Annotated in this window: 52 protein-coding genes; 34 read left to right on the top strand and 18 right to left on the bottom strand. The window is 70.1% G+C overall.

What is annotated here, in order from left to right; genetic code table 11:
• Positions 1-352 (top strand): transposase (locus ACLQ2S_RS24900; RefSeq protein WP_425703264.1); only part of this gene is annotated, 352 nt, incomplete at its 5' end.
• A 253-nt stretch (positions 353-605) separates the two neighbouring features.
• Here ACLQ2S_RS24900 and ACLQ2S_RS24895 read toward each other — a convergent pair.
• Positions 606-881, bottom strand: a complete 276-nt coding sequence (locus tag ACLQ2S_RS24895; protein ID WP_425703262.1) for a hypothetical protein — start codon at positions 879-881, stop codon at positions 606-608.
• An 888-nt stretch (positions 882-1769) separates the two neighbouring features.
• Between ACLQ2S_RS24895 and ACLQ2S_RS24890 the strand changes: the two genes are divergently transcribed.
• The 3 genes from ACLQ2S_RS24890 (at position 1770) to ACLQ2S_RS24880 (ending at position 5204) form a co-directional block, all read left to right on the top strand.
• Positions 1770-3095, top strand: coding sequence for an NYN domain-containing protein (locus tag ACLQ2S_RS24890; RefSeq protein WP_309223878.1), 1326 nt, complete (start codon positions 1770-1772; stop codon positions 3093-3095).
• A gap of 363 nt (positions 3096-3458) precedes the next feature.
• Positions 3459-4643: an IS110 family transposase gene (locus tag ACLQ2S_RS24885; RefSeq protein ID WP_425703260.1), complete on the top strand. Its 1185-nt coding sequence runs from the start codon at positions 3459-3461 to the stop codon at positions 4641-4643.
• A gap of 81 nt (positions 4644-4724) precedes the next feature.
• Positions 4725-5204: a hypothetical protein gene (locus ACLQ2S_RS24880; RefSeq protein WP_425703258.1), complete on the top strand. Its 480-nt coding sequence runs from the start codon at positions 4725-4727 to the stop codon at positions 5202-5204.
• Here ACLQ2S_RS24880 and ACLQ2S_RS24875 read toward each other — a convergent pair.
• The 5 genes from ACLQ2S_RS24875 to ACLQ2S_RS24855 are packed head-to-tail and all read right to left on the bottom strand — an operon-like array spanning position 5125 to position 9324.
• Entirely contained in the window at positions 5125-6042 is a 918-nt protein-coding gene (locus ACLQ2S_RS24875) for a hypothetical protein (RefSeq protein WP_425703256.1), read from the bottom strand. The two genes, ACLQ2S_RS24880 and ACLQ2S_RS24875, sit on opposite strands and share 80 nt — an antisense overlap.
• Entirely contained in the window at positions 6011-6556 is a 546-nt protein-coding gene (locus tag ACLQ2S_RS24870; protein WP_425703254.1) for a DNA cytosine methyltransferase, read from the bottom strand. Before ACLQ2S_RS24870 ends, ACLQ2S_RS24875 begins: the two co-directional genes overlap by 32 nt.
• Positions 6553-7425, bottom strand: a complete 873-nt coding sequence (locus ACLQ2S_RS24865; protein WP_425703252.1) for a hypothetical protein — start codon at positions 7423-7425, stop codon at positions 6553-6555. The genes ACLQ2S_RS24870 and ACLQ2S_RS24865 overlap by 4 nt, the downstream gene beginning before the upstream one ends.
• Entirely contained in the window at positions 7422-8420 is a 999-nt protein-coding gene (locus ACLQ2S_RS24860; RefSeq protein WP_425703250.1) for a TRM11 family SAM-dependent methyltransferase, read from the bottom strand. The genes ACLQ2S_RS24865 and ACLQ2S_RS24860 overlap by 4 nt, the downstream gene beginning before the upstream one ends.
• Positions 8404-9324 (bottom strand): hypothetical protein, encoded by a 921-nt coding sequence (locus ACLQ2S_RS24855; protein WP_155221966.1) that lies wholly within the window; start codon positions 9322-9324, stop codon positions 8404-8406. Before ACLQ2S_RS24855 ends, ACLQ2S_RS24860 begins: the two co-directional genes overlap by 17 nt.
• Positions 9325-10444: 1120 nt before the next feature.
• On the opposite strand from ACLQ2S_RS24855, the gene ACLQ2S_RS24850 reads away from it, so the two are divergent.
• The 5 genes from ACLQ2S_RS24850 (at position 10445) to ACLQ2S_RS24830 (ending at position 16164) form a co-directional block, all read left to right on the top strand.
• Positions 10445-11497 carry a hypothetical protein gene (locus ACLQ2S_RS24850; protein WP_155221965.1) on the top strand — a complete coding sequence of 351 codons (1053 nt, stop codon included), beginning with the start codon at positions 10445-10447 and terminating at the stop codon, positions 11495-11497.
• A gap of 730 nt (positions 11498-12227) precedes the next feature.
• Positions 12228-12536: a pilin gene (locus ACLQ2S_RS24845; RefSeq protein ID WP_230462937.1), complete on the top strand. Its 309-nt coding sequence runs from the start codon at positions 12228-12230 to the stop codon at positions 12534-12536.
• Between the two features lie 3 nt (positions 12537-12539).
• Positions 12540-13478, top strand: coding sequence for a conjugal transfer protein TrbL family protein (locus ACLQ2S_RS24840; RefSeq protein WP_155221963.1), 939 nt, complete (start codon positions 12540-12542; stop codon positions 13476-13478).
• 578 nt (positions 13479-14056) lie between these two features.
• Positions 14057-14644: a hypothetical protein gene (locus ACLQ2S_RS24835; RefSeq protein ID WP_425703247.1), complete on the top strand. Its 588-nt coding sequence runs from the start codon at positions 14057-14059 to the stop codon at positions 14642-14644.
• Positions 14641-16164 carry a hypothetical protein gene (locus ACLQ2S_RS24830; protein WP_155221961.1) on the top strand — a complete coding sequence of 508 codons (1524 nt, stop codon included), beginning with the start codon at positions 14641-14643 and terminating at the stop codon, positions 16162-16164. Before ACLQ2S_RS24835 ends, ACLQ2S_RS24830 begins: the two co-directional genes overlap by 4 nt.
• 186 nt (positions 16165-16350) lie before the next feature.
• Here the strand turns inward: ACLQ2S_RS24830 and ACLQ2S_RS24825 are convergent, their stop codons facing one another.
• Positions 16351-16866, bottom strand: coding sequence for a hypothetical protein (locus ACLQ2S_RS24825; RefSeq protein WP_155221960.1), 516 nt, complete (start codon positions 16864-16866; stop codon positions 16351-16353).
• 289 nt (positions 16867-17155) lie between these two features.
• Here ACLQ2S_RS24825 and ACLQ2S_RS24820 point away from each other — a divergent pair, with 289 nt between their 5' ends.
• From ACLQ2S_RS24820 to ACLQ2S_RS24805, 4 genes are all read left to right on the top strand, one after another.
• The gene (locus ACLQ2S_RS24820; protein ID WP_425703245.1) at positions 17156-18124 is read left to right on the top strand and encodes a PrgI family protein; all 969 of its coding nucleotides are present in this window, start codon (positions 17156-17158) and stop codon (positions 18122-18124) included.
• Complete coding sequence (locus ACLQ2S_RS24815; RefSeq protein ID WP_425703243.1) at positions 18121-19941, top strand: VirB4 family type IV secretion system protein; 1821 nt, start codon at positions 18121-18123, stop codon at positions 19939-19941. Before ACLQ2S_RS24820 ends, ACLQ2S_RS24815 begins: the two co-directional genes overlap by 4 nt.
• 20 nt (positions 19942-19961) lie before the next feature.
• Positions 19962-22451: a type IV secretory system conjugative DNA transfer family protein gene (locus tag ACLQ2S_RS24810; RefSeq protein ID WP_425703266.1), complete on the top strand. Its 2490-nt coding sequence runs from the start codon at positions 19962-19964 to the stop codon at positions 22449-22451.
• A 211-nt stretch (positions 22452-22662) separates the two neighbouring features.
• Positions 22663-23553, top strand: a complete 891-nt coding sequence (locus ACLQ2S_RS24805; RefSeq protein WP_425703241.1) for a replication-relaxation family protein — start codon at positions 22663-22665, stop codon at positions 23551-23553.
• Between the two features lie 91 nt (positions 23554-23644).
• Here the strand turns inward: ACLQ2S_RS24805 and ACLQ2S_RS24800 are convergent, their stop codons facing one another.
• The 4 genes from ACLQ2S_RS24800 to ACLQ2S_RS24785 form a co-directional block, all read right to left on the bottom strand.
• A complete protein-coding gene (locus ACLQ2S_RS24800) occupies positions 23645-24280 on the bottom strand; it encodes a hypothetical protein (protein WP_425703239.1) in 636 nt (211 codons plus the stop codon).
• 338 nt (positions 24281-24618) lie between these two features.
• The gene (locus tag ACLQ2S_RS24795) at positions 24619-24852 is read right to left on the bottom strand and encodes a hypothetical protein (RefSeq protein ID WP_425703237.1); all 234 of its coding nucleotides are present in this window, start codon (positions 24850-24852) and stop codon (positions 24619-24621) included.
• A gap of 432 nt (positions 24853-25284) precedes the next feature.
• A complete protein-coding gene (locus ACLQ2S_RS24790; protein WP_425703235.1) occupies positions 25285-25980 on the bottom strand; it encodes a DUF6461 domain-containing protein in 696 nt (231 codons plus the stop codon).
• 76 nt (positions 25981-26056) lie between these two features.
• A complete protein-coding gene (locus ACLQ2S_RS24785; RefSeq protein ID WP_425703233.1) occupies positions 26057-27367 on the bottom strand; it encodes a hypothetical protein in 1311 nt (436 codons plus the stop codon).
• Between the two features lie 910 nt (positions 27368-28277).
• Here ACLQ2S_RS24785 and ACLQ2S_RS24780 point away from each other — a divergent pair.
• On the top strand, positions 28278-29090 hold the full coding sequence (locus ACLQ2S_RS24780) for a hypothetical protein (RefSeq protein ID WP_425703231.1): 813 nt from the start codon (positions 28278-28280) through the stop codon (positions 29088-29090).
• Positions 29091-29485: 395 nt separating this feature from the next.
• Positions 29486-30289, top strand: a complete 804-nt coding sequence (locus ACLQ2S_RS24775; RefSeq protein WP_425703229.1) for a hypothetical protein — start codon at positions 29486-29488, stop codon at positions 30287-30289.
• A 39-nt stretch (positions 30290-30328) separates the two neighbouring features.
• Here ACLQ2S_RS24775 and ACLQ2S_RS24770 read toward each other — a convergent pair whose 3' ends face one another.
• Positions 30329-30751, bottom strand: a complete 423-nt coding sequence (locus ACLQ2S_RS24770; protein WP_425703227.1) for a hypothetical protein — start codon at positions 30749-30751, stop codon at positions 30329-30331.
• A gap of 848 nt (positions 30752-31599) precedes the next feature.
• On the opposite strand from ACLQ2S_RS24770, the gene ACLQ2S_RS24765 reads away from it, so the two are divergent.
• The 3 genes from ACLQ2S_RS24765 (at position 31600) to ACLQ2S_RS24755 (ending at position 34307) form a co-directional block, all read left to right on the top strand.
• Positions 31600-32754 (top strand): FAD-dependent monooxygenase, encoded by a 1155-nt coding sequence (locus ACLQ2S_RS24765; RefSeq protein WP_425703225.1) that lies wholly within the window; start codon positions 31600-31602, stop codon positions 32752-32754.
• Between the two features lie 31 nt (positions 32755-32785).
• On the top strand, positions 32786-33136 hold the full coding sequence (locus tag ACLQ2S_RS24760) for a histone-like nucleoid-structuring protein Lsr2 (RefSeq protein ID WP_155221952.1): 351 nt from the start codon (positions 32786-32788) through the stop codon (positions 33134-33136).
• A gap of 175 nt (positions 33137-33311) precedes the next feature.
• Positions 33312-34307, top strand: a complete 996-nt coding sequence (locus ACLQ2S_RS24755) for a MarR family transcriptional regulator (RefSeq protein WP_425703222.1) — start codon at positions 33312-33314, stop codon at positions 34305-34307.
• Positions 34308-34461: 154 nt separating this feature from the next.
• Here ACLQ2S_RS24755 and ltrA read toward each other — a convergent pair whose 3' ends face one another.
• Entirely contained in the window at positions 34462-36258 is a 1797-nt protein-coding gene (gene ltrA, locus ACLQ2S_RS24750) for a group II intron reverse transcriptase/maturase (RefSeq protein WP_425703220.1), read from the bottom strand.
• A gap of 655 nt (positions 36259-36913) precedes the next feature.
• Here ltrA and ACLQ2S_RS24745 point away from each other — a divergent pair.
• The 7 genes from ACLQ2S_RS24745 (at position 36914) to ACLQ2S_RS24715 (ending at position 40974) form a co-directional block, all read left to right on the top strand.
• Positions 36914-37561 (top strand): diguanylate cyclase domain-containing protein, encoded by a 648-nt coding sequence (locus ACLQ2S_RS24745; RefSeq protein ID WP_425703218.1) that lies wholly within the window; start codon positions 36914-36916, stop codon positions 37559-37561.
• Between the two features lie 139 nt (positions 37562-37700).
• Positions 37701-37931 carry a hypothetical protein gene (locus tag ACLQ2S_RS24740; protein ID WP_425703216.1) on the top strand — a complete coding sequence of 77 codons (231 nt, stop codon included), beginning with the start codon at positions 37701-37703 and terminating at the stop codon, positions 37929-37931.
• Entirely contained in the window at positions 37928-38215 is a 288-nt protein-coding gene (locus ACLQ2S_RS24735; RefSeq protein WP_425703214.1) for a hypothetical protein, read from the top strand. Before ACLQ2S_RS24740 ends, ACLQ2S_RS24735 begins: the two co-directional genes overlap by 4 nt.
• Positions 38216-38350: 135 nt before the next feature.
• A complete protein-coding gene (locus ACLQ2S_RS24730) occupies positions 38351-38788 on the top strand; it encodes a hypothetical protein (RefSeq protein ID WP_425703212.1) in 438 nt (145 codons plus the stop codon).
• A 21-nt stretch (positions 38789-38809) separates the two neighbouring features.
• Positions 38810-39112, top strand: a complete 303-nt coding sequence (locus ACLQ2S_RS24725) for a hypothetical protein (RefSeq protein WP_425703210.1) — start codon at positions 38810-38812, stop codon at positions 39110-39112.
• A gap of 639 nt (positions 39113-39751) precedes the next feature.
• Complete coding sequence (locus tag ACLQ2S_RS24720; RefSeq protein ID WP_425703208.1) at positions 39752-40381, top strand: hypothetical protein; 630 nt, start codon at positions 39752-39754, stop codon at positions 40379-40381.
• A 281-nt stretch (positions 40382-40662) separates the two neighbouring features.
• Positions 40663-40974 (top strand): hypothetical protein, encoded by a 312-nt coding sequence (locus ACLQ2S_RS24715; RefSeq protein ID WP_425703206.1) that lies wholly within the window; start codon positions 40663-40665, stop codon positions 40972-40974.
• Here ACLQ2S_RS24715 and ACLQ2S_RS24710 read toward each other — a convergent pair.
• From ACLQ2S_RS24710 to ACLQ2S_RS24700, 3 genes are all read right to left on the bottom strand, one after another.
• On the bottom strand, positions 40928-41239 hold the full coding sequence (locus tag ACLQ2S_RS24710; RefSeq protein WP_425703204.1) for a hypothetical protein: 312 nt from the start codon (positions 41237-41239) through the stop codon (positions 40928-40930). The genes ACLQ2S_RS24715 and ACLQ2S_RS24710 overlap by 47 nt on opposite strands.
• Before the next feature lie 449 nt (positions 41240-41688).
• Entirely contained in the window at positions 41689-42057 is a 369-nt protein-coding gene (locus ACLQ2S_RS24705) for a hypothetical protein (protein WP_425703202.1), read from the bottom strand.
• Complete coding sequence (locus ACLQ2S_RS24700; RefSeq protein WP_425703200.1) at positions 42054-43046, bottom strand: HEAT repeat domain-containing protein; 993 nt, start codon at positions 43044-43046, stop codon at positions 42054-42056. Before ACLQ2S_RS24700 ends, ACLQ2S_RS24705 begins: the two co-directional genes overlap by 4 nt.
• A 933-nt stretch (positions 43047-43979) precedes the next feature.
• Between ACLQ2S_RS24700 and ACLQ2S_RS24695 the strand changes: the two genes are divergently transcribed.
• From ACLQ2S_RS24695 to ACLQ2S_RS24680, 4 genes are all read left to right on the top strand, one after another.
• On the top strand, positions 43980-45062 hold the full coding sequence (locus ACLQ2S_RS24695; protein WP_425703198.1) for a peptidoglycan DD-metalloendopeptidase family protein: 1083 nt from the start codon (positions 43980-43982) through the stop codon (positions 45060-45062).
• Positions 45063-45164: 102 nt separating this feature from the next.
• Positions 45165-45836, top strand: a complete 672-nt coding sequence (locus tag ACLQ2S_RS24690; protein WP_425703196.1) for a hypothetical protein — start codon at positions 45165-45167, stop codon at positions 45834-45836.
• A gap of 77 nt (positions 45837-45913) precedes the next feature.
• Entirely contained in the window at positions 45914-47008 is a 1095-nt protein-coding gene (locus ACLQ2S_RS24685; protein ID WP_425703194.1) for a DUF4314 domain-containing protein, read from the top strand.
• A gap of 99 nt (positions 47009-47107) precedes the next feature.
• Positions 47108-47590: a hypothetical protein gene (locus tag ACLQ2S_RS24680; RefSeq protein ID WP_425703192.1), complete on the top strand. Its 483-nt coding sequence runs from the start codon at positions 47108-47110 to the stop codon at positions 47588-47590.
• 50 nt (positions 47591-47640) lie between these two features.
• Here ACLQ2S_RS24680 and ACLQ2S_RS24675 read toward each other — a convergent pair whose 3' ends face one another.
• Positions 47641-47820: a hypothetical protein gene (locus tag ACLQ2S_RS24675; protein ID WP_425703190.1), complete on the bottom strand. Its 180-nt coding sequence runs from the start codon at positions 47818-47820 to the stop codon at positions 47641-47643.
• A 117-nt stretch (positions 47821-47937) separates the two neighbouring features.
• Between ACLQ2S_RS24675 and ACLQ2S_RS24670 the strand changes: the two genes are divergently transcribed.
• The 5 genes from ACLQ2S_RS24670 (at position 47938) to ACLQ2S_RS24650 (ending at position 53162) form a co-directional block, all read left to right on the top strand.
• Positions 47938-49098 carry an AAA family ATPase gene (locus ACLQ2S_RS24670; protein ID WP_425703188.1) on the top strand — a complete coding sequence of 387 codons (1161 nt, stop codon included), beginning with the start codon at positions 47938-47940 and terminating at the stop codon, positions 49096-49098.
• A gap of 36 nt (positions 49099-49134) precedes the next feature.
• The gene (locus ACLQ2S_RS24665) at positions 49135-50772 is read left to right on the top strand and encodes a VWA domain-containing protein (RefSeq protein WP_425703186.1); all 1638 of its coding nucleotides are present in this window, start codon (positions 49135-49137) and stop codon (positions 50770-50772) included.
• Between the two features lie 233 nt (positions 50773-51005).
• Positions 51006-51683, top strand: a complete 678-nt coding sequence (locus ACLQ2S_RS24660; protein WP_425703184.1) for a hypothetical protein — start codon at positions 51006-51008, stop codon at positions 51681-51683.
• The gene (locus ACLQ2S_RS24655; RefSeq protein ID WP_425703182.1) at positions 51680-52222 is read left to right on the top strand and encodes a hypothetical protein; all 543 of its coding nucleotides are present in this window, start codon (positions 51680-51682) and stop codon (positions 52220-52222) included. Before ACLQ2S_RS24660 ends, ACLQ2S_RS24655 begins: the two co-directional genes overlap by 4 nt.
• 97 nt (positions 52223-52319) lie before the next feature.
• Complete coding sequence (locus tag ACLQ2S_RS24650; protein ID WP_425703180.1) at positions 52320-53162, top strand: DUF4262 domain-containing protein; 843 nt, start codon at positions 52320-52322, stop codon at positions 53160-53162.
• Positions 53163-53474: 312 nt separating this feature from the next.
• On the opposite strand, the gene ACLQ2S_RS24645 is transcribed toward ACLQ2S_RS24650, so the two are convergent.
• Positions 53475-54020 (bottom strand): hypothetical protein, encoded by a 546-nt coding sequence (locus ACLQ2S_RS24645; RefSeq protein ID WP_425703178.1) that lies wholly within the window; start codon positions 54018-54020, stop codon positions 53475-53477.
• Between the last annotated feature and the right edge of the window lie 397 nt (positions 54021-54417).

Below are 54417 nucleotides of genomic sequence, written 5' to 3'. Positions count from 1 at the left end.
GTACCTGGAAGCCCGCCACCGCGCCCACGCCCGAGTGGAGGACCGCATCCGCACCGGCAAGGACACCGGCTTCGGCCACTTCCCCTCCCGCGTCTTCGCGATCAACCAGGCGTGGCTGGAACTCGCGCTGACCGGCATCGACCTGCTCGCCTGGACCCAGCACCTGCTCCTCGACCGCGAACTCGCCGCCGCCGAACCGAAGAAGCTGCGCTACCAACTGTTACACGTCGCCGCCCGGATCACCCGCTCGGCCAGACGCACCCGGCTACGCATCGCCGAAGGCTGGCCCTGGACCACCGACCTCGTCACTGCCTTCAGTCGTCTCGCCGCGCTACCACAACCGGTCACCTGACACGCGACCCCACAGCCCGACGAGCAACCCGGAGGACCCCGGCCACCGCGTCGGGCCATCGGCACGCCCGCGAAACCCAACCCCAAACCGAGAAGATCAACTGCCCAGATCACGGCCTTGATCAACAGCTAGCGAAAGACCGAGGCTAGGCTTCGAATGGCGGGTCTGCGCCCCTCGGCCACGCAGCACCCATAGGCCAGATTAGAAGGCATCAGAGCAAATTCTCGTGGCGTCGCGGTCGTTGTGTTTAGGGCTACGCCGCGCTGTCGTTGCGGGGGATGAGGTCGGCGGCGGCGTCGGCGGTGCCGCGTTCGAGTTCGATAATCACGCTGGTATATGTGTCGGAGGTGGGGCCGATGGTGGAGTGGCCGAGGGTTTCGCGGACTTCTTCATGTCGGCGCCGCCGTGGCGCAGGTAGGTGGCGGCGCAGTGGCGCAGGTCGTGTAGCCGTACGGGGCGGCAGCCCGGCCTTGGCGATGAGGTGGTCGAAGCGGTCGCTGGATGGTTTGGGGATGCCACGGCTCGCCATCGGGGCGGACGAAGAACAAACCGCTGTCGGGCCATTCGTCGCCGCTGACGGCCTGCCAGCGCTGGCGCATCTCGAGGTGGTCGCGGAGGACAAGATGGTTTTCGGACCGAGGGGATTACTCGGTCCCCGGCGTCGCTTGTGACGTGGCGAGCGACGGGTGTGTAGCCGACGGTGGTGATCTGTCGGACCACAGTGAGGTAACCGGTCGAGGAAGCCTCCGGCCCTGCGCAGGCATCCACACCGTCACCGGGCTGGGGCGCTGCCCTGTGGCCTGCCAGTGCTCAACCGCTTTGGCGGTCCATATCCGTGCCTTGGCGCGGCGGGCGGTGGGAAGTTCGATGCCGAGGGCGGGGCTGGTGGGGATCAGTTTGGCTCGGACGACAGCGTCGTTGAGGGCCTTGCGTAGGGTGGCGTAGAGGCGTTGGATACTGGCCGCTTTCATCGGCCGCACGCCCCTGACCGTCGCCCGTGTCGCGGGGTCGGCGCTGCCGTGGGCGGGGCGGATGGCGTCGTGAGGATGCCGGCGACGGGCATCTTGTAGCGGGTGCCGACGCGGATGACGAGCGGGGAAGTCGCCGGTGCGGGCGAGTTCGTAGGACAGGGCCCGGCCCAGGCCGAAGACACGGCCGGCGGTGGGTAGGTCGGTGATCGCGCCGAGCGCGGGGATGCGCTCCGGTCCACACCCCGGCGCCGCTGGCCAGGTTGCTGGGCGCTCCTGTGGGGTCGATGTCGTGGCTGGTCACGGTGAGTACTCCGAATCGTCGATGCTGGAAGCAGAGTGAGATCAGGTTGGTCAGGTGCGGGTCTCGCTCGCGGCGGCCGTCACACGTGCTGCCGTGAGGCGGTACGTGTGACGGCGTCCTTGCGCAGCGTTGGTAGGTTGCGCTGGTGAGTCACGTTCGGGCGGCGCTCTACCTCGACTTCGACAATGTGTTCGGCGGCCTCTACAAGTTGGATCCGGACGTGGCGGTCCATTTCGCCGAGGACCCAGCAGGGTGGTTGCGCCGGCTGGCGACGACGGCCACGACGGATGGCGCGCGGCGTTGGCTGGTCCTGCGCTGCTACCTGAACCCCGCAGGCTGGGTGTACCGCACAGACCAGGGTGGGGAGCAGACGCGGTTGTTCTTCTCGAAGTTCCGGCCATCGTTCGTCCGTGCCGGCTTCGACGTGATCGACTGCCCTCGCTACAGCAGCACAAAGAACGCGGCCGACATCAGGATCGTCGTCGACGCCGTTGACGCGCTGTCCGCCGACACCCGGTACGACGAGTTCGTCATCGCCTCCGGCGACTCCGACATGACACCGCTGCTGCAACGCCTACGCCGCTCCGACCGGCGAACCATGATCGTCTCACCGGCCGACGCGGCCGAGGCCTTCACCGCGATCGCCGACCAGGTTCTCGACAGCCAGCACCTGTTGGGCTTGGTACAGGGCGAGTCGGTCGACCTTGACGATGAGCCCGACAGCGAGGTGGACGACGGGTTCGCCGAGCGTGTGGTCGCTGTCGACGGTGACACCCCTGCCGTCGGCCAAAGCGAGGCGTACGAGGCTTTCCGGTCGATCGTGACCCAGGAGTACGCCACGGCGACCGAGCCGCTGAACATGGCTTCGCTCGCTTCCCGGCTGCGGACGCAGCTCGGTCCGTCGGTCAGCGACAGCAACTGGTTCGGCTTCGGCACTTTCGCCCGCGCTTTGGCGAGCCTGACGTTGCCGAACCTGCGGATGTCGCAGCATCTGCTCTGGGACACCAGCCGCCATCCGGCTCCGGAGACTGTCACCGCGACGCCGCCCCGAGTCGCTCTGCCGAATCCCGTCGAGCGTCTGAGCGACCAGCTCGATCTGCCGCGAATGCCGCAACCTTGGTGGCCGGCGATCTACCGGACACTCGCCGAGTACGCCCAGTCGCAGCGGTTCAACTGGACCCAGTGCACCAGCTGGGCCCGTGACCATCTTCGGGAGCAGGGGCTGCCGGTCAGCCGCAACGCGGTCGGGTTCGTCGTTCGGGGCACGTCGTTCGGCGGTTGCCCATTGCACCGTCAACCCCCACCGACAGCCGACGAGATCGCAGCGGCGTTCATCGGCAACGTCCTCAGCCGCGCCCCCGACGCCGAGATCACTTTCTCCGACGAGGAGATCGCGACGGTCCACGCCTGGCTGGGCGCACCACCTGACAACGACGCCGAGCGGGTACGCGCGACGGAGGACCCTTCGTAGGGTGTTCCACCCGCGGCGACCGCTGGTCATGTGGACACCTCCCACCGGACGGGGCATAGCAGGATCCGCAACGCTGCGGCAGCCTGTTGGGGGACGACGCCGTTGCCGAGGATCCGTAGTGCGGCGGTGCGCGGCAGCCCGAGCCTTAGGGTTTTCGATCGTCCGGGTGAGATCATCTGGACTACCCAGAGGGGCCGGGTGTGGCTTGGCCCATGACGCCGTCCGGTGGCCTGAGTGGCATGGCCGCCCGGCTCCTTCTGGACGCCCTGGCCGCTGATTGAGAGCCGCGAGTCGTCGCTGTCTAAGGCTGTGCTGGCGGGGTGCTCCGTTGGGGACCGCCGATGTCGTTGTGGGGAGGAAAGGTTGGAACGGGCCTGGATCGGGATCGACGCCGGCAAGGCTGCGCATCATGCGACAGCCGTCGACGATCGCGGACGGGTGATCTGGTCGCAGCGGGTGGTCAACGACCAGGCAGCGATCGAGAACTTGATCGCCAAGGGACGAGACACCGCCCAGGAGCTGACCTGGGCGATCGATCTGGCAGGCAGCCCGGCCGCGCTTGCCATCGCGCTGCTGCTGTCGGCCGGGCAGCGCCTGGTGTACGTGCCCGGTAGGACAGTGCACCGCATGTCGGGCGCCTTCCGCGGCGAGGGCAAGACCGACGCGAAGGACGCCCGGATCATCGCCGAGATGGCTCGCATGCGCCGGGACCTGTCCGCGTTGACGGTCAAGCCGGAGCTGGTCGCCGAGCTGGCGGTCCTCACCGCGCACCGGGCCGATCTGACAACCGACTGGACGCGCACCATCACTCGCCTGCGTGACTACCTGACCGGCACTTTCCCGGCGCTGGAGAAGGCGTTCAACTTCGCCAAGCGGGGTCCGCTGACCCTGCTTAGCCTGTACCAGACGCCGGAGGCGATCCGGCAGGCAGGACGCGAGGAGATCACTGATCGGCTCAAGGGCCGCCGCGCCCGCAAGGCCACGGCCCTGGCGGAGAAGGCCTGGGCCGCAGCCACGGCCCAGACCGTCCAGCTGCCCGGGCAGAGGGCTACGGCCCGGCTGATCCAGCAGATGGCCGACTACCTGCTAGACCTGCACCGCCGGATCCGGGAACTCGACGCGGAAATCGCCGAGATGTTCAGTCAACACCCGCAGGCGCAGATCATTTTGAGCATGCCCGGGATGGGGCCCGTGCTCGGTGCGGAGTTTCTGGCCGTCATCGGCGACACCCGCAACTTCCGCGACGCCGATCACCTCGCGGCCTTCGCCGGCCTGGCGCCGGTGCCACGCGAGTCCGGCCGCAGAGTCGGGATCATGCGCCGTCCCAAGCACTACAGCCGAACCCTGCGCCGGGTCTTCTATCTGTCGGCCCTGACCAGCCTCAAATTCGACGGTCCGAACCGCGAGTACTTCGACCGCAAGCGCGCCGAAGGCCGCAAGCCGCGTCAGGCGTTGATAGCCCTGGCCCGCAGACGGGTCGACGTGTTGTGGGCGCTGCTACGCGACAGCAGGTGCTTCCAGCCGGTCGCGCCAGCGCGTGCTGCCTAACGTCTGTCGGGTAAACCATGGGCGTTTCACCACCTAGCGATCCAGGATGGACGCGTGGAGCGCGACAAAGCTATCGCCCGGATGCACGAAGCCGCCGCGTTGTGGAGCGTCGGCCAGGTCACCGCAGCCGAGTTGGTCGACGCCGCCTGCGACCTGCTGGTCGCCGGCTTCGACGGACTCAACCTGGCCACGCTCGCTGGCGTTCACACTCGGCATGCCGACGAGGAAGTCCCCGAACTACTCGAAGCCGCGCTGAAGGACGTGGGGCTCAGCTACCACCCGCGCGGCAGCCACGCCGGGCAGGAAGCCGCGATCACGATCATGGCGTCGCGAGTCCTAGCCGGGCTTCTGCCTCCCCTGGACCTCGCGGTGTGGGCGCACTCCACCATCGGCCATTACAGGTTGGCACTCGCCGAACGCCTCGTCGAACTCGACGACGTTTACGACACCCTCGAGTACACCGACATGACCGAGCAGGACATCAACGACGAGATCCTCGCGGAAGCCCGGCGGATCGTCGGACGACCGGAACCAACGTCGAGCCGACGGCGCCGCCCTTGACTCCGTGATTGAGATGCCACTCGACGAACGGTGGGGCGAGGACAGGCTTGCCGTGTGTGCCGACCTGTGTGGGCGTGGGTGCGGGCCGGCCGATGAGCAGTTCCCAGCGGGCGACGGCGGCGGCGTAGACGCCCCACCGCCGCTCGTCGGGGTGTCCCAGGTCGCCGGTGAGGTCGGCGACGGTGGTGCGTAGGTCGGTGCCGCCGTCGCCGTGTCGTCCGGGACCGCGCGCGTCGGACGCGCGTGGGGTTGGCAGGGTACGCCCGGGTACCCGCACCGCCGCCGATGGCAGGGTCAAATCCCCGTGTGAGCCGCGTTGTCCTGGGCAGCCTTTCGTGCCGTCGGTGGCTTTCGGGGTGGGCAGCAGCACCTGCGACAGTGGCGGGCGGAACCCGGCGCCGGCCCGTCGCCCCGCGGTGCCGGTGTCGCTGGCGCGCGGGGTCGGCAGCAGGGGGCCGGGAATGCCCATAGCGGAGTGACCGCTGGCCGCCGCCGACGGCGGTGGGGCCTGGGATTTCGGGGGTTTCCCGCCGTGGTGGGGCCGGTAGCCGTGGACGGCTGATTCGAGGGTTGGTTTCCAGGTGTCGCGGTGGGTGCCGCTCATGTAGCCGGTGCCGCCTCCGGCGGTCGGGGTGGGCAGGAGTCGCCCGGTGACGCCGGCCAGGCTTGGCCGGCGTGCCGCGCCCGCCGACGGGGACCGGTTCGACCCGTAGGGCTGTGCGGTGGGTGTGGGGAGCAGGTGGTGGCGGGTGCCGCCCGGTTCGACGACGTCGGGTAAGCCGTGCTGGTGGCCGGGGCCTTTGCCGTCACGGGCGCAGGGAGTCGGCAACGTCCGCACCCTCTCGTTCGGTGGGGGTGGCCAGCAGGAACAGCCGGTCGCGTCGGTGGGCGGCGCCGATGTCGGATGCGCGTAGGCATAGCCAGCTCGTGTCGTACCCGATCTCGGCCAGGTCACGGTGGACGACGTCGAAGCCGCGCCGCAGGAGGGCGGCGACGTTCTCCACGAACAGCAGGCGAGGTCGAAGACCGCGAACGGCTGCGGCGACGTGTGTCCAGAGGCTGGAGTGCTCCCCGGTGATACCGGCCCTCTTGCCGGCGTTGCTGATGTCCTGGCAGGGGAATCCTGCGGTGAGGATGTCGACCGGTGCGACTCTGGTCCAGTCGACGGTGCGGATGTCGCCGAGGTTCGCGACGTCGGGCCAGTGGTGGCGCAGGACGATGGCGGCGTGTCGGTCGGTCTCGGCGTACCAGGCGAGATGGCCGCCGAGCACCAGCTCGACGGCCAGGTCGAGGCCTCCGTAGCCCGAGCAGACCGATCCGATCCGCGGTCCGGTGGTATGCGCACCGCTCACGCCACCTCCCCGCGGCCCGTGCCGGTCGGAGCCGAGTTCGGGGCGTCGTGGGGGCACGTCCACGGCCCGCACCCCGGCGTGTCCGCCGGCTGCGGACGTGGGCGCAGCACCACCTCGTCGAGAGGCACCCGCTGCCGGTGCAGGAAGAACTGCCCGCGTAGCGGATGCCCGGCCGCGTTGGCTCGCGCGGAGCCGTTACGGATCGCATGGTCGAACGCGACGGCGTCGGCCCACTCGGTCGGACTGTTCTCGCGAAGCGCGAGCCAGAAACCGTCGGCGTGGAACGGGCAACCCACACACGACGAGCGCGGGGTGTCCCCGAGACCCTGCTGGTGCAGGTAACGCAGGCAGTCCTCGCGTCGCCAACCGAGATCGAGCAGGGGGAAGACGTTGCGCATGTAGGCGACGTCGGCGTCGCGGGCGCGGCCGATCTCGTCCAGGCTGATCCCGATCGCGATGTCCGCCCGTACGCCGGCCGGTACCCGGGCCGGGTGTGGGTAGCCGAGCCGCCGCCGAACCTCGACCTTGATGGGTTTGATCTTGTATTCGCCTGTGCACTGTCGCCGGGCCATGCCCCGCTCGCCGTTCGGTCCGAGCGTGTACAGGGGCATGCTGGCGAATCGGTGCTTCGGGTCGAGAGCGTCAGCCCGGATGTCACCGGAACGGACGCGCACGATCTCGATGCCGACCTCGTCGGCGACCTCCATCAGCCGGTCCAGATGCCGGTAGACCACAACCGGCTCCCACGAGGTGTCGGCGAAGATCGCCGCGTCGAACCCAGGAATGTCGCCCTGGGCCGCCAACAGCAGAAGCGTCGAGCTCTGCACCCCGGCGCCGAGCGACAGCAGTCGAGTCGTCGGTGCGGTCATCGGGCCTCACCCTCCCCCGAGGGCTGGGGGAGCGGCTTGGCCAGGACGATGACGTCTTCGTGGGCGATCAGGTGCATCGGTACCCCAGCGGCCCTCGCCTTGCGTACGGCGGAGAGTTGGAAGAAGCTCGGCCGGGCGATCAGCCGGCCGCCGCGGACGGCGGCGAGCAGCGCCACGCACCGCTCGATCGGGACGAGGCCGGCCGCGGTCCCGGCGCCGATGACCGCGGACGGCAGGTCGACCAGTTCGCCGCGTTTGCGCCACGGCCGGGCGGTGACCACGACGATCCCGCCGGGGGTGAGCAGGGCGGCGCAACCGGCGAGGATCTCGGCGAATCCCTCGGCGAGGCCGGGCAGGTCCCGGTAGGCGAGGTTGCCCTTGTCGGTGCCGTCGTTGTAGGTGTTGTCGGACTTCTGGACCCCGGCACCGGCCTGCGGGCGGACCAGGCCGTGCACCGTCGGCCCGTACGGCGGCGAGGTCACCACCAGCGACACCCGCCCGGCCAGCGCGGCCGGCAACAGGCTGGTGATGCGGGTAGCGTCACCGCGTACCACCGACGCCCGCCCGGTCGCCCCCTGGGTGTGGGCGTGGGCGATGTTGGCATCGGCGATGTCGCTCCACGTGCTCTCGTACTCGACACCAATGGCGTCCCGGCCGAGATGCGCGGCCTCGACCAGGGTGGTGCCGATGCCGCACATCGGGTCGAGCACGAGGTCGCCGGGTGAGGTGTAGGAGTCGATGGCGTGCGCGGCGATCGCCGGCAGCATCCGCGCCGGGTGCCGGACCGAGTCCGGCACGTACCGGCCGCGGCGCTGCACCGGCCCCGTCGACTGGGCGGTCGCCCACACCGACAGGCCCTGCGGACCGGGAGCGGCCCGGCGGTGCCCGTGGTGGCTGGCACTCGTGGCGGAGGCAATCGTGGGCCGGTTGGTGGAGTCGTTGTCGTCCGGGTCGGGTGCGGCGATCGGGGCGATGGGCCTAGGCACGGGCGTCACCACCCCGTCGGCGCCGCGGCGTGGGCGGCTGGGTCTGGCTGAACACGAAACAGTCGGCGTGCACCCGCAGATGCGCGACCGCCCACCGCTGGCCGTCCTCGCCAGCGGCGAGGGCGAGCAGTTCCTCGTCGCTGGCGAAGTAGGTGAACTGGTCGCCGTCGGCCTCGGCGTCGACGGCGACGATGTGCTGCAGGTAGCCGAGCCCGGCGGCGGAAGCCGCCGCGACCAGGGGACGGAAGTCCTCCGGAGTGGTAGGCGTGCCGACCGGAGTGCCGACCACCAGGACCAGGCAGCCGCCCGGGCGCAGCAGCCGCGCGCACGCGGCGAGCAGCCAGGCCAGGCGGACACGGTTGGACACTTCGCCGGAACGGTCCAGGGGCCAGCAGGCGACCACCAGGCTAGTGACGCCGGCGACGCTGGCGTCCGCGTCCGGGGGCAGGGCGGGGACCGGCGGGATGGTCGGGTCGGTGAGGTCGTCACCGAACCAGACGGCCAGGTCGAGCGGTTCCGGCCCGTCCAGGCCGGCCCCGATCGCCTCATCGAGGCCGGTGTCGATCTCGACGTCGGGCAGCGGCGTGGCCGGGCCGATGATCAGCGAGGCCGTATCGGTGAACCACGCCGTGTGGTGCCGGCGTTGTCCGCGCTGGCAGGCGGCGGTCAAGGCGTGGCCGTCGGTGAGGTCGACGACCGCCTCGCCGGGCCGGCTGTACGCGCAGATCAGTCGGTAGGCCAGGCGGGCGGGAACGCCGGTGGTGGGGTCGTCGCCGTCGCGGGCGGTACGCCACACGGTGATCGGCACCGGCGGGTCGCCGGCAACCAGATCGACCAGGAGAGTCGGGTCGGCGCCGTCGGTCTGGGCCGGGTCGCCGTGGGGCTGCGGGGTGTGCGGTGTGGATCGACTCATGCGATGTCGGCTCCGCGCCGCGCCGTGATGCGCTGACACCCACCAACCGGGGTCTGTCAGACCTGGCGAACACCCCGGACTCTGACAAGCGTCCTCGGTGTCTGACAAGGCGCCCGCAAGGCCATGACAGCTCGGTTTGGGTCCTGATACCTGGCTGACGTGCCGAGCGCACCGGCGGGCGACGGCAAGGACCTCAGCGACCCGCACTGTCAGATCCGCCGGAGTCTCTCTCGCGGCGCCGGACCGGTCGTCACGCTCTGTATCGCGGTGACGGAGCGGCGGAAGGCGTCGGCAGGCTCGGACACCGTGTGGCCGCCGGATGTCGCGGCGACGCTGGCACCTGCCGATGGGCGGGCGCCGGGTGGCGGGCGCGGCAGTTCGGTATTGCCGCGGCACCTCCGGCAGTTCGACACCTGGCAGTCTGTGGGCACTTTCCGGCGACTCGACAGCACCGCGGCAGTCCCGGCCGTCCGGCAGTGCCGTGTCGCAGTTCGGCAGTTCGGCTCACATCCCCCGGCGGTGCGCCCGGCCGCCCAGCGGCGACGCGCCGCTGGCGTCGGTCGCGGCGCTGGAGGCCGGGCTATGTCCATCGCTCCGGTCGCCCGAGCAGCACGTGAACGCCGCCGCGCGAAGGCGCCGGGCGAGCAGCTCGGCGCGTGTCCGCCGTCCACCGCTACTACGACCGGAGCAACTACGCCCGCGACGGAACCTCGGATGGCAGGACCGTTGTTCTATCGGGAAGAGGGTTTGTCAGAGCCTTGTCAGATCGCGGTTTCGGATCACGGTGAGCTTCCCGCAGCGTTGTCAGCTTTCCCACGCCCATCGCACGGGTCGGCCCTGTCCAGGATCGGCGGTGGAGGACGATCAGGCTACGGCGAGCCCGACAAGGCAGCTCACGACCCTCACTGCACTCTGCAAGGATTCCTGACAATCGATTCCTTGTCATATTTTCATTCCTGACAGTCCAAGCCTTGTCAGATTGGGTGAGCGTTTCGCGCGGACAGCTATTTCCCCCGTTGACCTGCTTCGTCAGGCCGTTGTGAGGGGGCTGTGGCGCACTGGGTGCTGTTCGCCGTTCTTGCGGCACATCCCTGCTGCCTTTGGTTTGGAGCCCCATCCCATGAGCGAGTCCGACCTTCGTGACGACTGGCCGGCGTCCGCGCTGCGGGCCGCCGACAAGGCGTTCGCGGCGCTGACCGTCGACCCGGCGCCACTGACCCTCGACTGTGCCGCGCTCACCCGTGCCGGCACGCCCGGCACCACCGGCTCGGCAGGCGCCGGCACTACCGTGTCCGGCACTCGCGGCACCGCCGATTCCGGCACTGCCGAGTGCGGCACGTCCGTGTCCGCAGGCGGCGTCACAGCCGCTGCCGGATGCGCCGGCACCACCGCCGGTGATCTCGGCGCGTCGGCACCTGCCGGCATCGATCTTGATTTGCCGTTCGGCGAGGTTCCGTTGCCGGTACTGCGGGACTGGCTGATGGCGCATCCGAGCGCGTACGCCGCCCGTGACGCTGTGTGGCGGGAGCTGATCCGCCGCGCCCGGCAGGGCAGACCGGAGTGGGTGATCGCCGCCGTCGGGATGGCCATGCCGGCACTCGTGGCCATGGCCGGCAGCCTCGCCGCCGGATACCACGGCGACCCGGCCGACATCGACGCGGAGATCCTCACCGGATTCCTGGAGGGCCTGCGCGGCGGCGTGGACCCCGGCCGCGACGCCCCGCACGCCAGCCTGTGCTTCGCCGCGTGGCGCGCCGGGCGGGACCTGCGCCTGGCCCAGCGCGAGTACCCTCTCGTCGACGACATCGAGCACGCCGCCGAGTCCCGCCTGCCGCGTCACCCGTACGGGCACGTCGACCTGCTGGTGTACCGGGCCGAGGCTCTCGGGGTCATCGACGGCGAGGACGTCGAGCCGTACATCGCGATCCGCCTCGCCCGGCGCACTCCCGCCTTGGTCGCCGAGACCCTGGATGTCGAAGTGGATGTGCTGCGGATGCGCCTCAACCGGGCCGACGCCCGGCTGGCGTGGGCGCTCGACGTCGGCCTGCTCACCGGGCCGCTGTCCCCGCGGCTGCGCGACGAGTTGACCCGGCGCCACGACATCCGCGCCAAGATCCGGGCCGGTAGGGCAGCCGCGCGCCACCGAGTGGGCTCTGCCGCCGCGGCGGCCTGACGACGCATTCCCCCTGCTCGGGCCCGGCGTGACCATCGCGCCGGGCCCGAACCATGCCCACCACCCGGCGCCGCTGTCACCACGAAGCCGCTGTGTCGGGCAACAGGCGCCGCGGACGCGGCCGACTGCCTGAGCGGGCCGCCGAACGCGGGAGCCGACGAGAGTGACAAAGCATTCGACAGGCACAAGCGCAGCGCCGGTTCTCGCCCGCGCCGGGTAGACACCCATCGCCCTCGATATGCCGGTGCGCCTGCCCTGTGAGAATCGCGGGTGCCCTGTCAGGTCTCTGGGTGTTCGCCATGTCTGACAAAGCCCGGTTGGTGGGTGCAGATGTTTCCCGCCGGCGCCATCGATGGCCCGGGCCCCGGGGGATGCTGCCCGCCGTCGGGCTAGTGGGAGGCACGCGCGTGTCGTGTGCCCCGGGTGCCGCGCCCCTTTTGATGCGCTGACACCACATCGAAGCCGCCAAACCCATGAGGGAGGACGTGCTCCTCCCGGGGATTCTCCACGCGGTACGCCCGTTCACCTCCCGCCACGCCCGGCGGCGGTTCCTACCCGTCTTCCGCTAGTCGCCCCAGCGCGCACCGTTTGCAGGTGCGGCGCGGGGCGGGAGGTGAGAGTCCCAATGTCTCGCACGCGACTTCCGCGCGCCCGCACGTTCCTGTCCGGCCGCGCCGTTACCCGGCGCCGCACTCCGCGCCGGGCCGGCGCCGTCGCCGTCGCCGTACATATGGCCACCGTCGCGATCCTGGTCGCCGTGCCCTCCGCCGCGTTCGCGGACCCGGGCACCCCGGTCTATCTCGCGGCCAACTCGTTGCCGCAGGTCATCGCGAACATCCAGGCATGGATCATGGGGATCCTGGGCGCGGTGGCCACGCTGTTCCTGGTCCTGGCCGGGGTCTACTACGCCACCGCGGGCGGTGACCCCGCCCAGGTCGACAAGGCCAAGGCCGCCTTGAAGAACGCGCTGGTGGGCTACGGCCTGGCGGTGCTCGCGCCGGTGCTGCTGCAAATCGTCAGAGGCATCGTCGGGGGCTGAGGCATGGGCTTGCTGTTCCCGGTCGCCAACATCCTCGACACGGTCATGCGGTGGGTCGCCGCGGCGATCCTCGCGTGCTTCGACGCGGTCCTCGGCGCGATCGCGAGATTCCTGTTGATCACACCTGACGTGACGGGCCTGCCGCAGGTGCAGGCCCTCACGGGCCGTGCCACCTGGATCGTGGACACGGTCTTCGTCCTCGCGTTCGTCACCGCCGGGATCCTGGTCATGGTTTCCGGCGGCGACGAGCGGTCCCGCTACACGATCAAGGACCTTGCGCCACGCCTGGTCGTGGGGTTCGTCAGCGCCCACTTCTCCCAGCTGCTGTGCGGCATGGCCATCGACGTGGCGAACGGCCTGACCGAGGCGTTGTCCGAACCCGGCCACAGCCCCGACGGGGCGTTCACCGCCGTCAACACGCACGTCCACGCCGCAGCCGAGGAAGGCTCGGGGTTGCCGGCGCTGCTGTTCGTGGTCATCGCGCTGCTCATCACGGTGCTGCTCGCTATGACCGCGTTCAGCCTGATCGTGCGGCTGACCACCCTGCTGGTCCTCACGGCGGCGGCGCCGCTCGCTCTGGCCTGCCACGCGCTGCCGCAGACCGACGGCCTGGCCCGGTTGTGGTGGCGCGGCTACACCGGCTGCCTCGCCACGCCGGTGCTGCAGGCGCTGATGCTGCAGGCCGGGCAGTGGATGCTGCTCGACCCGCGGCACATGCTGCCCGCGCTGGGTCTGCCCGCCGAACCGGGACCGGTGCTGAACCTGTTCGTGGTCATGGTGCTGCTCTGGTACACGGTCAAGATCCCCGGCCTGGTCGGCCGGTACGTGTCCCAGTCCGGGCGCAACACCAGCTTCCTCGGCGCGGTCGTGCGCGTCGTGGTCGTCCAGCAACTGTCCAGGGCCGTTCCCGGCCTCGGCCGAGCGCGCGCGATGGCCCGATGACACCCGCGACGACGACGTGGTCCGCGCCCGCATGCCGACGGGCGCTTCATACTGCCTTCTCTGCGAGTGTTGTTTGGATTGCGGACGGTTCCGCCTTCAGTGGTTCTCGGCGAGAGTTGCCACGCCTGGAGGCCACTGCCCGGGTCGGCCGCCGTCGGCAAGCGGGGCCGGGGCGGGCAGGCGAGGGGCGCTGCGGTAGGCGTCGGCAGCCTACTGCGGCGGGCCATCCGCAGCGCTGACAGCGGCGATGTTGTCGAACAGTGCGATGTCGGCAGGTTGTAGTTGGTCGTAGTAAATGGGATCAGACCCCACTCGTCCTAGCGAAGTGACTCGACGAGGTTGAGGGCGGCCAGGTGACGCGACCCCGGCAGGCCCGGCAGCAGGACGTGTCGAACTCTTCCCCGGGCAACACCCGCCGATTTTGCTCTATGCCGACCGCGAAGCCCGGAGGTTGTTCCCCCGTGTCACTCTCGGCGGTAGCCCACTTTCGTTGGGCAACCCTTGGAGGTCGGACTGTCCTGATGCGACCATGAAGGGGCGGCACACCACTCTCCGGATCTTGCGAAAGACGTCACCCGATGAGCCCTTCCGCCGAATCCCTCGAAACCCTTCTTCACCGGCTCCGCAGCGATGACGGCCGCCACTGGGCAGGCGAGGCGCTCGCCATGGCCCGCGCCGAGGAGCCAGCCGCCGACAATGGGCAGAGCGGTGGCATTCTGCACCGGCCCAGCGGCAACCGCCGGACATCGCCGCGCGCCATGCGGGCACTGGCCGAGTTCTTGGCGGCCGGATCGGCCGACCTCGCCGAGGCTCGGGCCGAGGCGAGAGCCGGCGCTCGTCAGGCTTTCGGCTTCGTGGTGGTTCTGGGCACGGTGACGTTCCTGGTGACGCTGACCGCGTCGGTGCTCGCCGCCCTCAACTTCGCGGACGGGGCCTGGACCGCCGCCGGGTTCTCCGTGCCCTCGGCGCTCGTGACCGGGCTCTTCTATCGGCTCTACCGCGCCCAGAGCCGGCGCGCTGACGCCGTCCGTGACGATTTGCAAGCGCTGGAGAAGGCGCGAGTGTCCTTTCTGATGGCGTCGGGTATGTCTGACGGCCGCGCTCGGGACACGACGGTCGAGACGATCATCGCGGACCTCTCGTCCGGGCCGGAGAAGGGTCGATGACACCCTGGCTCTCCGTGTTGCGTACGGAGAACCTTGACGACATCGCCTTCGTCGATCCGGCCTCGATGAACATGCACTTCGGTGCCGGCCTGCTCAGCGAGCGGAACAGGGAAGTCAGCACCCAGGAAGGTGTCGGGGCGGTTCTTCCGGTGCCCGCCATGGCCCACGAGGTGGCCCACGTCTGGCAGGTGACTACCACCATGACAGGCATCCGGTGGTTCTGGGACGCGCATCTACAGATGCGGATGATGGCCGCGATGACCAGCGAGGCAAGCAAGGCCGCGGCAGGGATCGTCGGACCGCGGATTCTGGTCGACCCAATGGTGTACGAACACTCCTCGGGATTTCGCCGCTACTCCGACATCGTCAACGCCCTGACCGCGGTGAGCTGGTGCGCCGACGGCGGCCATCAATACCGGCCGGAGGAGTTGGAAAGCTTCTTCGGCGGGCCGCCGCGCGACGACCACGGCATGTCCGTCTACCCGGACGACCGGATCGGTGCGGCGGGACGCCTGCGCTTCTTCGACCTCGGCCAGGTACGCCGCGCGTCGGGTTCGGCCGCCAGTCATGTTCTGCTCGGGACGAAGCACCTGTTCGAGGGGCTGAGTGCCGCCGTCGAGGGGTTCCGGAACGTTGTCGAGCGGCCAGAACTCTCCCTGGCCGAGCGTCAGGAATTCCACACCCTGCGATTTCTGCCGTTCGAGCCGTACGGGATCGCGGCCGGGATGTACGCCGCCATTGCCCAGCATCGCCTCGGCGACCAGGCGCGAGCCACCGCGCTGGTGGAGATCATGGCCATCATCGACGCCGCCCTGAACATGGACGACTGGCTCGAAGTGCTGGTGCGGACCGGGGAAATCCCCGAGACCGGCGGCCGGTTCGCCTTCGACAACTACCTGAAGTTACTGGAAGCGCGGGCCGACGCAGGTTCCGCCATCGGGATCCGCGACGGATCGGCCGAAGAGACCCGCACCTTTCAGGAGACGCTTCTGCGCGCGGTCGGCGCGCCGATGACGAATCTTGCCGAACTGCCCGGCATCGCCGCCGCCGGAGTCGACCGGCTGTTCGACGAACTGCGGACCTGGTCACCCGTCCCACCGGGCATGCTTACCAACTGGCGGACGCTCTTCATGCAGAATCTCAGCACGCGCGAGGACATCGGCGGAGGCAGCCCCTTCTTCGAGATCGCCCGCGCGCCGCGCGAGGCGCTACGAGAGATCTTCAACCGGGTGCCGATGCGAAGCTGGGGACCGGCGCAGATCCACGAGGAGGAGGCGACAGGCCCCGTGCGCCAGGCGTTCCAGGCGCAGATGGTCTCCCACATGCGATCACTGCTCATGGAGTGGTCGTTCGGTCGCCGCCGGTGCGAGCATTTCGACGGCCCGTGCCGGCTGAGCGAACGGCCGGCGTGCGACGGCCTGACCGCGGACCTGAGCCCGAGCGGCACCCGCTGCCCCCGAGAGGCGATGACCGCGCACCTGATGGCGAACTTCAGCATCGTCGAAATTCCTGACTACTAGTGGGACCGTTGCGGCGGTCGGAGTCAGGCTGCCCGCCGCACCGCGAGGATGAGCAGGTACGGGGAGTCCCTGCTGGTGCCCTCGGGGCTGTCAGCGCTGGGCTGCCCGAGTCTGTTCCTCTTCAGATAAAGCCGGCACACAACCACGGTGGGGCTTCACCAAGGTCAAGCGGCAGGCAAGTCTGCCCTACAGCAGTTGGTGAGCAGGTGCGATCGGCTTCAGCCGGAACGAACCCGCGACCTTTTGCCGGTAGATCTCCTGCGTAGCGTCGTCCCAGAAAGCAGCAGCGTCCGCTGGGACCACGCCGAGCGGGGGCCTGCCCGAGGCGCAGCCAGTTGTAGACGGCATCGGCTGGGATAACCGGCGGCGGCCTGTTTGACGCTGACCTCGCCGTCTCGGACGGCGACGGTGCGCGGCCCTACCGGACATTCCCAGGTCGGCGTCGACCACGACGATCTGCTCGGCCAGCCACCCGAACTCGGCGGCGGTGCCGACCAGGCCGTACTGCCGCTGGGCCGACTCGGTGTTGAACCGCATCTGCGCCACCGTCGACTGCCGCACGTACACGATCGCCAGCCGCGACAGCTTCAGCTGCTGATCTTCGCCGTCGGGTTCACCGGCGGCTGGCCCGCTGCCGCGCAGCAACGACTCGACCATGTTCGCTACCGCCATCACCGCCTGGCGACGATCCCGCCCAGACATCTACTCCCGCTCCCCGACGGTCACCCCGTCATCCCACGAGTCGGCCGACTCCACCGACGGCGCCCCGGCAGGGGCGATCGCATCGACCAGCGACCGCCTCGCGGTCAAGCCACCGACCGCGAGGCGGTCGGTCGAGGCCGGCACGCCGCGGTCGGTCCACTCCTGAGCCACGGTGACCCGCCGCCTCCCTCAACCTCGCACACGACGAACAGCCCAGTGCGCTTGCGCTGCGAGAACAGCACGGCCAAGCGCTGAGCTTTCAATGGATGGAAAGGGTGAGTGATTATCAATGAGTCCGAAGAGTGCCTTGACTGACGAGCCGTATAGGGCAAGGGTTCCCGCCGACGTCGACGCACCGGACAAAGTTTTGTATGGCCTGACCTTCCGGCAGCTGGCGATCCTCGCCGTCGCCGCCGTGGTCTTCTACGGCGGCTGGCGGTCGCTGCACACCCTGCTGCCCGCCGCGCTGCTGATCGGTGCCGGCGTGGTGCTCGGCGGTCTGGTGTTCGGCCTGGCCGTCGGGCGCCGCGATGGGCTCCCGATGGACCAGTGGCTGCTCGCCTCGATCCGCCACCAGCGGGCGCCGAAGGCGTTGTCGACCACCGACACGACCAGCCGCCTCCCCGACTGGGTGGACGCCACGGCCGGGCGGATGCCGCTGCCCGCCCCGCTGCGGCTGCCGGCGACCGCGATCGCCGACGACGGCGAGATCGCCCTGCCCGCAGGGCCGGCGGCGATCGTCGCGGCCACCACCGTCAACCTCGCCCTGCGCACCCCCGGCGAGCAGCAGGCCCTGGTGGACACGTTCGGCCGCTGGCTCAACAGCCTGTCCACGCCGACACAGGTGGTGGTCTCCGCGCAGCCGGTCGACCTGGCCAGCCACGCCACCGGCCTGGAGGCGACCGCCCACCGGCTGCCGCACCCAGCGCTGGAGGCCGCCTGCGCCGACCACGCCCGCTTTCTCGATGACCTCGCGCACCGACGTGATCCGCTGCGCCGGCAGGTCCTCATCGTCACCCGCGCCCACACCGGCGGGCGGGGCGGGCACGCCGCCCGCCGCCGCGCCGACGACACGGCCCGGTCGCTGTCCGGGCTCGGGGTGACCACCCGAGCCCTGGACGGCGACGCCGCGACCGCCGCGATCGCGGCCTGCGCCGACCCGTACCGGCCGCCCCGCACCGGCGGCCTCGCCGCCCCCGACACCGTCATCACCGCGCCTGCGGCGAGCAGGCAGAAACCCCGAAGGGAATCATCATGAACTGGAGACTGCCCGGCCCGACGGCCCGAGGCCGTACGGTCGCTGCGGCGCTGCCCCCCACCGGAGGTGTGGCGGGGGTGGTGGCGCCGGCGTCGGTGGAGGTGACTCCCCGTTTCCTACGGGTTGGCGACGGGTACGCGGCCACCCTGGTGGTCACCGGGTATCCGGCCGAGGTCGGGCCGGGCTGGCTGGAGCCTTTGCTGGCCTGGCCGGGCCGGCTCGACCTCGCTCTGCACATTGACCCGCTGCCCGCAACGGTCGCCGCGTCCCGGCTGCGCACCCAGCGCGCCCGCCTCGAATCGTCCCGCCGGGCCGGCAGCGAGAAGGGCAAGCTGTCCGACCCGTACGTCGAGGCCGCCGCCGAGGACGCCGCCGACCTGGCCGAAAGGTTGGCCCGGGGCGCGGCGAAGCTGTTCCGCGTCGGCCTGTACCTGACGGTGCACGCCCGCACCGAGGCTGAGCTGTTGGAAGCGTGCGCGCAGGTGAAAGCCGCCGCCGCCTCCACGCTGCTGGAGGTGCAGCCGGCGACGTGGCGGCACCTGGCCGGCTGGACCACCACCCTGCCCCTCGCGACTGATTCGCTGCGGATGCCGCGCACCATGGACACCCAGGCCCTCGCCGCGGCGTTCCCCCTTGCCAGCCCTGATCTGCCGGCGCCGCTGCCGGGTGATCCGCCGGTCTGCGGCGGGGTGCTCTACGGCGTCAACCCCGCCTCCAACGGGATCGTCTGGTGGGACCGGTGGAGCCAGGAGAACTACAACAGCGTCGTCCTCGCGCGGTCGGGGGCCGGCAAGAGCTACTTCGTGAAGTTGGAGGTCCTGCGCAACCTGTACCAGGGCGTCCAGGTCGCCATCGTGGACCCCGAAGACGAATACTCGCGGCTCGCCGACACGGTCGGCGGCACCGTGGTCCGGCTCGGCATGCCCGGCGTGAAGATCAACCCTCTGGATCTGCCGGTCGGGGACCACCGCCCGGATGTGCTCACCCGCCGCGGCCTGTTCCTGCACACCGTCATCTCCGTGCTGGTCGGGCACCCGCCGCCGCCGGCGGAGCGGGCCGCACTGGACCGGGCCATTCTGGCCGTCTACCGACGGGCCGGCATCACCGCCGACCCGCACACCCACACCCGCCCGGCACCGCTATTGAGAGACCTGGTGGGTTGCCTGGAAGCCGACCCGGAGCCGGGCGCCACGCAGCTGGCTGCCCGACTGGCCCCGTGGGTGCACGGCAGCTTCGCCGACCTGTTCAACGGCCCCACCACCCACACCCCGATCGGACACCTCGTCGTGTGGAGCCTGCGGCACCTGCCCGACGAACTCCGCACCATCGGCACCCTGCTCGCCCTGGACCACATCTGGCGTCAGGTCGACCTACCCCGCAAGCCCCGGGCGGCGACACCGCCGGTGCGCCGCCTCGTCGTCGTGGACGAGGCGTGGCTGCTCATGCGCGACGGCGAGGGCGCGAGGTTCCTGTTCCGCATGTCGAAGGCCGGCCGTAAACGGTTCGCCGGCCTCACCGTCGTCACGCAGGACGTGGCGGACGTGCTGGGCACCGACCTGGGCCAGGCGGTGGTGTCCAACGCCGCCACGCAGGTCCTACTCAAGCAGGCCCCACAAGCGATCGACGCGGTCGGTGACGCGTTCGGCCTGACCGGCGGGGAACGGCGGCTCCTGCTCGCCGCCCGCCCTGGACAGGGGCTGCTCATCTGCGGCGTCGCCCGCACCGGTTTCGAGTCGATCAGCTCCGAGCAGGAACACGCCGTGTGCACCACGACCCCGGCCGAGCTGGCCGACCACGACGAGGAGGAACAGCTGTGAACCCGCCGATCGGCGCGCTGATCCGCACGCGCCTGTCGGTGCCCAGCCCCACGGCCGGGCCGGGCACCGACGTCATTACGCCACCTACCGGAGCAGGCGACGCCCTGGTCGACGTCGCCGTGTGGGCCGCACAGCGGCCGTGGCTGGCGGCTGTCGCCGCGGGTCTGCTCGCCGTCGGGATCGCAGCCCGCAACCTGGTCGAGACCTGGCGGCACCACCAGCACGCCCACGGCGCCCGCCTCGTGACGATCGCGCCGCCGCCCGAGGTGGATCCTCACAGCGCCGCCGCCCTGTGGGCGAACCTGGCCGGCGTGCTGACCCCGTCACGGCGGCGGCGCCTGCTCTGCGGCGCCCCGCACGTGGTGTGGCAGTACACCTGGTCCGGCCGGCAGCTGCTCATCTCGATCTGGGTGCCCGGCACTGTCCCACCCGGCGCGGTCGAGGCGGCGGTGCGGGCCGCGTGGCCCGGCTCGGCCACCACCACCGACCCCAACCCCCCACCGCCGATCCCACTCAACGCGCGGCCCGCCGCCGGCGGACACCTGCTGCCCGTACACCCCGAGTGGCTGCCCCTGGCCACCGACCACGACACCGACCCGCTGCGCCCGCTGATGTCCGCCGGGGCCCAGCTGAAACCCGGCGAGTACGCCTGCGTGCAGGTCCTCGCCCGCCCGGCCACCCCACGGCGAGCGGCACGCGCCCGCCGGGCGGCCGGGCGGCTGCGGGCCGGCAAGACCGCAGCCACGGCGGTCAACCCCGCCGCGCCGCTGCTGTGGCTGCTGGAGACGTTCCTGCCCGGCAGCGGCGGCACCAGCCGCCCCACCACGCCCGCCGCCCGGCGGGATCCCACCATCGACCGGGACGTGCGGGCGATCCTCGACAAGACCGCACACCCGCTGTGGGCCACCGGGATCCGGTACGCGGTCGCCGCCACCACCAGCCGGCGGCACGGCGCCGACCCGCGCGGCCGGCTGCGGGGCATCGCCGACACCCTCGCCTCGGCCTTCGCCATCCACACCGGCCGCAACCGACTCACCCACCGCACCCGCATCCGAACGCCGGTGACCGTCCTCGCCGGCCGGCGGCTCGGGCCGGGGTTTCTCACCAGCACCCCGGAACTCGCGGCCCTCGCGGCACTGCCGCGTGACCTGGCCGTGCCCGGCCTGGACCGGGCGCGGGCCGCCTCCATGCCGGCCCCGGTCGCCGTCCCCGGCGGCGGGCGTGGGGTGAAGATGCTCGGCGACGCCGAGATCGGCGGCCACAGCGTCGGGCTGTCGGTGCCGGACGCGAGGTATCACCTGCATGTGATCGGCTCCACCGGATCGGGCAAGACCACCCTGCTGGTCAACATGGCCCTCGACGACATCAAAGCCGGCCGGGGCACCGTCGTCATCGACCCGCACGGCGACCTCGTCCTGGACATCCTCGACCGGCTCCCCGCCACCGTCGCCGACCGCGTCGTCCTGTTCGACCCCGACCAGGACAACCCGCCAACGCTCAACCCGCTCGAGGGCGACGACCCGGACCTGGTCGTCGACAACCTCGTATCGATCTTCGGGAACATCTTCGCCAAAGCGTGGGGGCCGAGGATGGACGACGTCATGCGGGTGGCCTGCCTGACCCTGCTGCGCCACCACAACGTGACCCTGCAGCACATCCCCCCACTGCTCAACAGCCCGCAGTTCCGGTCCGCGATGACCGTGGACCTCGACGACCCGGCCGGGCTCAGCGGCTTCTGGCAGTGGTACGACAGCCTCAACGACAGCCTCCGCTCCCAGGTCATCGGCCCCGTCCTCGCCCGCCTGCGGGCCTTCCTGCTGCGGGACTTCGTCAAACGCACCATGCGCTACCCGAAGTCGAGCTTCGACATGGGGCGAGTGCTCGACGGCGGGGTGCTGCTCGTCCGCATCCCCAAGGGGGTGCTCGGGGAGGACACCAGCCGGCTGCTCGGCTCCCTCGTCCTCGCCCAGGTGTGGCAGGCCGCCACCGCCCGCGCCGGCGTCGCACCCGAGCGGCGCCGCGACGCCAGCCTCATCATCGACGAGGCGCAGAACTTCCTCACCCTGGCCAACTCGCTGGACACGATGCTCGCCGAAGCCCGCAAGTACCGGCTGTCCCTCGTACTCGCCCACCAGGACCTCGCCCAGTTTCCCCGAGACCTGCTCGCCGCCGCGTCGGCGAACGCCCGCAACAAGGTGTACTTCACGGTCGCGCCAGAGGACGCCCGGCAGCTCGCCCGGCACACCCTGCCCGAACTCGGCGAGCACGACCTCGCCCACCTCGACGCGTACACCGCCGCCGCGCGCCTGCTCGTCGACGGCCGCCAAACCCCGGCGTTCACCATGCGAACCCGGCCGCCGAGGCCGGTCGTCGGTGAGGCGACCGCGATCCGGCAGGCCGCCGCCGCTGCGGTGCCCGCCCAGGACACCAGCGCCGTCGACGAACTCGTCGAGCGACTCAGCCGCACACCCGACCAGCGGCGTGCCCGCCCGAAGTCCGGCCGCCCCTGACTGTCTCCGCCAGCATGGTGGCGTCATCAGGGTCGCGCACCGGCTCGCCACCGGGCTCGTCGCCCATCACAGGCGAGCACCTCCACCACGGTGCTGACCTGGGCTGTCAGTGCCGCACACACCCCCTGACAGACCCTGCCACCGGCCTCTCCCTCGCCAGACACCCCTCCCGATCGGGAGGGGAACCCCACCCTGCCTAGGAGCAACCGTCGTGTACTCCCGTGTTCCCTCCGCCTCCAGCAAACCGGACCCGCTCGCGGTCTTCGGTCGCATCGTCCCCCGCGACCACGCCCTGCTGGCCCTGCTGGCCGAGCACTACCTGCTGTCCACCGACCAGATCACCAACGCCTTCTTCGACAACCGACGCACCGCCCAACGCCGGCTCACGATCCTGCACCGCCTCGACGTGCTGCACCGCTTCGGCCGCAGCAGCCACACCGGCCGCTACGGCCCGCTGCTCTACACCCTCGGCCCCGTCGGGCTGCAACTCCACCCCACCGCCTACCACGACCCGACCGGCAGCGGCGGTAAGCCGCCGCGCAGCTCCCTGGAACGCGCCAAGCGGATCGCCGCCAGCGGACAGGTCAACCACCTGCTCGGCGTCAACCAGTTCTTCACCGACCTGATCGCCACCGCCCGCCGCACCGGCGGTGCCCAGTTGTCGCGCTGGTGGTCCGAACAGCACGCCACCACCGTCTACGCCCAAGCCGGCATACGCCCCGACGGCCACGGCGTGTGGACCGTCGGCGACACCTCCACCGGCTTCTTCCTCGAGCACGACAACGACACCGAAAACCTGGCCCGGGTCGTGGCCAAACTGCGCGGCTACGAACGCCTCACCACCTTCGGCCCCCGCTACCCCGTGCTGTTCTGGGTACCCAGCCCACGCCGCGAGGCCAGCCTCCTCGGCGTGCTCGCCGGACTGCGAACCGCCAGCCCGATCGCCACCGCCGTCCACGGCCCCGACCCCGCCGGCCGAGTGTGGACCCTCGTCTCCGACCCCACCCATCGCAGGCACCTCCACGAACTGCCCTGCGACCACGGACCTGACACCGTCACCAATCCACAGCGCTTCGATGACCCCGTTTCCGGTAGCGAGTGAACCCGCTTACGGCACCTCGTCATACTTCTTTCAGAACTGTGCCCGAAGCTTGTGCCGCACGTTTTCACTCAGGTCGAATTCACCACGGCGATCAGATAAATCGGTCAGCAACGCCTTGTCGAAGTCGCGGAATCGATGGCTTCCCATCTTCAAGTTCAGCCAGGGCCTCCGCAGTGGCAGACTTGCGGAATGCTGTCAGGACATTCATGACCACGGAGTCGATCTGTTCGGCAAGTTCGACAGGGTCCTCATACCCCGGCGTGACCTGTGGCTCGCGGCCGGTGGTCGCGCTGTAGACGATCACAGGCGACGGCCGGACCGCAGGTGAACTTCCCAGTTCGGCGAGGTCCCTGGGCGTCGGCCTGACCTGCGGTTTCCCGGCTGGCGGCACAACCGCCACCAGCTGCGAAACCGATGGCGGCGGCATTTCGACCTTCGCCACCGTCTGGTCAACAGTCTCCGGAGACAGGATCTCAATTCCGTCGGCTGCCCGAATGAGATGCCTGCTCTGCTGGCCGTCCATGCCGAACCGGCCAAGCCGCAACTTGGCCTTGGGCAACTCGCCGATGCGCTGCTGCTGGAGATCGGGCACGCCGTCCTTGGCTGAGTCGTACCAGTGCACCCTCAGCACAGACAGCTCCGAAATCCTCTCGGCCTGCCTGACAAGCGCGTCGATCAGCGGCGCGTAGCCGACGTGAACCCCGCTGCGCAGCGACGTCCCGGTCACTCGGACAGCTGCGGAACTAAGCATGTAGCCGGCATCCACGTAGAGGGAACACATAGACCTCATGGTTCCCAGGATGTCACCACCTTGGCTGATCGCGGAGACACGTCAGGGACTTCTTCTTTGTAGGCCATGAGTCGCCGTACACGCCGAACGCGGCCCCTCGGGTCTGGACGCGCACCACGCGCCGCATGACCACAATCGCTCGCTGGACGTACGATCCGACGGCAGATGCGGTCGGTGGCGCCGGTCGGTGAACGGGAGGCTTCTCACGGAAGCTGAGACGGGATACCTATCCTGGCCGGCACTTTGGCTGGCTGCGGCACAGCCCTCCGTTCGCCCTACTTCCTGTTCCAGACCGCATTCTGATCGGTGCTCGGGTCCTTCATGGTGAGGTTCGTGCCGTCGGCGCTCAGCGTTCCGTCCAACGAGTACTTAGTCATGCCGCAGTCGAACTCGAACCGGTACGCCCGATCGCCCTGACTCTTCGTGGCGCCGGTGCATGAGATGCCCACGCTGGCCGACAGCGAACCATCGTCCCGTACTGTCATCGTCCGCGAGCTGTTCTCCGCCATGACCCAGGTACCGGCGATCGGCGGTCTGTCATCACTTCCGCAACCAGTCGCGAATAGGGCCACACCGGATACCAGCCCAGCCAGCCTCCAGCGAAATTGCACGCTATCCCTCCCCTGTCGCGAGCCTAACGTCTGCAGGTAATAGGAACCAGACAGGGCAGCGGCAAGGCAAGCAGTTGCCCGCAGATGGCCGCCCACCCGGCAGAGGATTCCCGATCACCTCCCGAGCCTTCCTCAGCGGCCATCACGCGGATCCCGCCGGCCGAGTGTGGACCCTCGTCTCCGAACCCGGCTACCGGCGCTACCTGCATGAGCTGCCGTGCGACCACGGACCCGACACGGTCACCAACCCACAGCGCTTCGACGACCTCTAGACCCCCAGCAGGTCGACCCCGTCGGGCGATCGCGTGATGACCCGGACAGCGGGTGCTCCTATTCGCGTTCCTCGGTCCGCCCTTCCATCTGCGCCCGAGGTGGGACGGACGCGGGGCTGGGGAGCAGGCGCCCGGGCGGACGGCGGCTGGTGGTACGCGGGCGGCTTCGCGAGGAAGATTCCCCGCTGGTCACAAGAGCTGCGGTGAGTAGCGGCCCGTCGACGGTGCGGGAGTCGAGCGCGGCACCGATGTGTGCCGCAACCACCTCCAGGACCGACATCAGCCGCGAATGCGGCGAAGGACGTGTGGCGAGGTGAACCTCGACAGCGTCCCACCAGGGGTGTGGTGGTTGAGGCTTCGTGACGGTCATGCCGGGCTCGAAACGCTCGACGCGTCGACCGTCACGCCAGTGGGCGAAGCTGTTCATGCCGTCGGCGCCGCGCAGGACGCTGAGGGTCTCGGTGCCTTCGGACAGGGTGGTACATGTGCCGGACATGGCGCCGGTGATGCCGTGCTCCTCGAAACAGAACGACCACATGCCCAAGGAACCGGCGCGCAACATCGACCCTTCCTGCGCGGTCTCGGCGTACAAGGAGTTGGCCTCGTCGCGGTTGAGCAGGCGGGCGACTCGCGGGTCCGCGCCGTATCGCGCGAGCACATCTGGGGCCGTGATGGCCTGGGTGAATGTCACACACCACATGACCAGGCGTGGATCCTCGGCCCACGCCCACTGTCCGGCCGTCGTTTCACTCATGTACGTCTCCTGCGCTGTCCCACGGGGGCCGGGCGGGGCCGGAGGCTTCTTCGGGCCCCGCCCGGCCACGTCTTCGTCAGCTCACGGCGTGGACGTCGAACTTCTCGGTGTCGAGGACACGCTGGTTCCTCACGAAGGCACCGTACTTGCCTCCGGCGGAGGAGTTCGCGTCTACGTCAACATGGCCGCGCACGCACGGCTCGTTGAAGGTCACCGGCTTGTCCGCCCGAGCCTCGTAGAGCACCCACTGACCGTCCTCGTACAGCGGGAGGATGTCCGCGCACAGCCGGCCGTCCGTTCCTCCCTCATACGTGCCGGCGAAGGGGAACTCGTCGCACGAGTCGTTCGGGACGTACTCCGGCATGAACACGAACGGGTCGCTGCTGCCGGCACCGCAGGTGCGCTCCCGGTTGGCGTCCCGGATGGCCTCGCTGTCAGTCCGGCTCAGCGGCGCCCAGCCACGAAGGTACGCCTGGGCGAACTGGTAGAGCGCGGCGGCTTCGCCGTGGTTCGGATCCGAGACGGAGTACTCAAGGATCGCCCGCCGTTCCGGGATGACGCAGCCGGGCGTGCTGAGTTCCGCGTCGCAACGGATCGGCGCTTGGACGGGGCTATCCCAGTAGACGTTCGGCGTGGTAGGGATGCTGCCCGCAGTCGTAACATACATGTGGTACTTGGTCTGGATGTTGGTGTCCCGCGCCCCGGAGGCCACGGCGCTTCGGTACGTGACCGTGCCGGACGCCGAAGCGCCAGGACCGACATTCCGTGATCCAGGCCAGGGCCGGTTGGTCGTCGCGGAGCAGGTCGAGGTGCAAGCAACATCGAAGGCGATGTCCAGGCTTTTCACCTCCCCGCTCACACCGGTCACCTTGACAGTGACCGACTCGTTCCACGCGGCGCTGCTCTGGCTAAGGGTCATGCTGGTGGCGACGTTCATAACGCCGGTGCCCAGCACCGCACCCCTGTCGCTGTACAGGGTGTAGGTGACCGTCATGCCATTCAGGCACAGGCCGCTGGTCCGCGTCCACGTCCAGTAGCCGGGCAGGGTGATGTCGCAGGCCTCGTTGGCGGCGGCGGTGCCCGCCGAGCCGGTACGGCTCACGGCCTGCGGTGTGGTGTCGACGCAGGATTTGACCGCGCCACCGACAGCGGCGCGAGCGGCTGGCGCGATGGCCGTACATGACTGACCAGTTCGGACTTCTTGCTGACCGCGCCCGACTTCCGTACGGGGAAGGTCAGCGGGGGTGATGGTGGCGATTGCCTGGTGCCGGCTGTCGGCCCGTGGACTCTGGTCCGCGCCGACAGATTCGGCTGCTTGCGCTGGTGCGCCTCCGGCGGCGATTCCGCCGCCCACCACCAAGATGAGGAGGCGACTGACCCACTTCATCCGACGAGCATCACTCAAGGCTACCCCTCCGTCTCTTTGGGTTACGGGAGTGTGGAGGCTACCAAGAAATCAACAGATGCATTGGTCCCGATATTGTCAACAAGTGACAATTGATAAGAATATTTACATGATGGCGATGAGGGACCCCTCGGATGCCGCCAAAAGTCCAGCTACAAGGGGAACGTCAGCCTGTGAAACGGGATCTCGTGCGAACTCAGTGATGGTCGTCACTCGCGCCGTCGGGTAGTCATAGCCTCCCGGGGCCGCGCTTTCGAGTGAGAGAGGGGTGCTCCGATGTCGTCCAGGCCATCCAGCCGGAGCGGGACGCGAGGTTGACCAGTTAGACGTCGAGGTCCGCGACCGCATCCGCCGGACGGAGAACGCCAACGGTCGCGCGAACGGCTTTCACCTCCAGGAAGACCTCACGACTCCGCCCCAAGGACCCCCGGTCTGCGCCATCCACCTGGCGCGGTCACCCTGCCGCGCCTGTCAGCATCCAAGGTCACTTGTGAGTGTCGGGGGAGCCTGACGAGGATCGCGTCGACGACGGCTCACAACGGGCCGGAATGTCTCACAGCGCAGGTCAACCGCACTACTGACGATCGTCGGCGCGGGCGGCGCTGACAGATCCGGCCGCTACCGTCATCGGCACCACCTTCACCCACATATCGCTGCACCGGTCCGGTCCCGCCTCGGGAACCACCGCCGCACCCGACGGTGCGCTCCGCCCACCCGCCTTTTAGGCCGGTCGGCGCCCGCGCCGCGCGGCGACTCCCAGGTCGCACCGCACCACCAGCACCCGATCCCCGCCGCACGCATTCCTGTGCGCCCTGTGAGCCGCCCATGTACCCGGTGGGCCGGCCGCTTCCGCGTGCCCACAGCACGCCCCACCTGAAGGAGGATTCCGACGATGACCGCACCCAACGGTGCCGCGACTCCCCTGAGCCGCTACGGCACCCGCGTGCCGACGGTGTCGCCCCGCAAGGGACGCACGAGCGCTCCGACGCCCACCGCCACCACTGGTACCACGGCCGCCAGGCCGGTGGTCACGCCGACCGCGACGATCAGCACCATGGTCGTCTGCCTGCCCGACGGTCTGCCGTCGCAGGCGCTTACCGCCACCCAGCTCGACCGGCACTTCGGTGTGTCCGGTGCCCTGCAGCCGCGGTTCTGGGCCAGCCCGAGCATGTGGCTGTGGCAGCGCGGCCACCTGGTCGCGCCCCGCAAGGGACGCCCGGTGTACTGCGCCGGCGGACCGGTCAAGCTGCTCGACCTCGCTGCCATGCGTCACGCCGCCGGTGTCGGCGCGGGCATCCGCCACCAACTGTGGCAGCGGGTCGTGCACGGCACCCGCCCGGCCACTCCGTGGCCGACGCTGCTGGCCCGCCACCTGGCGGATCCCGCCCGGTACCCGCGTGAGCGGGCCGTGGCGGACTTCCACCACCAACCCCGCGTCAACGCGATGCGGATGCACAACGCGGCCAGCCACGGCGGCGGCTACCTCAGCGTGGGAGAGCTGGAGATGTTCCAGGCGGGCCCGATGGCCTACCAGCACTACAGCGCCAGCACGGCAGTGTGCGGCGACGCCCTGCTCACCCCGGACGGGCACAAGCTGGCGCCAGCGAGCGACGCCCTCACTCACCGGGTGACCTACCTCGAGCAGGCCAACCGGTACCTCGACACCGTCGAGGCCGACCAGCGGCTGATCGCCGTCGCCCTGTAGCACCACCTGGACCGGAGCCGGTCGGACATCGCCACCCATCTCCTCTTCCTGAGGGAATCGGACGGCGGACCCGACCGGCCCGACCACATCGCCCGCGCCGCCGCCGGGCGTCGCACCGACCCTGAGCAACGGACGCAGGCCCCGGCCCACGGTGCCGTGACGTACACCCTGCCCGGCTAGCGCGGCCGGACCGCCACCGCAGGTTCGCCGCCCGTCAGCACGGCCGTCGTACCCATCTCCGCCCCAGAGGCCGTGAACCAGGACTTGAGCGGCCGTGGTGACCGCATGCCGCCTGTCGGCGCGGCCTGGTGCCCCGGGTTGGGGCGACGCACAAGCCCGGCCAGCACGACGGCCGACCTTTCCCTCTTCCCGCCATCCAGTGGAGGTGTCTCGCCATGTCCCACCGACTGTGGTTCCGCATCGACGACGTCCTGCCCCTCGCCGAGCACGCCGCCGCCACCCGCGCGCACCGCCCGACCCGCCAGCAGTACCGGGCCGGCCTGCCGGAGCAGGCCGCACTCATCTGGTCCCACGACACCGACGGCGACTGGCTGTCCTCCAACGGTGTCCCCCGCTGGTACGACGCCGACGGCGCCCACCACCGCGTCCTCGCCGAGACCTGGACCCACACCGCCACCGGCGCCACCGGTAACCCGGTTCCCGCCGACGACGGCCACGGCTTCCTGCCCCTGCGCACCGCGCACCGCGACGGCCGCCGTGACCTGCTCGACCTGCTCCGCTACGCCCGCCAGCAGGGGCTTCCCTGGTTCGGACTGCACCCGGACCCGGCCCGCGACAGCACCAACGACCGCTACGGCATCTTCCGCAGCCGCGGCGACATCACCCCGCCGCTGGCCACGTGGACCCCGGCGACGGTGACCTGCGACGTCGTCGGCGGCGGCACCTTCCGCGCCATGGTCGCCGTCGGCTACACCACCCTGGGCCGCACCGGCGTGCTGTGCCGCTTCCCTCGGTACGCGGTGCGGCGCATGGCCGCCCACCTCGACGCCCTGCACCCCGGTGACATGCCTGGTGAGCATCCCCGTCTGCGGTTCGACGGCGACGAGGTCACCGTCGAGTGGGAAGACGACCACGGCCTGGGCAGCCGCTGGATCGAGCATGACCGGGTCGCGCCGGACGGCAACGGCTGCTACGCCGTCGGCGCCTACCAGTGGCCCTGGAACCTCACCACAAAATGAGCTAGCCGAAAATGAGTGGATCACCGAATCCGACAGTCTTTAGCTGATTTCCGATGCTGACTCTTCCTGACCGTCATTCGCTGGCGCTGGTTTCGGAGTCAGTAACGCAATCAAATTCATCATGAGTGAAGCCACGATTGGCAGGGCGACAAGTAGTACGAGTGATACATCAATTGAGTTCTGGACGGTCCCGCCTGCACCGTCCGGCACGGAGAGCCCGCGCAGCCGCCGCAAGCAGTGGTACTCAGCGACGACGAGCCAGATCATCACGCCGCCCCAAGCTGAATATCCAACAATAAGCGTGGCCAACTCCAAGAACCAGGCATGCTTCGCGGTCTCTCTAGTCCACGGCTGAGTAAGCGGAAATTTTCGAAACATCGCGCGGAGTTCAATCACTCCGGCTAGCGCGAAGACGGGGATCGTCTGGGCGCCGGTTGCAGCGAGGGTTTCGGACATGGCCATGACGGTTGAGTGTTCCACGTCTAGCCATGGCTGTACATGAGCGTCGTGAGCACTGTCAGCGTGCTGAGCGGACCCGCCGGTCCTCGGACTCCTCGAGAATCAAGCCAACGAGGTTGAGCGACTTTCAATCCCCGTGGTCTTCCTTGCTAATGCCGCCGTAGGTGTCTAGTACTCCAGCCGCAGTCCAGCCGAACTGGTGGACCACAGCAGCGCGTCCCCACTCCGGGAATTGCGCACGCCCGAATAGGTGCCCTGCGCCAGTCGCGACCGCATCCGCCACCAGCCCGCGAGAAGAGTGAGTCGACGAGGTGCACCGCCAGGGCGGCCACGACAGCCACGAGCTGACCAGGTAACCCCTAGCGGCAGGTAGATCCTGCGGATCCGGGTCGCCGCCGACAGCCACGCCACGGACCACGGTGGTCGCCGAGGCCTCACCCGCTAACACCTGAACGGTCATCGCCGCCAATCGGGCGACGGCGCGCACCACACCACGCCGACCTTGCTGGACGTGACCGCCCCTGACCCCGTTCTCCGCTGGAGCGCTGCGGCGTGTGGGGCGGACCCTTCCCGCGGGGCCGCTGTCCACCATGCCTGGTCGGTAACAGACCGGGTTGGCGGTCCTCCGCGCCCGATCCGCTGCCCGCACGACGCCGTCGCGCTGCCGACGTCACCTAATGGCCTCCATCGCACCTCCGCACCCTCTTCGTCGAACCGCAACCGGCGGCCCATCGCCGCTGACACGGTTCGGCACCGCACGACCAGGCCGATGCCCGGCCACCCGCGCACTCGCGCACACCCGGGCACGGCCGTGCCCGGGTTCCCGCCCGCCCTACCGAAGGGAACCCCTCATGACAGCACCTGTCAGGCCGGCCTGCGACCTGCAGCCCGCCATCGCCGTCGTCGGCGGCAGCCTCACTGGCCCGGTCACCGCGTTGCTGTTGCTTCAGGCCGGATTCGACGACGTCACCGTCTTCGAGGCCGCGCCGGCGTCCGCGCCCCTGGGCGGCGGCCTCATCGGCCTGGAACATCCCGCCCTCGACGTGCTCGACCGCCTCGGCATCGACCAGCGCGAGTTCGTCGCCCACGACTCCGAGGCCATCGTCGAGATGAGCATCCGCGACCGCCGCCCCGCCGAGACCATCCGACGCACCTACCCGGGCCGCAACACCACCTGGACGCGGCTGCACCAGGCGCTGACCCGTCGCCTACCCGCTGGCGTCCTCCAGACCGGCATGAAGGTCACCGCCCTGACCGAGCGGGCCGGCCGGCCGGTGCTGCGGTTCCGTGACGGCCACACCGCAGCCGCCGACCTGGTCGTGTTCGCCGACGGCCGCTCCTCCACCGGCCGCCGGCTCCTCGATTCCGAGCGGACCCTGCGGTACGCCGGCTACGTCGCCCACCGCGGCATCGCCGACATCACCCCACCTGCTGGGCTGCGGGACTTCCTGCGGCTGCAGCCCTGCCCCGGCGTGCAGTTCAACCTCGCCCCGGTACCCGGCGGCTGCGACTGGACCTTCTACCTCGACTGCACCAGCGGCGAGTACGCGCGGCGGTTCGGCGCCGAGCCCACCCGCCGGGTCTTCGCCCTGCCCCGGCACGTCAGCCCCGCCGCCCGCGCCCACGTCGACACCCACGCCGACCTGCTCCTCCCGGCCGAACACGCCGCGCTCGTGCGGGCCACCAGCACCCGAATGGCGGTACCGGTCCTCGACATCACCCCACCAAACCGCATGGTGTGGCCGGTCGGCGCCGGGCATGCCGTCCTGCTCGGCGACGCCCTCGCCCCGGTCCGCCCGCACACCGCCCGAGGCGCCAACAACGGCATCGAACAAGCCGCCGGCCTCGCCGCCGCCCTCACCCAGCACCGCAAGTACGCCGCCGACCTGCCCGCCGCCCTGCACGGCTGGCAACGCCGACACCTGCCCGCCGCCGTCGCCGCCCTGCACCGCGGGCCCGTCATCGGCCACCGGCTCGGCCTCGGCACCCACCAACCCACCCCGTAAACCGCACCCTCCAAAGGAAGGAGGTGGCCTTATGGCCACCAAGACCACCGCGATCCTCGTCGACGACCTCGACGGCTCCACCGACGACGTCGCCACCTACCAGTTCGCCTTCAACGGCGTCACCTACGAGATCGACCTGTCCGCCAGCAACTTCGACCGGATGGCCGCGGCGTTCGGCCCGTTCATCACCGCCGGACGCCGCCTGCCGAAACAGCCCCGGGCACCACGGCGCCAGCACGGCACCGCGACCGGCCGCACCCAGAGCCAGGAGATCCGCACCTGGTGGTGGACCACGAACTGGCAGGAGCTGAACCTGCCCCGGCCACGAACCGGGGGCGTCATCCCCGCCGCCGTGCGCGACGCCTACCACGCCGCGCACTGACCCCGGTCACTAACAGGCCGCCCGGCGAGTGATCACCGGGCCGCACGCCCGTGCGTCGCCACAGTCCCGCACTCCGGGCAGACGACTTGATCAAAACCCGAACCGAAGCGTGCATCAGTGCACACGCCTCACTCAACAACCCCTGCCAACGGCAGGAGAAAGGGGACCCGCGCCCATGACCAGCACCCCCACCAACACGACCACCGATACGGCCGCACCAGCGCCACTGGCACCCAGCGTCGCGAAGGTCCTCGCCGCGCTGCACCGCCTCGGCGAGGCCACCGCCGCCACCATCGCCACCGAAGCCGGCCTCGGCTACTCGACCACCACCCCGAAACTGCGCACCCTGGAAACCGCGGGACTGGCCGAGCCCACCCGAAACGACACCGGACGCAGCCTGTGGCGGCTGACCGACACCGGCCGCCAGCACGCCGAACAGGGCGATCACGGCCAGCCCGCACCCAAGCCCGCCACCCGCGACACCGACACATCCGGCACCGCCGCAGGACACGGGCCGCGTGGCGACGACATGCAGGACACCGGAGAAGCTGCCGGACAGGACCACGACCAGCCCCCACCCGCCGAGGTTCCCGCCCACGGGCAGCCGGACGCCCCCGAGGCGTCGGTATCGCCGGCTCCTGGTCATGTCGAGGCAGCACTCGACGAGGCCGCTGAAGCCGAGGACACCGAAACCGAGCACGGCGACGACAGCGACCGGTCGACTGCCGAACCCGAGGTGCCGGTCACAACCGGCGACACCGACCCGGCCACCGGAACGCCGCCCGCAGCAGACGAAGCGGACACCCGACCAGCCACACCGGACAGTGTCCCTGCCGGCACGGCCACCGACAGCACTACGGGCGAACCCGCTGTGGAAGCACCCACCCCGCCGGCCACGGAGGCGGCGGGCGAGGCGGCACAGCCCTCTACCCGGCGGGCGTCGGGCACCCTACGCGGCGCGATCCTCGACATCCTCGAGGCCAACCCCGGCCAGCAGTACAAGGTCAGCGAACTGTGCAAGCTGATCGACCGGGCCAACGAGGAAACAGAAGCGAAGAAGGCCAGCGCGGGCGCCGTCCACAACGCCGCCGTGAAACTCGTCGCGACCGGCCGGGCGATCCTGGCCGCCGAGAAACCCGCCACGTTCACCCTCGCCGACTCCACCGCCTGAACGACCCCGCCAGCCGGTAGCCCGGAGGCGGGCGTCGAACTTTGCCGGAACCACGCCCGCCCCGGTGCTCCTTCACCGACAGTCGGGTAGCCCCGTCGCGTCGCCGTGACGGGGCCCCCTCAGAACCGGGCGTGCGACTTTCACCGCACCCGGCTCAAGCAAGCCCCACAGGCTCGCGGGTCTCTTGCGGTGCTGGTCTCCTGCTGGCGGACGTGCGCCGCCGGCAGTGAGCGTGAACGAGACGCGGTTGATCATCCGGGCCGCCGTCCCCTGAGACGATGGCCTTGCGGCTCATCGCTTTGCGGGTTCCGCGCAGCCACTGTTCCCACTGTTGCGGACTCTGTGGCTGCGTGTCGGCGTGTAGCAGCAGGTCGTCGCAGTAGCCGCACCGCCCGTGCTGGGCTTGAAGTAGGCCCAGGGTGAGGCGGTTGACTGGGAGCGACGATCGGCTGCGGCGACGCCGGGCGTTCCAGTAGTCGGTCAGGGCCGGGTCGTCAACGGACGCCGAGCCGATGACCATCTGATGCCGGACGATCTTCGTCCAGCGGAACTTGAGTAGGTATGCGCCGCTGTCGCGGTCGCCGAACACCCACCGCGTTCTGCGGGACGGGTTGAACTGGCCGAAGTACCGGGACACGATCCAGCGTTTCGGCTTGTTCGGGTGGCGGCGTAACGCCCACCTGTAGGTCAACTGCCACAGGTAGTGGTCCAGCCGGCTGAAGACCTGGCTGGACACCGCCGTCCGGTAGTAGGCCGCCCAGCCGCGCACGATCGGGTTAATCGCGCCGACGATGGCCGCGACGTTGGCTCCTCGCAGAGCCCTCGTCTCGGTGCGCAGCCTGTGCCGGATGCGTCTCACGGCCGCGTCGCTGGGTTTGATCAGCAGCTTGTCGCGATAGCGGCGGACGTTGAATCCGAGAAAATCGAAGCCGTCTTCGAGGCGGGCGATAGCCGTTTTGTCCTCGTTGAAAGCCAGCCCTCTCGGCGTCAGCCATTCGGCGAGCCGCGCCTTGACTTCTTCAGCCTCGTCACGCGAGTGGCATAAGACGACGAAGTCATCGGCGTATCTGACCACCAGTGGGTGCCCCATCAGCACTTCCGCGTTTGAGCGGACTTGACGATATCGGACACCTGCGGCTTGCTCTAACCCGTGCAGCGCGATATTCAGCAGCAATGGGCTGACAACCCCACCCTGGGGAGTGCCTTCCTCAGTAGGGGACCATCGGCCCTTGTCCACCACTCCGGCTTTCAGCCACCCAGCAATTGCTTCCCTCGCGGGAAAATTACCGAGAGACGTGAGCAGGAATTGGTGGTCGATGCGATCGAATGCCGCCTTGAGGTCCGCGTCCAGCGCCCAGAGCCGCTTGGCTCGGGGTCCTCGCACGGACTGGTAGATGGCGCCGATCGCGTCGTGGCAGCCGCGTCCGGGCCGGAAGCCGTACGACTTCGGCTCGAACTTGGCTTCCCACTCCGGCTCCAGCGCGTTGACGACCTGCGCTTGCAGGACCCGGTCAACGATGACCGGGATGCCGAGTGGGCGCTGCTTGCCACCGGCTTTCGGGATGAACACCCGCTTGACCGGCCGGGCCGTCCACAGGTTCGCCTCGTGGTGCACCCACCGGGCCAAGTCGGCCCGGTCTTCCGGGTGCAACGCGACGCGCCCGTCGATCCCGGCGGTCTTGCGGCCAGCGTTGACCTGCGTCGTGCGCCGCACGCTCAGCAGCGTGTTGGCCCACGACCGCAGCATCAACTTCTGCAAGTTGCGGACCTTCTTGAGGTCCCCTGCCCGCGATGCCGTGAAGATCCGCTGCCGCAGACGCCGTACGGACGCCTCCACCGAAGACCAGTCAACGGTCTCCCAGTCGAAGCGCTCGCCCTCCGGTCCGTTCACCGCCGCGCCTACAGGCACAACGGCGTCCAACTTGCCCTTCGGTGCGGTTGTCGTCGTCATCGATCCTTCACAGGCTCACCTGGCCCACGTCAGCACCCTTTCGGGTCCGGGCATCGCCCGTATCCGGCCAGTTATCCGGAAAAGACTGGCGGAGGAGCCAGCCACTACTTCCCGATTTCCTGCTGCCTTTCGGCTGCCGGCATTCGCTTCTTGGGCCATCCTCAGCCCGCTGAGGAATTCAGCCTTCCTCACGGTCGGCTTACCGGGCATGGCACCGGCCCGGACCTCAACGGGATTACCTCGTTCCACACGACCAAGACACGGCCGGGGAGGGTGCCTCCTTTACCCCGAGGGCGGCGGTGTCCCCGCGGCTGGCGCTCCTTCACCAGCCGCCGCCTGCCGCCTTCTCAACGGCCAGCCCTTGTCCCCAGGTCACACGATCCGTCACCCCAGGGTTTGGATCACGGGGCATCGTCGAAGGTTCACTTGCGTTCACCCGTCCGGCCTTCCCCTCGCCTGTGGCCCCCGGACGGCACGGGAGCCCTTGGGCTTCTACCCCGAGCTTCGCACCCCGCCGTTACCAGCGACGCACGTCGGAGCGGAGACGGGCCATCGGACACAAGCCCGGAACTACACCATCAGACGAACCTCCTGATCCCCCCTGGTGCGTCCACTTGGATTCGTGCGACCGCGAATCGCACAGGAGCTATCCGAAGTGTCTCCCATCCTGACCTCAGTCGTCACCGCCGCCGGTGGAATCCTCGCCGGTCTCGCCCTCGCCGGAGCGCTGCTGTGGCGCCAACAACAGGCGCTGACCCGCGCCCGCCACGCCGCCGACCACGACGACACCACCGGCCTGCCCAACCGGAGGGCCCTGCTCGCCGCCGCCGAGCGCGCCGCGCGGCGCGGCGCACCGTTCGGGCTCGTCCTACTCGACCTCGACCGCTTCAAGGCCATCAACGACACCTTCGGCCACGAGGCCGGCAACGACCTGCTCACCGAGGTCGGCCGACGGCTAGCCGCCTTGCCGGGGCCGGTGCGGCTCGCCGCGCGGCTGTCCGGCGACGAGTTCGCCCTGCTGGTCTCCGGCGGCCCCGACGACGTGGTCGCCGCCGCCCGCGCCGCGTGGCGGGCGGTCGGACGCCACCCCGTCGACCTCGGCGAGCACACGGTGGCCCTGGGGGCCAGCGTCGGGTACACCACCGCCGCCCTCGGCGTCGGTCCGCGCACCCTGCTGCACCAGGCCGACATCGCCATGTACCAGGCCAAACAAACCGGAGCCGGGGTCCACGGCGCCACCGCCACCACCGGCCACACCGGGGCGCTGCCAGGCATCCGCCTGCGGGACCTGCGCCGCCGCTGACCGCTCGCGGACACACCAAGAGGACCTCGCGCCCTCGACCTGCGCGAGGTCCTCACCGTGCCCCGCTTCCATCCGCCAGCCCGGCTTTCCCCGTTCTCGGCGACGGTCGCCGACACCCCCGTTAAGGAACGCATCCGCCATGAGCAGCCCTTACACGTACTCGATCGGCGACCGGGTGACCATCGACCCGGCGGTGGCCCACGCCAGCACCCGGGGCGTAACCTACCGAGTCACACGGCTGCTGCCGGTCAACGTCGTCGTCGAACCCGTCGACGGCGGCCGACCCGTGAAGATCAACCCACCTACCTGTGGCCCGCCCCCGCAGGGGACACCACCACCAGCGCTAGCACCGGCGGCGAGTGGACCATGATCCACGAGATGCCGCTGCATCCGGGCACCCTCGTCACCGTTGCCGACATGGGCTGGAAGCAGCCCCCCGGCGAGTTGTACGTGGTGCTGCGCGACACCGGCAACGGCCGCGTCTCCCTCGTCCCGCTCGGCGGCAACAACGGCCGCCACTGGCGCGGCGTCTTTCGCCACCTGCTCACCACCGTCGACCCCACGCGTGACGCCTCGACCTCGAGCAGACCCCCTGAGCAGCGACCCGCGCTGCCGTCCGGGCGGACAACCCACTGCCCGCCCGACACGACTTGACCTTTATCGAGAGGCGAGCGTCGATCAATACTGGTCGTCATCCGTGGTCCGGACATCAGCATTCCCACGGGCCCCGATGCGAGTCGGGCGGCGACCGCGCATGCCCGCGATCCGCCGACCGAAGGGCCACCCGCCATGGCACACCCTGCACACCCCGAGGACCGCAGCCGGCGTCCCAGCGACCGCACCGCAGTGCCGGACGACGTCACCGACAGGCTTCTGTGGGCCCTCGCGATGGACGTCGCTGCTGCCCACCAACCCGGCCCCGACGGCGCCTGCACGAACCTGCAGTGCCGCGGGCAGCACGGCACCTGCTGGGCGCTGCGCACCGCCCAGCGCGCCGAGCAACACACCCGCCGCGCCACCACCACCCTCGCCCCACCGCCTTCGCCGCGCCCCGTTGGAGCCGCACGCGGACGCGCCCCCGTTCCCGCCGCGTCGCGCCGCTTCACCGGCTGGTTCACCCCTGCCCACCCGCCGGCACCCCTGATCCGGCCCGCGCCCGCACCGGACGCGGTGCCGCCGGAATCCCGGCTCCACCGGCGTCCAACCGCAGCGGCACTGGCCGCCTGAGCACGGACCTGGAGGCAAACAATGAATTTCCTACCGAACGACACACTCGCCGGCTACGCCCGCACCGCCGTCGACCTGCGCGCCCGCATGGTCGACTACCACCGCAGCCCGCTCGCGGCGCAGTACCTGCAGGCGTTCTTCGGCAGCCGCCTCACCGACCATTCCAGCCCCAGCCCAGCGGGCATGGCGAAGGTCCTCCACGCGGCCCGCGCCATCACCACCAACCCGTGGCGATTCGGCGAGCCGTACGTCATCGCCGCTGCCGCGGCGGCCCGACCTGACCGGCGAGGTGCTCCCCGCCGACATCGTGGCCGGACGTGGTAAAACGCTCGTCTGTTCGACATCGACCCGATCGCCGCTCAGCTGCAGGCATGTAACCCAACATTCCAAGATAGAGCTGAAGCCCTTGCTCGCGGCCTACCCTGACACAACTGTTCGTCGATGGGACTACGCCGTCGAACTGACTGGATGGCCGCGTGACCGCATGACCGCCGACCCACGGACAGGGCTCGGCGATAGCGTCCTGCTGACGCTGCGCGAGCGGAGTGGACACCGCTGGTGACAGGACGTATACTCTCGCTCCAGTGGAGCGAGCCTCATGGAGGTACCTCCACTTCGGCCTTGGGCTCCTGGGGCCGTGGGGATTCTTGCCTGCCGACTGGCGATCCCCGGCAGGGTTAGCGCCCGCAGGCGATTCGGACCTGGAAGACGTTCAGTCGACCTAGATGTTCGACCGTAAAAGCACCACGCACCGCCCGTAGTCAAGTGTTCGACCGTAAAAGCACCACGCACCGCCCGTAGTCAAGTGTTCGACCGTAAAAGCACCACGCACCGCCCGTAGCACGCGTTCGACCCTGAGCTTCCGTTAGTCGGCAGGAACTCAGCTCCGTACCAGTCTGCATTTACTGGTCGAGCTGAGCTTCCATGAGCCCCTCTCGACCACACGAGTCGAGAGGAGAGGCCGTGGGGATCAAGGACCCCGCCTTCTGGGTCATAGTTGCTTCAAGCTGCGCAGGTATCCGCACCACGCTGTTCTCCACCACGGCTGTCCTGGACTATCTCGCCAGATTGCGTGACGGAGCGCGAGTGTTGGCTGCCGACGCCCATGACGCCTTGGCCCTCCCATACCGGTTGTCCACGGTCACAATGGATCCGGCCAGCGGCACCGTCCGGATGCACAGCCTAATCCAACGAGTTGAGCCGGAGCAGGAGCCCGCTGGCGAAGCAGCACTGGCGGCGTTCACCGCAGCAGATGGACCGCTTGCGATCTGGCCCGAGCAGCCGCAGTCCGACTCCGATGACCAGGCGCTCCACGCCAACGCGCTCGCGCTGTTCGCCTTTCATGGCTACCTGCCCAGGCGGGCCCGCACTGGAGTACATCCAGTGCCGCTCAGGGCCAGCAGCAGCCTCGGCCCGTCGGTCCTGGTCCTCGCCGCCGGCCACCTTCATGGGGTCCGGATCGCCGCGACGGTCAGGCACCTATGCGAGGCCCACCTTGACACGCCGGCAGTCCGCACCCACTTCGACGAATGGCAACCTGTCGTGCCTGGCGGGCTCGAGCTAAAGCGGCACGTGCTTGGGAGGCCGCGGTGACGACCAACCCGCCCCGCCAGGTTCAGTCCCATGACCCACAGTGCCGCCCTGGGAATAGCCAGTCGGATCTCGCTCTGCGGCGGTGCGGCCAGGCCGAGCGCGACAACCAGGGGCACGTGGTGCGATCGGCACCCACTTCGGCCGGCAACGAAATCACTGGGCCCGGACCAGCATCCAGCGACTGCCCGGCACCCGCTGCGCGGCCAGAGGCCGACGTGACCCCCTCGCGTCCGAACGCGACGGCACCCACGAACTTAGCCGATCGGGTGCATCCGCCTGCCGTGCGGGAAAACACCCCACCGGCGGATCGGCTGGATTACGACGACCGGCACGAGACCCGGGCGACGAACGACGACGCCACGCTGAGGCGCTACATCAAGCTGGGCTGGCACAAGGTAGCCATGCGGCTGGGGACCTTCGCCGGTGTAATGCTGTTGTACCTGTGCGCCGTCGTGGTCGCGCTGTGGCTGATCCCGAACGCGACACCGCAAGAAGCGATGAAGATCGCTGGCGCGGCAGTCGCCGCCGGGTCAGGTGGGCTGGCGATCAACGCCCTGCTGGGGCGCGTTCACCGCCGGCGCCGCCGTTGGTGATGGTGCCAGGCGTGGGGTGGGCGTATGGCCGCTGCCGCAGGCGGAGGGGGCGTCCGGCGGCCAGGCCGCCGAGCAGGGCAGTCACCGTTGTGGTGCACAACGCTGCGGTGACCGTCGCGTCGTGCGGTGCCAACCGCACCGCCACCGCACCCAGTGTGATCGCGGGCAGTACGACGACGGCCAGCCACCCGACAGCGCTGCCGGCGCTGCGCACGGCTGTCCCGGTCGGGGTGCGCACGACACTGCCGGGGCTGCGGCGGCTCACGCGGCTCCCTTCACGCTGGTAGCGGTCCCGGCGGCCAGTGTAGCCATGGATGGGGCGGCCGTGGGCCGCCCCATGGTCAAGGGGAAATCGGTGATCGCGGCCAGGGCGCAAACGAAGTTGTCGTCATCTTGAGCTAAGTCCTGGTCTTGCTTGTTCTCGGCTATAACGGAAGCCGTCAACGGCAGCCGGAACTCCAGCCGCGCCTCAGCACCATCAGCGGGTGGCGGATGGCAAACCGCCTCCATCCAGTCAGGCCCGTCGTCACTGACGCGCTGCCTCCGACAGGCGGACCGCAGCACCGGCACCGAATTCCGAACGCCAAGCTCGGCGAGCGCCCAGGCAGCGGAAGGAAACAACAAGTGGAACGGTTTCGTCAGCAGACCGGGCTCGGAGAATCTGGATCCACCGCACTCGGCTGATATCTCTCCCTCCCGGCGGAAGGCCGGCGGTCACCGCTGCGGACGAGCGTTGATCTGCTCGACGGGCGGGAACCGCCGAACGGGTTCCTCGCCGATGGAGTAGGTCTCCAAGCAGGACAGATAGCCCTCACCATCGACGAGTAGCACGACGCCGGCGTAGAACTCGCCGTCACTGATGTCAGCCGATACCGGCGCACCGGACAGCACCGGGGCCGGCGCTGCGGCGTGGTCCACAACAAGGTTGACGGTCGCACAGCCGCAGCTGCACTGACCGTCGACGGTCGCGAACGGCAACTGGGCGCGAAGCTCGTCGCGCCCCGGAAACGGCACCGCCAGCAGACGCGCGATGACGCCTCGTTCGATGTCACTGAGCGGACGAGGCATGTCGCCGCTGGTCATAGCGCCGCCTGCTGGGGCAAGCCGGCGTGGAACCGTAGCAACCGGACCTTGTGCTCGCCCAGGATCGGGCGAGCATGCTCGATCAGCTTGTCGAGTTCGGCCGCACGCTCGCGGGACGGCCCGTGATAGGTCGTAGCCGCCTGCCGATCGAGCCACGCGGTGAGGTCCGCCCGCGCACTGCCACGCAACCGGTCGTCGGGATCATCGATCAGCCGCAGGTTGGTGATCAGCCGTTGCCAGGCGTTCCCTGCCGTCAGAAGCCGGTAGCCCGCGAACCGGACATGAGGCGGGTTGCCCGGACCGAGCAGGGCCTGCAGCATTCCCGGGTCAAGGATGCCGAGGTCGTGTCGCAGGGCGACCACCACCTGGCGGGTCACCGCTCCAGACTCGTCGCGCAGCAGTGGTACCAGTTCAGCCGACGGGGCCACGCCGAGGCGACGCAACGCTCGGACTGCTTCGACCCGACCACGCGAACGTGGATGCGCCAGCCATCGCCGAACCAGGCCGGCGTCCTCGGCGTCACCGGTCTCGCCCAGCCCGGCAATCACCCCCGGCGCCGGTGGCTCCCACCCGGCGAGCAGGCGATAAGACTCTGCCGGATTGGCGCCGCTGCGGCGGAGCGCGGCCTGAGCGATGGCCCGCACCAGGGGATGCCGATCAGGCAGCGCCGCTTGAGCCGCCCTCAGATCACCGACTGCGGTCACGGCCTGCAGCGCCTCAGCCCGCACCAGCGCAGTACGGCTGACCAGCAGCCCACGCAGCTGAGCCGGACTCGTCGCGGACTCCACGGCAACCCGGGCGCACAGGGCCCGAATCGGCAGGTCGTCGTCCTTCATCGCGGCCGTTGTCAACCGGCGCAAACTCAACAGCCCCCCGCTTGTCGCAGCGCGGTACGCCGCCCGCCGGGTCCGGCGATCCCGCGCTATCAGCAACGGCTCCAAGCCATCCAACGGCAGGTCCCGCAGAACACCCTCCACGCGCTCGGCCAACCAGGCGCCCTCACCCCGACCGCGCAGGGCGAACGCCATCTCCGCCAGCTGGGCCAACGACCCCTGCGATGACGACAGCCAACCCTGCACCGCACTCCTTGCCCGCTGACGCACCTCAGCGACCCAGTCGACCGTCCGAAGCGTCAGCACCGCCAGCGCCGCCGGGTGCGCGTGATCCGCCAGGTGAGCGACCGCCGCCTCACGGATCCGCCCGTCACGGTGGCAGCCAGCTATGACCAAGTGCAGTAGATCCACCTCACCGTCAGCCAAGTCCGCCGCGAGGCTCCGCGACCAGCGCGGCGCCGACCACCACTGCTCCCGCAGCGCTCCATCCACCGCCAACCACCACCGCGCCTCGGCGGAACCAAGCGCATCCACGGCCGCGGCCCGCATACCCGGCTCACCATCGCGGGCCACCGTCAGCAACCCGGCAGAGAACTCCGCCGGACTAACACCTCGATCGAACCCGCCAGCCCCAGCACGCAGCCACTCGACGGGCGGCAGCTCAGGCAGATAGTCACGTTCAGGCAACTCGCTCGAGCCGACACTCATATCGCGCAGCCACCGCCGCAACGTCGTCCCCAGCGACACGCCCACCGACGCCTCCGTCCCTGATCACCATGGTCGCGGCCATTCTGTCGCCCTCGCGCCGACCGAACGACCGCATTCCCGCAGCGCCACGGTGACGACGCAGCGGCGGCCCGGCAATCAACCGCAGGGCATAGCCCATCGAAATCGATGACCTTCGTGGTGCGGAGAACGGGCCCCGACGGGGCGCCCCTGCTGCACGGCGAGAAAGTCGCCGTCCTCGCCCGCTGATTCCCGCACCCGCCCGAAGGCCGCGCGACGCCTCTCCAAGCCCGCGCGGCCTTCGCCGTCCCCGCGCCCCACCCGCCCGCCGCCCCCCGCCCTGCTGTGAAGGAGTGACCCGTCATGACCATCCGCGTGCTGTCCTGGATCGCCATCGGGGTCGCTGGCGTCCTGCTGCTGTGCTCCGGGCTGGCCACCACCCTGCTCTTCAGCGGCGGCGCCGGTGCCTGCGGTATGCCCGCCAGCGTCACGGCCACCGCCTCGTCGGCAGCGCACGGCCCCGCTCAGGACGGGATCGCTCCGATCGGTGAGTGGAACGCCGAGCAGGTGGGCAACGCCGCCACCATCACCGCCGTCGGCGTGCGCCTCGGCGTCCCGCCGCGGGGCTGGGTCATCGCCGTGGCCACCGCGATGCAGGAATCCTCCCTGATCAACATTCCGGGTGGGGACCGCGACTCGGTCGGCCTGTTCCAACAGCGACCCTCCCAAGGCTGGGGCACACCGGGACAGTTGCACGACCCGCAGTACGCGGCGACGACGTTCTACCAGAGGCTGCAGGCCGTCGACGGCTGGCAGGCGATGCCGCTGATGGAGGCCGCCCAGGCGGTGCAGGTCAGCGCCTTTCCCGATGCCTACGCGAGATGGGAGGGACCGGCCACCCAGCTGGTCACCGCGATCGCCGACACCGCCGGTCTACCCACCGGCGGCCTGGCCGGGTGCGGGGCCGTCGGCCCGTGGACGCAGCCAGTCCTCGCCCCTGTCGGATCCGGGTTCCGTACCGGTGACCGGCCGGGCCACGACGGCGTCGACCTCAGCGCCCCGCGCGGCACCGTCATCCGCGGGGCGTCCGCCGGGACCGTCCGCACCGTCCGCTGCGACGCCGTCCACGCCGACACCGGTGCCGAATGGGGCTGCGACCGCGACGGCGACCCCGTTCTCACGCGCGGCTGCGGCTGGTACGTCGACATCGACCATGCCGGTGGGCTGCTCACCCGCTACTGCCACATGGACCAGCCGCCGATGGTGACGGTTGGGCAGCCGGTCGCCGCTGGCCAGCCCATCGGCGTCGTCGGCTCCACCGGCCGCAGCTCCGGTCCGCACCTGCACTTCGAGGTGCACCAGAACGGCGATGCCAGCCCGAACGGCGCGATCGACCCGGTGCCCTTCATGGCGGCTCAGAACGCCCCGCTCGGCACAAGGCCCTAGAGGCGATGCCGGCGGATCCACGGTCACCCCAGCTCGGCTGCCGTCCCGCCCGGGACGACCGCCGCAACCCCCACCCACACACCCCTTGAGGAGGAGAGGCACGTGAGCACACCCACGCTGATCGGCGTTGCCGCGTTCCGCGGCGGCTACACCGCCCGCTTGATCCAGTTCGGCGAGGATCCGCAGGTTCTGGTGCCGCTGCTGCGCCGGATCTGGACCGACACGTTCGGCCGTGACACCGACGCCATGGCCGCCGCGCTGCTGGCCCGCAACTGGTGGTCCCTCGCCATCAACCCCAAGCCCCGCCCGTGGGACCGGCAGCCGCCCGTGCCCGGGCTGGGCTACCCGGTCGTCACCGAGGACGACACGAACCGGCGGGGCTCGCTGCGGGAAAACGTTGACGGGTTTCTCGAGTGGCTGTATCTGCTGCACCTCGACCAGCGGCGGCTGGTGGTGTACGAGGCGACGGTCCACGGCCGCTGGCTGCGGCACAGCGCACACCACCTCGACCCGGTCGAGGAGCTGTTCGTCACCACACCCGCCCTCAACGAGGGCGGCCCGGAGATGACGGTGTGCACCGTCTGCGGCGCGGTCGACGAGATCGACCACGTCGAGGTGCCGTCCATGGCCGGCTACGGCTACGACACCGCCACCACCTGCACCCGCTGCGGCTCCTCGGTCGTCACCGACCCGATGTTCGGCGACCACCTCGTCCGCAGGCCCTGGCCGCCGCAGCAGCCCGCCACCGGTGACGCGACGGGCAGCGCCCGGTGAACACCGACCACATGCCCGCGCCGGCCGCCGATGACGGCGGTCCTTCCACCGACCCCGACGACCGATCGGAGACCACTATGACCAGCTACGAGGCCGGCCAGCGTGTCGCCCTGGTCCACACCAGCGACCCGCACACCCTGCTGCGCCCCGGAGACACCGGCACCGTCCGCCGCCACGACCAGCGGCACAACATCGTCGAGGTCACCTGGGACAGCGGCTCGACCCTGTCGATGTGCCTCGACGCCGGTGACCGCATCGCACCGGCCACCACCCCGTCGCCCACCGGCGATCCGGTCGCCGAGGCCACCGGATGGGCCGCCGCGCTGCAGCGGATGCGCTCCGCCGGTGCCGAAGCCGGACGCACCGCCGCCGAATGGTGGGCGCAGGACACCATCGGCGCCCGCGCCGGCGGCGACACCCGCCTGGCCGCGCGCCGGATCCTGGCCGGCGTCGCCGACGGCGATCCCGCCGCCCTCGACTCGCTGCCCCGCTTCACCTCGGCGGGAGAGTCGGTCGACATCGCCGGGTGGGAGCTGTTCGCCGACGCCACCGGCGACACCACCAGCTGGTTCGGGCTGCGCATCCCGCAGCGCGACGAGGCGATGGCCGTCTACCGCGACGCCTACGACACCGCCGCCACCGACCGTGTCACGCAACTGTGTCACCTCGCGGCCAGCCCCACCGGCCGCGACGTATCCCATCTTCGCCCCGACCGGGTCCGTATCGGCGGCGTCGGCGTGTTCGCGGGCGACTGGGCGCGCACCACCGGCCCCGACGGCGACGACCGGATCGAGGTCGGGTTCGTCGGCACCCTGATCGACCACTGGAACGGGTGGGCGGTGTTTGCCTGCACCCGCGGCGTGGCCGAGGCGATCGTCGCCGACCAGCAGCGTCACCGCGACCAGTACCGCCACCGCCTGCGCGAGCAGGGAGTACCAGTTGACGACCTGGACCGGCGGGTCGACGCGGAACTGGCCGACCTGTCCTTCGACGGCGACGTCATCGTCGCCGACCAGCGCGCCCTGTCCGACGACCCGGACGCCATCGACCGCATCACCCCGGACGGTGACGGCCGGTACGTGGTGATGGGCCGTAGCTGGTGCTGGGAGGCCGTCGACCCGTACGCCTGCGACCGGATCGTCGGCGACCTGCCCGACACCGACCAGGCATAGGCCGACACCCCAACCATGCCGCGTCTGCCGAGGCGGAGCCGAATTCGGCGGCGGCATCCGACACACCCACGACAGGTACGACCGCCTGGAAGGAAACCAGTGACCATCCGTACCCAAGAGGAGATCGTCACCCGGATCCGGGCTCTGCGGGCCGACTGCGGGGACATCTTCGGTTTCCGCGAGGAGGTGCTCGTGGAGGCACTCGACCTCGACCACGCCCGCCAGGTCATCACCCCCCGACATCCCGAGGCGTGGACCCAGCGGGTCGACCACGAGACCTACGCCCGGGACTACCTCGATTTCGCTATCGGGAAGATCCTCGGCCACCGGGGCAACTCGGCGAGCCGGTCGGTGGACAAGCTCAGCGAACTCGCCTGGCTCCTCGGCCGCGACGACATCGTGGCGGCGATGGACCACGCCGGCTACCCGATGTATGGGGCGCCCAAGGTCAAGGCGTTCGCCGACGGGTTCGGCTGGCCGTTGCTCGACGACCTCGACGGCGACGACAGGCTGGCCCTGGCCCGGATGGCCGAGGGACAGCAGTGCGACCCGCAGGGCTGCGAACGGGGCTGCGCCGACTGACCACGACCGCGCCACCAACATCGCTCCCGGCCCTAACCGTGCACACGTAGTCAGCCGGCGATCCCGCATCCCACACCCGCCAACCAATGCGACTTGATCGATTGAACCGGCGGGGGTTCCATCGTCGGCGCCGACACCGCCCGCGCGGCCTCGACACCGACCAGCACGCACCAGCGGCGACCCTGCGCGTCGCCGTAACCCTTCAGCACCACCGGGGTGTGGTCGCCCACCTGCCCGGCCCGACGCGGCCCGGCACGGGGTTGGCCCCACCCGTCTCCGCTGTGCGGTACCCACCGCCCGCGCACCCGGAGACGGGTGCGCGGGCCCGACCCCTGAAAGGCAACTTCATGACCACACCACCCCCGCCGGCCGGTCCACCGCAAAACGACCCGGCCCCGGCCGGCGGCGCCGGCACTTCCGCCACCGAGACGGGCTCCGGCCGGTCCGGCTACCTCTACCGCAAGGTCGCCCTGCACCTGGCCGACCACCCCGACACCATCCTCAAGGTCGGCGAGATCACCCGGGCCATCGGCGCACCATCCTCCGGCGCGGTGTTCGAGGCGCTGAGGAAAATGGCCGCCGCCGGGCACGCCACCCACCACCGCGACCCGCACCACCGCTTCCAGATCACCCAGGCCGGCATCGACGCCGCCGGCACCCTCCCACCCGCCGCACCCCGCACCCCCGCCAGCAGTGGTGGTGGCCGTCGGTCCCGGCCCGTCCCGGTACGGCGACCGAACGGGACGCTGTACCACCCGCGGCGGCTCGGCCGGGGCTGGGACGTCGAGGAACTGCGACGGCTACGCACCCAGCAGGTACCCGTGCTGCTGTACGGGCCGCCCGGCACCGGCAAGACCGCCATGGTCGAGGCGGCGTTCCCCGACCTGCTCACCGTCGCCGGCACCGGCGACACCGTCGTCGACGACTTCCTCGGCTCCTACACCCCGATCCCCGGCGGCGGCTACGAGTTCGTCCACGGACCCCTGGTCACCGCGATGCGCGACGGGCGGGTGCTGCTGGTCGACGACGCCACCCTCATCCCGCCCCGCGTCCTGGCCGTGCTGTACCCGGCCATGGACGGCCGAGGTGTCATCACCATCCCCGCCCACGGCAACGAGACCGTGGAAGCCGTCGACGGGTTCTACATCGTCGCCGGCCACAACCCGGGCGTACACGGCGCGGTGCTCACCGAGGCCCTGGCCTCCCGGTTCACCGTCCACCTGCACGTCACCACCGACTGGGACCTCGCCCGCCAGCTCGGCGTCCCCAAACCCGTCGTGGCCGCGGCGATCGACCTCAACGCCGACCTCGCCGCCGGCAAGACGGTGTGGGCGCCGCAGCTTCGCGAGCTGCTCGGCTTCGTGAAGGTCCGCGACCACCTGGGCATGACCGCCGCCCTAGCGAACCTGGCCGGCATCGCCCCCGAGGACGCCCGCGACGACGTCACCGCGGCGCTGACCCGACACACCGGCACTCCCATCAGCGCGCTCGCCCTCGGCAAGCGCTGACCCCATCCACCTCAGATTCCCGGAAGGAGCCAATCCGTGTCACACCCCAGCACCCACCTACAGCAGGGAGCATCGCCGATGCCGGCCGGCGCCAGCGACTGGCATGACTGGTCCGTGGCGTGGACCCGGCACGTCCCGCTGCTGACCGGCCGTACCGACCTCACCGTCCTCGTCGCCCCCGGCGCCGCCGGTGACGCCCCCGAGTGCTTCTACCCCGACCTGCGCCGCATCGAGGTCGACGCCACCTACATCGCCGACCGCCCCGACATCGCCGACCCGGCCAAGGCCCGGCACAAGCGGCTCGTGCCCACCGGCTACGGGCTGCTCGTGCACGGCGCCGCGCACGCCGCGCACAGCCGCTGGGCCACCCCGCCCGGCACCCCGCCGATCCTCGCCACCGTCGCCGACCTGCTGGAGGAATCCCGGGCCGAAGGCCGCCACCGTGCCCGCCGCCGGGGCGACCGTCGCTGGCTGCGCCACGTCGTGAAGACCCTCCTCGACCCCGACGCGGCGGCCGTCGACGACGCGTGGCACGCCGGACAGCTCGCCGCCCTGCTCCTGGCCCGCGTCGACGCCCGCATCGTCACCAGCAAGGACGTCCGCCCCGTCCGCGCCGCCGTCACCGGCGTCCTCGGCCGCAAACGCCTGCGACAACTGCGGGACATCTGGCGGCAAGCCCACGGCTGCGACGACGCCGATGCCGACACCATGATCGCCCTGGCCTGGCGATGGTGTCAGGTCCTCGGCGTCGACCCCGACCAGCAGTACCACACGCCCGTACCCGACGCCGGCCTGTTCCCCGGCCGCCTCGCTGCGGCCCTCGTCGACTACCTCGCCGCCGCCTACGGCCTCACCCCGACCGAGTACGCCGCGGCGCTGCTGTCCCACCGGCACAGCCCACCAGCAGAGTGGAACCGTACCGACCCGACCGAGCAGGAACACCGCGCGGCCCGCGACCTCGCCAACCGGCTGCGGCAGGCCCGCACCCGCCACCCCGAGCCCGGCCGGCGACCGTCGGCGATCCCACCCGGTCGGCTGCGGACCCGGCAGGCCATCACCGCCGAAGCGCAGACCGCCGCCGGGCAAATGCCGACCGCCGCCCCGTGGCAGCAACGCGCCCAACTGCCGCCGGAGAAACCCCGCTTACACCTGGCGATCCTGGTCGACCTGTCCGGGTCGATGAGCCGCTACACCGAGGCGATGTCCTCCGCCGCGTGGATCTTCGCCAACGCGGCACGCCGCGCCGACGCCACGACCACCACCATCGGGTTCGGCGACCGCACCACCGTCCTGGTGCCCCCACGCACCTACCCCAGGCAGGTGCTGCACATGCGCACCGGGCTGGCCACCGCCACCTTCCCGGAAGCGGTCAAGGTCGCCGACCAACTGCTCGACCTGCGCCACGGCCGCACCCTGCGGATGCTCGCCGTCGTATCCGACGGCTACCTCGACGACATCCCCGCCGGCCAACAACTCGTCACCACCCTGCACCGCGCCGGCTGCGCCGTGCTGTGGCTCCACCCCGCCGACCCACCCACCCCCGGCGAACCGACCGACCCGGACCAGGTCTGGGGGCACACCTTCACCCACGCCACCACCCTGACCGTCACCGACCCGGCCGAGGCCATCGCGGTGATCGCCGACGCCGCCGTCACCGCACTCACCCAGGCCTGAATCCCGGCCGAGCGGGCCGGAGCCGGCAGCCAACCACTCCCACTCCGCGCCGCGGCGCCGCAGCGCTGCACCTGCTGCGGCCCGCGCAGCGCCGCACGCCGGGATCCACGACATACCAGGGCCTGGAATGCGGGGCCGCCACAGGCGGCCCACTCGCATCTCGCGGATGGCCGATGCCGAACGGGCTCGCTGCCGCCCTCGCGACTTGACCATCCCACGCCATCGAAGCGTGCATGCATCGCGTCCTGACCGACCTCGGGTCCGGACGCGGTACGACGCTGCCCATCAAGGAGTTCCTCATGCGTTACGGCACCGACGACGAACACCCCTTCGACACCGACAACCGCGCCTGGCGACGCCTCAATGACGTCACCAGCGAACACTTCGACGCCATTACCTGGAACCGGGAGCCGGACGGCCGGCCGGTCCTGCTCACCCTGCGCGACATGCGTACCGGAGACATGGTCACCCTCGCCGTCCTTGACTCCCTGGAGATCCGCGACCCGCACGCGCTGCTCGCGGTCCACACCAGCGGCGACCTCGGCGCACACGGCCCCACCAGCGGCGCCGAAGCAGCCCACTCCCACGCTGCCACGCTCGCGCTCGACAGCACCACGCTCGCCGTGACAAGGCCCGTACCGCTGCATGACCCCGCCGTAATGGATCTACCCGCCACCAGTTGGGTCGACCTACCGCTCGACCTCGCCGCGATCCTGCGGCCGGCTCTCGACGACGCCCGCACCGCCGTTCTCGTGCTGCTCGACCGCACCGAAGGCTGGCTCGCCGCCGTCGGCCCGTTCCCCAACCACGCCGCCGCCGACACGTGGCAACCCGCCGACGGACCCGGCCGCACCGCCGACCGGCTCACTGTGCCCCTGCACGCGATCACCATCGAGCAGGCCCAGCCGTGACCAGCACCCGACCGCTGGCACACCACGACTCCTCACCGATCGTGGCCATGGACGTCGACGGTGTCCTCAACCCCGCGAACCCGGCCCACGCCGAGACACTCGGCTACCGGCCACCCCGCTACGACGGGCCTGGCCCGGACGGTCGGCACGTCACCGGCACCGTCTGGCTGAACCCCGGGCACGGGCCGTGGCTGCGGGATCTGGCCGAGCGCGCCCAACCGGTGTGGTGCACCAGCTGGAACCACCTCGCCGCCGCATGGATCGCGCCACGGCTCGGCCTACCGACCACCTGGCCGCACGTCCCCGTCCACGCCGGCGGGGTCCGCTGCGGCCACCAGAACAAACTCAGCCCCCTGTGCGCCTGGGCCCTGCGGCGGCCACTCGCCGTCCTCGACGATGAGTTCGGCGGCAAGGACCCCACCACCGCAGACCATCGCACCACCGACGGCGCACCCACCCTGCTCCACCCAGTCGACCCGTACCACGGGCTGCGCCGTGCCGACGTCGACACGGTGCTGACCTGGCTGGGTCAGCTCTGACCAGGCCCTACCGGCACCGAGGAACTCCGTTCACCCGGATTCGCGGGGCCCGCATTCACGGATGCGGGCCCCGCGCCGCAACGACAAGGAGTTGACTATGGACAGCATGTTCGAACCCGCCGACGAACCGGAGGCCGACCGGTCACCCCGACTCGGCGTCGGCGACCCGGAACTACGCAAGACCCGACGGCTCGCCCGCGAATGCGACACCTGCATCTTCAAGCCCGGCAACCCGATGCACCTCGACCCCGGCCGACTCAAGCAGATGGTCGCCGAGGCGCGCGGCGACGCCGGCTACATCATCTGCCATTCGACGCTGCCCTACGCCGGCCCGGTCCCGCCCGCGCTCTGCCGTGGTTTCGCCGACCGCTACCGCACCTGGCAACTCCAGGTCATGGAACGACTCTGGGGCTTCGTCGACGTCGAGCCACCCGACCCGAACTCCGCCCGTACCTCCGAATGCCCAGGAGACACCACTGTGCGTGACATCGACGACTTTTTCCGGCGCCAAACGCAGATCATCGACACCGCCGGCTGGGCCGTTACGCACGTCCTGCCCACCGACGACGACCCTGACACCACCGCCCCGTTCGCCTACACAGTCGGACTCACCGCCCACGACTATCCCGAACTAATCGCCGCCGGGCTGCCACCCGAGGTCGCCCACAGCCTGCTCAACGACCTGGCCCGCCGGGTCTACGACAAGGCCGAACGGTTCACCCACGGCCAGCGCATCACCGACCTCATCGCCGGCTACGACGCCACCATCATCGACGGACCACCCACTGACGAACTGCTACCCGCGATGGCGATCAACCGCTACGGCCGCGACCAGATCCGCCTCCAACAGCTGGTGTGGCCCGACCAGCAGGGCCGATTCCCCTGGGACGACGGATACAACTTCGACCCGCACGCACAGCCGCTGATCGCCCAGCTGTAACAGAGCAGGTCAACCGCCATCCACCGGGGATCCGGGCGCCACAACCGGCGCTCGGATTCCGGCGGCGATCCCAGCTGGCCGTCCCACCTACGGGCACCGTGTCCTCACCGCCGCCGAGATCAACTTACCGTCACCCACTGTGGCGCGAGCTAACCTGCGGCTCCCTGCGCTCGCCGACACCGAGCGAGAAGACGGCTCTCTTTCTGTTGACGGCGAGGTACATCTGGGCAAGAACTGACCCTTGTGCCGGCCAGGATGGGCACGGGGGTTACGTCGACGGCTGATCGATCCCACACCCGGGTGCGGCGAAACCTACCGTTGCTTCCGGCCACCGAGCTGGTAGAGCGCGAGGTCTACCTCACGCGCGGACCATTCGTAACCTTGGCTGGCCAACTCGGCGCGGCATTGCTCCACGAGCGCGAGGTAGCGACCGTAACCACCGGGCCGGCTGTCGAGCATGAGGCCCAACTGCTGCAAGCCTGCATGTGCTCGCCTGTCGTATACGGCGAGCCGCGTCGGCGCCGCTGCAAAGCACACGACCGACGCTAGGGCATCTCCGTGGTTAAACCCCGGCAATGGTCTGAGAGCGGAGCGGGCGGCCACTGCTGCCTCCGTAACCGTTCGTGACTCGTCCTGGGCGGCAGTGACGGCCCGCTCGGTGTGCTGCCGGATCTCCTGCTCGGGGCGGCTCATCAAACGCGCCATCCAAGGGGTGTCCGCGCGTAGTCGCTTCCAGGCGCTCAGAGCCCCCAGGTCGAGCTTGCCCAGACTCCCGGCATCGGCTACCCGGGCAATGACCTGCTCGACGACCTCGTCGTAGGCCGTACTCACCTCGATGGCGTACAGCTCGGCGGCCATGACCAGCCGTTGAACCCGCTCTCCCGGTCCCACTCCTGAAGCGTGGCACAGCCACCCGTATAGGCACCGTGGCCCGACGCGAACATGGCAATGCGCACCACCGTCGCTGGTGGTCCTCCACCGCCCAATTCACGTTCCGCAAGCTGCCCTCGCAGCAGTGGCCGCACAGACCCGTCCCGACGGCTGGCTGTTGTTCGGCTGGACCACTTCCTGGCCCATCGCGGCACCAGTCGGGCACACTCCCGCTTGGTGCGTCGTGTCGCTGACAGGACGGGGCCCGTCCAATCGATAGCGTCAATTGTCCCGAAGACGGCTACTACCCTCGGTCTTTCGCTAGCTGTTGATCAAGGCCGTGATCTGGGCAGTTGATCTTCTCGGTTTGGGGTTGGGTTTCGCG

It is taken from the genome of Micromonospora sp. DT48 (assembly GCF_049844495.1).
Lineage (GTDB): Bacteria > Actinomycetota > Actinomycetes > Mycobacteriales > Micromonosporaceae > Micromonospora.
This window is presented reverse-complemented; position numbering and strand designations above follow the sequence as displayed.

Bases quoted from the DNA above. Each gene is read 5' to 3' on its own strand.
- ACLQ2S_RS24820 (WP_425703245.1), top strand. From the start codon at position 17,156: ATGAGTCCGAAGAGTGCCTTGACTGACGAGCCGTATAGGGCAAGGGTT.
- ACLQ2S_RS24785 (WP_425703233.1), bottom strand. From the start codon at position 27,367: ATGAAGTGGGTCAGTCGCCTCCTCATCTTGGTGGTGGGCGGCGGAATC.
- ACLQ2S_RS24850 (WP_155221965.1), top strand. From the start codon at position 10,445: ATGAGCGAGTCCGACCTTCGTGACGACTGGCCGGCGTCCGCGCTGCGG.
- ACLQ2S_RS24760 (WP_155221952.1), top strand. From the start codon at position 32,786: ATGGCCACCAAGACCACCGCGATCCTCGTCGACGACCTCGACGGCTCC.
- ACLQ2S_RS24830 (WP_155221961.1), top strand. From the start codon at position 14,641: ATGACACCCTGGCTCTCCGTGTTGCGTACGGAGAACCTTGACGACATC.
- ACLQ2S_RS24825 (WP_155221960.1), bottom strand. From the start codon at position 16,866: ATGTCTGGGCGGGATCGTCGCCAGGCGGTGATGGCGGTAGCGAACATG.
- ACLQ2S_RS24725 (WP_425703210.1), top strand. From the start codon at position 38,810: ATGAATTTCCTACCGAACGACACACTCGCCGGCTACGCCCGCACCGCC.
- ACLQ2S_RS24730 (WP_425703212.1), top strand. From the start codon at position 38,351: ATGGCACACCCTGCACACCCCGAGGACCGCAGCCGGCGTCCCAGCGAC.
- ACLQ2S_RS24685 (WP_425703194.1), top strand. From the start codon at position 45,914: ATGACCAGCTACGAGGCCGGCCAGCGTGTCGCCCTGGTCCACACCAGC.
- ACLQ2S_RS24840 (WP_155221963.1), top strand. From the start codon at position 12,540: ATGGGCTTGCTGTTCCCGGTCGCCAACATCCTCGACACGGTCATGCGG.
- ACLQ2S_RS24855 (WP_155221966.1), bottom strand. From the start codon at position 9,324: ATGAGTCGATCCACACCGCACACCCCGCAGCCCCACGGCGACCCGGCC.
- ACLQ2S_RS24895 (WP_425703262.1), bottom strand. From the start codon at position 881: ATGGCGAGCCGTGGCATCCCCAAACCATCCAGCGACCGCTTCGACCAC.
- ACLQ2S_RS24645 (WP_425703178.1), bottom strand. From the start codon at position 54,020: ATGGCCGCCGAGCTGTACGCCATCGAGGTGAGTACGGCCTACGACGAG.
- ACLQ2S_RS24780 (WP_425703231.1), top strand. From the start codon at position 28,278: ATGACCGCACCCAACGGTGCCGCGACTCCCCTGAGCCGCTACGGCACC.
- ACLQ2S_RS24835 (WP_425703247.1), top strand. From the start codon at position 14,057: ATGAGCCCTTCCGCCGAATCCCTCGAAACCCTTCTTCACCGGCTCCGC.
- ACLQ2S_RS24795 (WP_425703237.1), bottom strand. From the start codon at position 24,852: ATGGCGGAGAACAGCTCGCGGACGATGACAGTACGGGACGATGGTTCG.
- ltrA (WP_425703220.1), bottom strand. From the start codon at position 36,258: ATGACGACGACAACCGCACCGAAGGGCAAGTTGGACGCCGTTGTGCCT.
- ACLQ2S_RS24705 (WP_425703202.1), bottom strand. From the start codon at position 42,057: ATGACCAGCGGCGACATGCCTCGTCCGCTCAGTGACATCGAACGAGGC.
- ACLQ2S_RS24740 (WP_425703216.1), top strand. From the start codon at position 37,701: ATGAGCAGCCCTTACACGTACTCGATCGGCGACCGGGTGACCATCGAC.
- ACLQ2S_RS24660 (WP_425703184.1), top strand. From the start codon at position 51,006: ATGCATCGCGTCCTGACCGACCTCGGGTCCGGACGCGGTACGACGCTG.
- ACLQ2S_RS24790 (WP_425703235.1), bottom strand. From the start codon at position 25,980: ATGAGTGAAACGACGGCCGGACAGTGGGCGTGGGCCGAGGATCCACGC.
- ACLQ2S_RS24765 (WP_425703225.1), top strand. From the start codon at position 31,600: ATGACAGCACCTGTCAGGCCGGCCTGCGACCTGCAGCCCGCCATCGCC.
- ACLQ2S_RS24670 (WP_425703188.1), top strand. From the start codon at position 47,938: ATGACCACACCACCCCCGCCGGCCGGTCCACCGCAAAACGACCCGGCC.
- ACLQ2S_RS24695 (WP_425703198.1), top strand. From the start codon at position 43,980: ATGACCATCCGCGTGCTGTCCTGGATCGCCATCGGGGTCGCTGGCGTC.
- ACLQ2S_RS24755 (WP_425703222.1), top strand. From the start codon at position 33,312: ATGACCAGCACCCCCACCAACACGACCACCGATACGGCCGCACCAGCG.
- ACLQ2S_RS24735 (WP_425703214.1), top strand. From the start codon at position 37,928: ATGATCCACGAGATGCCGCTGCATCCGGGCACCCTCGTCACCGTTGCC.
- ACLQ2S_RS24650 (WP_425703180.1), top strand. From the start codon at position 52,320: ATGGACAGCATGTTCGAACCCGCCGACGAACCGGAGGCCGACCGGTCA.
- ACLQ2S_RS24770 (WP_425703227.1), bottom strand. From the start codon at position 30,751: ATGGCCATGTCCGAAACCCTCGCTGCAACCGGCGCCCAGACGATCCCC.
- ACLQ2S_RS24880 (WP_425703258.1), top strand. From the start codon at position 4,725: ATGCACGAAGCCGCCGCGTTGTGGAGCGTCGGCCAGGTCACCGCAGCC.
- ACLQ2S_RS24865 (WP_425703252.1), bottom strand. From the start codon at position 7,425: ATGACCGCACCGACGACTCGACTGCTGTCGCTCGGCGCCGGGGTGCAG.
- ACLQ2S_RS24815 (WP_425703243.1), top strand. From the start codon at position 18,121: ATGAACTGGAGACTGCCCGGCCCGACGGCCCGAGGCCGTACGGTCGCT.
- ACLQ2S_RS24775 (WP_425703229.1), top strand. From the start codon at position 29,486: ATGTCCCACCGACTGTGGTTCCGCATCGACGACGTCCTGCCCCTCGCC.
- ACLQ2S_RS24845 (WP_230462937.1), top strand. From the start codon at position 12,228: ATGGCCACCGTCGCGATCCTGGTCGCCGTGCCCTCCGCCGCGTTCGCG.